The sequence below is a fragment of the Escherichia sp. MOD1-EC4550 genome, from assembly GCF_963876935.1.
Lineage (GTDB): Bacteria > Pseudomonadota > Gammaproteobacteria > Enterobacterales > Enterobacteriaceae > Escherichia > Escherichia coli_F.
The window spans coordinates 57,672-115,342 of the sequence record NZ_CAWNSE010000045.1 but is presented as its reverse complement, the minus strand read 5'-3'; the positions used below and the strand labels follow the sequence as shown (position 1 = coordinate 115,342).

Below are 57,671 nucleotides of genomic sequence, written 5' to 3'. Positions count from 1 at the left end.
GAACAATTCCACTATACGTTTATCACAATGGGCATTATTACTGTTGCTTCAGCAGCAATGTTCATGCTTCTGAAAACAACCGATGGTAATAATTTGATCAAAAGACAGCGTAAATCTAAGCCGAACCGCGTTCCATCAGAATCGGAGTAAGTTGTAATCGTTGTTGCTGAAGGGTCGGTTGGGTTATCCGATGGATGAGTACATCAATCGCCAGCTCCCCCAGTTCATCTTTCGGTTGATGGATAGTGGTTAATGGTGGCGTCATAAAGCTTGCCAGTTCGATATCGTCATAGCCAATCACCGCGATATCCTGCGGAACCTGTAACTCTGCCTGATATAGCGCCTGGTAAACGCCAACAGCCATAGCGTCATTTCCGGTAAAGACGGCCTGAGGACGCAGCGGATGTGATAACAGTTGGCGCATAGCGTCAAACCCGCCGTTAAATTCAAAATCACCAGTGACTTCATAGCCATCAGGAATGTTGAGACCCGCACGTTTCATCGCCGCCCGATAACCTTCCAACCGCAGGCGCGCCGGAGTTTTATCCAGCGGACCGGTAATACAGGCGATACGGGTATGACCTTTATCGATCAGATATTGCGTTGCTAAGTCTCCACCCAGCAACGAGTTATCCTGAATAAGATCGCTGTCGCCATTGAACGGAGCCCAGTCCATCATTACAGTAGGCACTGTCGGATAACGTTGCATGATTTCACGCGAAGGTTGATGCGTTTCGGTGCACAGTAACAGCAAGCCATCAACGCGTTTTTGCATCAGCGTTTCCAGATTGCGATTCATCCGCTGTTCATCGCCTTCGGTATTGCAAAGGACAAGACTATAACCGCGTTCGAAGCAGCTGCGTTCAACGCCACGCACCAGTTCAGAATAGAAAGGATTGGTACTGGCAGTGATCAACATGCCAATAGTATGTGTTTGATTGAGTTTGAGGCTACGCGCCAGAGCTGATGGCGCGTAATTGAGTTCTTTAATCGCCGCTTCAACTTTGGCGGTAATCGCTTCACTGACGAAGCGATCTTTATTGATAACGTGAGAAACTGTTGAGGTAGAAACGCCCGCCAGGCGGGCAACATCTTTCATTGTAGCCAAGCGTCACCTCTGCCTGTCTAAAAATGCGTCGATCTCTTCACGCCACGGTACGGAAGGTTGTGCGCCTTTACGTGTTACGGCAATCGCAGCGGCGGCATGGGCAAAACGAATCGCCTCTGGCAATGGTTTTTCTTCCAGCAACGCCGTGATTAACGCGCCGTTAAAAGTATCTCCGGCAGCAATGGTATCGACAGCCTGCACCCGGAATCCAGGAACGCGCTGACCTTCACCATTCACGCTAGCCCATACACCACGACTTCCTAAAGTAATCAGTACAGTACGGATACCTTTTTCATGCAGTACCTGCGCCGCTTTCGCTGCATCTTCATCATTTTCAACACGAATATCGGTGAGCTTTTCTGCTTCCGTTTCGTTTGGCGTAATAATGTCCACCAGTTCCAGCAGTTCGTCAGGAAGTTCGCGAGCCGGAGCCGGGTTAAGCGCAACGATAGTCTTATTTTGATGGGCGATTTTCGCCGCTGCCATCACACTTTCGAGTGGTGATTCCAGCTGCATTAATAATGCCGATGCGTTAGCAATACGCTCACGTTGCGCCTCCACCAGCGCAGGGGAAAGGGCTGCGTTAGCGCCGGCATGAATACCAATGACATTCTCACCTTCGCCATTAACAAAAATTAGCGCCACACCTGTTGATTCGCCTTTGATCACGCTCACCGGAGAAATATCGATGTTATCAGTGGCGAGCTGCTGGCGAACGCTTTCACCAATGCTGTCATCACCCGTACAGGCAATAAACGCGATATTCGCACCGCTACGCCCTGCAGCCACAGCCTGATTCGCGCCTTTGCCGCCAAATGCAACCTGATAGTGGTTACCGGTTACGGTTTCGCCTGGAGTAGGAAAAGATTGAAGATTAAGAATGTGGTCAGCATTAATGCTGCCAAGAACAACGAGGCTGCCTGCGTTTTGCATATTCGGGATGTCCATAAAATGCGCCACCGTGTTAGGGTGGCGCGTGCCCTGCTTTTCTTTATTTTACACGTTCATCTGTCGATGACGTATTTATGTCACCATCAGGTCATACAACCTGATTAAAACTACTGCTTAACAACCAGTTTCAGATCAACCGGATACTTAGCCTGAACTTTCTCGCCTTTCAGCACTTTATCGGCGGTTTCGACGCCTTTCGCGCCAATCTGATCGGGTAGCTGAGCGATAGTCGCTGCTAGTTTGCCATCATTCACCGCTTTTTCGCCATCCGGTGTACCGTCAAATCCGACGACCATCACATCCGATTTACCAGCAGTTTGCAGTGCGCGCAGCGCGCCCAGCGCCATTTCATCATTCTGCGCGAACACAGCCTGAACATCCGGATGAGCGGTCAACAGGTTCTGCATTACGTTCAAACCTTTGGTGCGGTCAAAGTCCGCTGGCTGGCTGGCAAGAACATTAAACTTGTGAGCAGCAACGGCCTGCTGGAAACCTTCGCCACGCTCACGAGCTGCGGAGGTACCGGCAATGCCTTGCAGCTCGATAACTTTGGCACCTTCACCCGCTTTCTTCGCGATATAATCACCGGCGATTTTGCCGCCCAGTACGTTATCAGAAGCAATGTGGCTCACCACTTCACCTTTCGTGGCCTGGCGGTCAAGAGTGATAACCGGGATGTTCGCCTGGTTAGCCATCTTCACAGCATTACCCACTGCGTCGGAGTCGGTCGGGTTAATCAGCAGAATTTTGGTGCCGCGAACAGTTAAGTCCTGCACGTTCGCCAGCTCTTTCGCCGGATTGTTCTGGGAGTCCAGCACCACCAGGTTATAGCCGAGTTTATCCGCCTCTTTCTGCGCGCCATCTTTCAGCGATACAAAGAACGGGTTATTAAGCGTGGAAACCACCAGCGCGATGGTGTCTTTTGCCATCGCATTCGCACTGACGGTGGCGCTTAGCGCAACAGCGGAAACCAGGGTAGCCAGTTTTTTCATGTTCATATTCAAGATGTCCTGTAGTCGTTATTACTGTTTTTTGTTGTCTACCAGCACCGCCAGCAAAATCACCACCGCTTTGACGATCATCTGGTAATAGGAGGAAACACCTAACAAATTCAATCCATTATTAAGGAAGCCAAGAATTAATGCGCCGATCAACGTCCCAACAATGCGACCTTTTCCGCCCGCCAGACTCGTACCGCCCAGAACCACCGCAGCAATAGCATCCAGCTCATAGCCAGTTCCCGCAGTGGGTTGTGCGGAGGAGAGACGCGCCACTTCAATGATCCCGGCCAGCGATGCCAGCAGACCACAAAGAGAATAGACGATGATTTTGATTTTATTGACGTTGATACCAGAAAGACGCGTAGCCGCTTCGTTGCCGCCCAGCGCGTAGATGTAACGCCCCAGACGCGTGTGATGCAGCATGTACCAGGCCGCGAGGAACACAATCCCCATGATCCAGACTGGCGTCGGTACGCCCAGCGGACGACCAATACCAAACCAGCCGAACAGATCGGCGTTCTCAGTAAAGCCGGTATTCACTGGGCTACCGTTGGTATAAACCATGGTCACGCCGCGCAGTAAAAGCATCATAACCAGCGTAGCGATAAACGCCTGGACGCGACCTTTCGCTACAATCACCCCGGTTACCGCACCAATAGCGGCACCTAACGCGAGAGCGGCAGCGACAGCCACCAGCGCATTGACTTCAATGCCGACGATAGATGCAGCCACTGCGCCAGTCAGCGCCAACAGAGAACCTACCGACAAGTCGATACCCGACGTCAGGATCACCAGCGTCATCCCGACCGCCATAATGGCATTCACCGAGGTTTGCTGGAGAATATTGAATAAGTTATTGATGGTGAAAAAGTTCGGGCTTAACGTCGAGACAATCGCGATCAGCACCAGCAGAGCGATAAGCGATTTCTGCTCCATCAGCCACGCTTTCGTGAAATAACGGCGACCAGAGACAGTCTGGGTTGTCATTTTTTTACTCCTGATTCACGCGATTAAGCTTGCCCACAGCGGCAGCCATTAACACTTCCTGGGTGGCCTGCTCACGAGTAAATTCCCCGCTGAGATACCCTTCATGCATGACGATGATGCGATCGCTCATGCCTAATACTTCTGGCATCTCCGATGACACCAGAATGATGCTCAAGCCATCGGCTTTGAACTGGTTAATCAGTTGATAGATCTCTTTTTTCGCACCAACATCTACGCCACGGGTAGGTTCATCAAGAATCAACACTTTGGGGCGTGTCATCAGTCCACGGGCAATCGCCACTTTTTGCTGATTGCCACCGGAGAGCAAACCAATTGCCTGTTCCATCGACGGCGTTTTCACATTAAACAGACGAATAAAATCACTCACTGCCTGCTGTTCATCGGCATGCTTCAAACTGCCGCCAGTACGGCTAAAGTAACGCAGCGCAGTCAGCGACATATTCTCTTTGACTGACATACCCAGCACTAAACCGTCACGTTTGCGGTCTTCGGAGATATACACAATGCCGTTTGCCAGGCCATCCTGCGGTGAACGGGTAACGACTTCATGCCCATCCAGAGTGACGTAACCGCTGGTACACGGCAGTGCGCCGTAGAGCACTTTCATCAGTTCGGTACGCCCCGCGCCCATCAAACCAGAGACGCCAAGAATTTCACCTTTGCGTAAGGTAAATGAAACATCATTAACGCCAGGTCCGCAGAGATTATCGACTTTCAGGCGGATATCGCCCGGCGCTTTGTCCAGGTGCGGATATTGATCTTCCAGCTTGCGGCCCACCATCATCTCAATCAGCGAATCTTCGGTCAGTGATGCCACTTCGCGCTCAGCAATAAATTGCCCGTCACGAAAAACAGTAACGTCATCGCAAATTTCGAAGATTTCTTTCATGCGGTGGGAAATATAGACAATACCGCGGCCTTGCGATTTCAGCTCGCGGATGACGCGGAACAGGGATTCGGTTTCGGTATCGGTCAGCGCATCGGTCGGTTCATCCATAATGATGACTTTCGACTCAAAGCTCAGCACTTTGGCGATTTCAACCATTTGCTGGTCACCGATGGAAAGATCGCCCACCAGCTTGTCACTTTTAAAACGCAGGTTAAGTTTAGCCAGCAATTTATCCGCTTCGGCATACATGGTTTTCCAGTCAATTTTGCCAAAGCGATTAACAAACTCACGGCCGAGGAAAATATTTTCGGCAATGGTTAACTGCGGGATCAGGTTCAGTTCCTGATGGATGATTCCAATGCCGGCTTCCTGGGAGGATTTCGGTCCGGTAAACGTCGTTTCTTTCCCCAGCCATAAAAGCGTACCGGCATCGCGAGTATAGATACCAGTAAGCACTTTCATCATGGTGGATTTACCCGCGCCGTTTTCGCCCACCAGCGCCATCACGCGGCCAGGATAGACATTTAACGCTGCGCCCGAGAGGGCTTTTACGCCCGGGAAGGCTTTATCGATGCCTTTAAGCTGAAGTAATGCTTCCATGACGGCCTCAGAACGTCACGCCAGCACAGAGAATGATATTCGCATACGGAGAACATTCTCCGCTGCGAATTACCGCCTGACTTTCTGCGGTTTGTTGTTTGAATTGTTCATGCGTGGTGTAACGAATTTCAATGGTATTTCCCTGGTGTTGTTGCAGCTGCTCAAGGTGAGTGAGCAACGTTTCGTGGAGTTGCGGATTATGTTGTTTGATCTCTTCCGCGATAATGGCAGCCTCGACCTGCATTTCATTTGTGACGACGCCCAGCACCTGCATAAAAGAAGGTACCCCCTGGGTTAATGCCATATCGATACGCGTTGTACTTTTGGGGATGGGTAAACCAGCATCACACACCACCAGCGTATCGGTATGTCCCAGACGGGAGATCACCGAAGAAATATCAGAATTAAGAACGGTGCCTTTTTTCATTTTTTTCTCCATCAGCGAAACGTTTCGCTGACCCGCAGTTTAATCCTGACTGAGTTGGGAAAACCATCGTGACGTTACGGAAATGTGATCAACATCGAAACGTTTTACATGGTGATTAACCATGAAAACAAAAACGCCCCCTTATGGAGAAAGAAGGCGTCTGGCGTTAAATTTCGACCTGAGTACCCAGTTCGATAACCCTGTTTGGCGGGATTTCAAATTGATCCGGTGCGCGCAGCGCATTACGTTGCAACAGCAAATACAGCTTGCCGCGCAAACGCAAATACCACGGACGTTTGCCGAGGATCAGTGATTCATGCGACATAAAGAAGGAGGTTTCCATCATCCGGCAACTTAACCCTTCCAGACCACAGCGGTGGAAAACTTCTTCCACGTTTGGCGTTTCCCGCCATCCATAACTTGCCACCACGCGCCAGAAAGTGGGCGACAGTTGTTCAATCTGTACCCGACGGACGTTATGGACATATGGCGCGTCTTCAGTGCGCAGAGTTAACAGAATCACCCGCTCATGCAACACCTTGTTATGTTTCAGGTTATGCATCAGTGCAAAGGGAATGACGTTGATTGCACGCGACATATACACCGCGGTCCCTGGCACGCGAACGGGCGGTGATTTCTCCAGCGAAGCAATCATCGCTTCCAGAGAGTTGCCATGTTCATGCATCCGCCGCAGCAAGCGGAAACGCTCGCTCTTCCAGGTAGTCATCACGATAAACATTACCGTACCGAGACTCAGTGGCAACCAGCCGCCTGATAGCAGTTTATCGAGGTTAGCGGTGAACAATGGAATATCAACACAAAGGAAAGCAATCAGGATCAGCGCAACAAAATACTTATTCCAGTGCCAGTTCTGACGTGCCACGGTAGTTGAGAGAATAGACGTCAGTACCATGGTTCCGGTCACCGCAATCCCGTACGCCGCCGCCAGGTTGCTGGAGTGCTCAAAGCTGACAATCACAATCACGACCGCGACATAGAGCATCCAGTTCACAAACGGAATATAGATTTGCCCAGACTCCATTTCGGAGGTGTGAATAATGCGCATCGGCGACAAATATCCCAGACGTACGGCCTGACGCGTCAATGAGAAGACGCCAGAGATAACTGCCTGCGAGGCAATTACCGTCGCCAGTGCGGCGATGATCAGCAGCGGGATCAGCGCCCAGTCCGGTGCCAACAGGAAGAACGGGTTCTTAATCGCTTCCGGGTTCTTTAACAACAGAGCGCCCTGGCCAAAGTAATTAAGAGTTAATGAAGGCAATACGACGGTGAACCACGCCAGGCGAATCGGGAACTTACCAAAGTGCCCCATATCAGCGTACAGCGCCTCGACACCGGTAATCGACAGCACCACTGCCCCTAACGCAATAAACGAAACCGTTTTATATTCAAGGAAGAAATGCACCGCCCACATCGGATTCAGCGCATGCAGCACTTCCGGGTTAGCAATAATGCTACGTAACCCCAGTACTGCCAGAATCAAAAACCAGGTCAGCATGATCGGCGCAAACAGCTTACCGACCATAGCCGTGCCATGTTTTTGAATCATAAATAGTAAAGTGAGAACGATGATTGAGAGGGGAACTATCCAGGTATCCAGCTGCGGGGCGACGATTTCCAGACCTTCAATGGCAGACATCACCGAAATAGCGGGTGTTATGACGACTTCACCATAGAAAAAGCTGCCGCCGATTAGCCCCATAATCACCAGCATTGATGTGGTTCGCGCCGACGTATTACGCCCGGCAAGCGACATCAACGTCAGAATGCCCCCTTCCCCGGCGTTATCTGCCCGCATCACGAAGGTGAGATATTTAATGGAAACCACAAAGATTAGCAGCCAGAAGATCAGCGATAAAAAGCCAAACACGGCATCGCGTTCAACGCCAAAACCAAACTGGCCGGACAAACATTCACGAAGTGTATATAACGGGCTGGTACCAATATCGCCGTAGACAACTCCAATCGCCGCGAGGGTAATCGCGGGCAACGATTGCTTATTATCAGTGCTCATAGACTAGTCTTTCGTTGAAATATGAAATGTGTGCTTAGTCCCTTGGCCCACAAAAAAGCGCACAGTATGCACGATTAACGACAAAATCGTACTCCTAAATGCGGCCACATTAACCTGGCTCAAAGAAAAATAGACCTCTTTTGAGACTATTTTAGCCACCAGCAAGAAACGTCTATACTCGCAATTTACGCAGAACTTTTGACGAAAGGACGCCACTTCATTATGGCTCACCCTCATTTATTAGCGGAAAGAATTTCCCGCCTGAGCAGTTCGCTGGAAAAGGGGCTTTATGAACGTAGCCACGCTATTCGCTTATGTTTGTTAGCGGCATTAAGTGGTGAAAGTGTTTTTCTGCTTGGCCCGCCAGGTATTGCAAAAAGTTTGATCGCCCGGCGCTTAAAATTCGCCTTTCAGAATGCCCGTGCGTTTGAATATCTGATGACCCGCTTCTCCACGCCGGAAGAAGTTTTTGGTCCCCTTTCCATTCAGGCGCTAAAAGATGAAGGGCGCTATGAACGTTTAACCAGCGGTTACCTGCCAGAAGCAGAAATCGTCTTTCTTGATGAGATCTGGAAAGCGGGCCCGGCAATACTTAATACCCTGCTCACTGCCATTAACGAACGCCAGTTTCGCAACGGCGCACACGTAGAAAAAATCCCGATGCGCTTGCTGGTGGCTGCCTCCAACGAACTGCCGGAAGCAGACAGCAGCCTGGAAGCGTTATATGACCGCATGCTGATTCGTCTGTGGTTAGATAAAGTGCAGGATAAAGCGAATTTCCGCTCCATGCTGACCAGTCAACAGGATGAAAATGACAATCCGGTTCCTGCCTCCTTGCAGGTCACTGATGAAGAATATGAACGCTGGCAGAAAGAGATTGGTGAAATTACGCTGCCCGATCATGTATTTGAGCTGATTTTTATGCTGCGCCAGCAACTGGATAAATTACCGGATGCGCCTTATGTCTCGGATCGTCGCTGGAAAAAAGCGATCCGCTTATTGCAGGCCAGCGCCTTTTTTAGCGGTCGCAGTGCTGTTGCCCCGGTAGATCTCATTTTGCTGAAAGATTGCCTGTGGTATGACGCGCAAAGCCTGAATTTGATACAACAACAAATTGATGTATTGATGACCGGTCATGCCTGGCAACAGCAAGGGATGTTGACCCGCCTGGGTGCGATTGTGCAACGTCACCTGCAACTACAGCAGCAACAAAGCGATAAAACAGCCTTAACGGTAATTCGTCTGGGCGGCATTTTCAGCCGTCGTCAGCAGTATCAACTCCCTGTTAACGTTACTGCTTCCACTCTGACACTGCTGCTGCAAAAACCGTTAAAACTGCATGATATGGAAGTGGTTCATATCTCCTTTGAGCGTAGCGCGCTGGAACAGTGGCTGAGCAGAGGTGGTGAAATTCGCGGCAAACTGAACGGTATCGGCTTTGCCCAGAAACTGAATCTGGAAGTTGATAGCGCCCAACATCTTGTCGTACGCGATGTAAGTTTACAAGGCAGTACGCTGGCACTTCCCGGTTCATCGGCTGAAGGTCTGCCAGGTGAAATAAAACAACAACTGGAAGAGCTTGAAAGCGACTGGCGCAAGCAACACGCTTTATTCAGCGAACAGCAAAAATGTCTGTTTATCCCTGGCGACTGGTTAGGTCGCATTGAAGCCAGCCTACAGGATGTCGGCACCCAGATTCGCCAGGCACAACAATGCTAACGCTGGATACGCTTAATGTGATGCTGGCCGTCAGCGAAGAGGGATTGATCGAAGAGATGATCATCGCGCTGCTGGCCTCACCGCAGCTGGCAGTCTTCTTTGAAAAATTCCCACGACTGAAGGCGGCAATCACTGATGATGTACCCCGCTGGCGTGAGGCGCTGCGCAGTCGGCTGAAAGATGCCCGAGTCCCGCCGGAACTCACCGAAGAGGTGATGTGCTATCAGCAAAGCCAGCTCCTCTCTACGCCACAGTTTATTGTGCAGCTACCACAGATCCTGGACTTACTGCATCGTCTGAATTCCCCATGGGCAGAACAAGCCAGACAGTTGGTTGATGCTAACAGCACGATCACTTCAGCGTTACACACACTTTTTCTCCAGCGTTGGCGTTTAAGTCTGATCGTGCAAGCAACGACGTTAAATCAACAGCTATTAGAAGAAGAACGCGAACAACTGTTGAGTGAAGTTCAGGAACGCATGACGCTGAGCGGGCAACTTGAACCGATTCTCGCAGATAACAATACCGCAGCTGGTCGTCTGTGGGATATGAGCGCCGGTCAGCTTAAACGTGGCGACTATCAGTTGATTGTGAAATACGGTGAATTTCTTAACGAACAGCCGGAACTGAAACGCCTGGCAGAACAGTTGGGGCGTTCCCGGGAAGCCAAATCAATACCGCGCAACGATGCGCAGATGGAAACCTTCCGCACCATGGTGCGCGAACCGGCGACAGTTCCTGAGCAGGTTGATGGTCTGCAACAAAGCGACGATATTTTACGTCTCCTGCCGCCAGAACTGGCGACACTGGGGATAACGGAACTGGAGTATGAGTTTTACCGTCGGCTGGTGGAAAAACAGTTGCTCACCTATCGCCTGCACGGTGAGTCGTGGCGTGAAAAAGTGATCGAACGCCCGGTGGTGCATAAAGATTACGACGAACAGCCGCGCGGACCGTTTATTGTCTGCGTGGATACTTCCGGCTCAATGGGCGGCTTTAATGAACAGTGTGCGAAAGCGTTCTGCCTGGCCTTGATGCGCATTGCTCTCGCTGAAAACCGGCGCTGCTTTATTATGTTATTTTCCACCGAGATCGTCCGTTATGAGCTTTCAGGCCCACAAGGTATTGAGCAAGCGATCCGCTTTTTAAGTCAGCAGTTTCGTGGTGGCACCGATCTTGCCAGTTGTTTCCGCGCCATTATGGAACGCTTGCAAAGTCGGGAGTGGTTTGACGCCGATGCGGTGGTGATTTCTGATTTTATCGCCCAGCGGTTGCCTGACGACGTGACGAGCAAAGTGAAAGAGTTGCAGCGGGTACATCAGCATCGCTTTCATGCCGTGGCGATGTCGGCACATGGCAAACCCGGCATCATGCGCATTTTCGATCATATCTGGCGCTTTGATACCGGGATGCGAAGCCGCCTGCTCAGACGCTGGCGGCGATAAACAATTACAGCAGAGAAGGGACGCTCTCGCGAACAGCTGCCGGCCATACACCACACTGAACCTGGCCGATATGTGGCAGTTGCAGCAGCAGCATGGTCAAACGAGACTGCCCGATACCGCCGCCGATGGTCTGCGGCATTTCACCGCGCAGCAGCGCCTGATGCCACTCCAGCTGCAGACGATCTTCATCACCGGTCAGCGCCAGCTGATGTTTCAACGTATCGGCATCCACGCGGATCCCCATGGAAGAAAGCTCAAACGCATCTTCCAGTACCGGGTTCCATACCAGAATATCGCCGTTCAGACCCGCATGGCCCAGCTCTGACGGGGTGCTCCAGTCATCATAATCCGGTGCGCGCACGTCGTGACGATGACCATCACTCAACTTGCCGCCAATCCCGACGAGGAATACCGCGCCAAGATCTTTCGCAATCGCCCGCTCACGCCCTTTGGCATCGAGATCCGGATAACGAGACAGTAACTCCTGGCTGTGTACGAAGTGGATCTGATCCGGCAGGAACGGTGCCAGGCCAAACTCTTCGCTAACTGCAGCTTCGGTTGCTTTAATTCCCGCCCAGATCGCCTCTACCGTGCTTTTCAGAGTCGAGAATTGACGCTCGCCGTCGCCCATTACGCGTTCCCAGTCCCACTGGTCAACATAGACCGAGTGCAACGGGGAAAGACGGTCTTCATCGGGGCGAAGGGCTTTCATGTGCGTGTACAGCCCTTCGCCCGCGCTGAAGTCGTGTTGCCCTAAGGTCTGACGTTTCCACTTCGCCAGTGAATGAACCACTTCGAACTGGGCATCAGGCAGAGCTTTCACTTTTACCTGCACCGCTTTTTCACAGCCTGACAAGTTATCCTGCGTGCCATCCCCCACACGGCTAAGAATCGGCGCCTGGACTTCAATCAGCCCCAGACGTTCTTCCAGTTGACGAGAAAAGTGAGATTTCACGAAGCTAATTTGACGTTGTTTGGCAATGTAAGCGGTTTTCATTTTTTATACTCCTGCGTCCTGTTGCTTATGATTAAGCAACAAAAACCGACACACATGCAATAATCATTCAATAAAAAGCCTCATGCACTTTTGATTCATTAAAAAAGATGGCTAAAATAGAATGAATCATCAATCCGCATAAGAAAATCCTATGGAAAATTATCTGATCGACAATCTGGACCGTGGCATCCTGGAAGCATTAATGGGCAATGCGCGCACCGCTTACGCCGAACTGGCGAAACAATTTGGCGTCAGTCCGGGGACGATTCACGTTCGTGTAGAGAAAATGAAGCAGGCGGGGATCATTACCGGGGCGCGCATTGATGTCAGCCCTAAACAGCTTGGTTATGACGTAGGCTGCTTTATCGGCATTATATTAAAGAGCGCCAAAGACTATCCTTCCGCGCTGGCAAAGCTGGAAAGCCTCGATGAAGTCACTGAAGCCTATTACACAACTGGCCACTACAGCATCTTTATCAAAGTGATGTGCCGTTCGATCGATGCTCTCCAGCATGTACTTATCAACAAGATCCAAACAATTGATGAAATTCAGTCCACCGAGACACTGATCGTCCTGCAAAACCCGATCATGCGTACCATTAAGCCATGATCAGCTTTTTTAATCCCATACTTTTCCACAGGTAGATCCCAACGCGTTCACAGCGTACAATACGCCACTCTTAATAAAGGTGGCGGTTTATGGCAGATATCACTCTTATCAGCGGCAGCACCCTCGGCGGTGCCGAATATGTAGCAGAACACCTGGCTGAAAAGCTGGAAGAGGCGGGTTTTACCACCGAAACGCTGCACGGTCCGCTATTAGAAGATTTATCTGCCTCTGGGATCTGGCTGGTTATCAGCTCAACCCACGGTGCCGGAGATATTCCGGACAACCTTTCTCCTTTCTATGAAGCATTGCAGGAACAGAAGCCCGATCTTTCTGCGGTCCGCTTTGGCGCTATCGGTATTGGCAGTCGTGAATATGACACCTTTTGTGGGGCTATCGATAAACTCGAGGCAGAACTCAAAAATTCCGGTGCAAAACAGACAGGCGAAACACTGAAGATCAACATCCTTGATCACGACATTCCGGAAGATCCGGCAGAAGAATGGCTGGGATCGTGGATTAATTTACTCAAATAAGTATACAGATCGTGCGATCTGTTGTGGATAACTCTGTCAGGAAGCTTGGATCAACCGGTAGTTATCCAAAGAACAACGGTTGTTCAGTTTTTGAGTTGTGTATAACCCCTCATTCTGATCCCAGCTTATACGGTCCAGGATCACCGATCATTCACAGTTAATGATCCTTTCCAGGTTGTTGATCTTAAACGCCGGATCCTTGTTATCCACAGGGAAGTGCGATCCTAATAAGAGATCACAATAGAACAGATCTCTAAATAAATAGATCTTCTTTTTAATACCCAGGATCCCAGGTCTTTCTCAAGCCGACAAAGTTGAGTAGAATCCACGGCCCGGGCTTCAATCCATTTTCATACCGCGTTATGCGAGGCAATCACCATGTTTTATCCGGATCCTTTTGACGTCATCATCATTGGCGGGGGTCATGCAGGCACCGAGGCCGCGATGGCCGCGGCGCGTATGGGTCAACAGACTCTGCTTTTGACACACAATATCGACACTCTGGGGCAGATGAGCTGCAACCCGGCGATCGGCGGTATTGGGAAGGGACATCTGGTAAAAGAAGTGGATGCACTCGGCGGTCTGATGGCGAAAGCGATCGATCAGGCGGGTATCCAGTTTAGGATACTAAACGCAAGCAAGGGACCGGCAGTTCGCGCTACCCGAGCTCAGGCGGATCGTGTGCTCTACCGTCAGGCGGTACGTACGGCGCTGGAGAACCAACCGAACCTGATGATCTTCCAGCAGGCGGTTGAAGATCTTATTGTCGAAAACGATCGCGTGGTCGGTGCTGTTACCCAAATGGGACTGAAGTTCCGTGCCAAAGCCGTCGTGCTCACCGTTGGGACGTTCCTCGACGGTAAAATTCATATCGGTCTGGATAACTACAGCGGTGGCCGTGCTGGTGATCCGCCGTCCATTCCGCTTTCTCGCCGTTTGCGTGAACTGCCGCTGCGCGTTGGTCGTCTGAAAACCGGGACACCGCCGCGTATTGATGCTCGAACCATCGACTTTAGCGTGCTGGCGCAACAGCATGGCGATAACCCAATGCCGGTATTCTCGTTTATGGGCAATGCGTCCCAGCATCCACAGCAGGTGCCGTGTTATATCACCCATACCAACGAGAAAACCCATGACGTGATCCGCAGTAACCTCGATCGCAGCCCAATGTACGCAGGGGTAATCGAAGGTGTTGGCCCACGCTACTGTCCGTCGATCGAAGACAAAGTCATGCGCTTCGCCGACAGAAATCAGCATCAGATCTTCCTTGAACCGGAAGGGCTGACCTCTAACGAAATTTATCCGAACGGTATCTCCACCAGCCTGCCGTTCGATGTGCAGATGCAAATCGTCCGCTCCATGCAGGGGATGGAAAACGCGAAGATCGTGCGTCCGGGTTATGCCATTGAGTATGACTTCTTCGATCCACGCGACCTGAAACCGACGCTGGAGAGCAAGTTTATCCAGGGGCTGTTCTTTGCTGGTCAGATTAACGGCACTACCGGTTACGAAGAAGCCGCTGCGCAAGGTTTGCTGGCCGGTCTTAACGCTGCCCGTCTGTCTGCTGACAAAGAAGGTTGGGCTCCGGCGCGTTCTCAGGCGTATCTCGGCGTACTGGTTGATGACCTGTGCACTTTAGGAACCAAAGAACCGTATCGTATGTTTACCTCGCGCGCAGAATATCGTCTGATGCTGCGCGAAGATAATGCGGATCTGCGTTTGACTGAAATCGGTCGTGAACTGGGCCTGGTGGATGACGAACGTTGGGCGCGCTTTAACGAGAAACTTGAGAACATCGAGCGTGAGCGTCAGCGTCTGAAATCGACCTGGGTAACCCCGTCGGCGGAAGCTGCAGCCGAAGTGAATGCTCACCTGACTGCGCCACTTTCCCGTGAAGCCAGTGGTGAAGATCTGCTGCGTCGTCCGGAAATGACTTATGAAAAATTAACCACGCTGACGCCGTTTGCCCCTGCGTTGACAGACGAACAGGCGGCGGAACAGGTTGAGATTCAGGTTAAATACGAAGGTTATATCGCGCGCCAGCAAGATGAGATCGAAAAGCAGCTGCGTAACGAGAACACCCTGCTACCAGCGACGCTGGATTACCGCCAGGTATCCGGTCTTTCTAACGAAGTGATCGCCAAACTTAACGATCACAAACCGGCCTCTATCGGTCAGGCTTCGCGTATTTCTGGCGTCACGCCTGCTGCCATCTCCATTCTGCTGGTGTGGCTGAAAAAACAGGGTATGCTGCGTCGTAGCGCATAACGCATTAAAAATGCCTGGTAAGCACCCGCTTACCAGGTTACGCATCAAGAACAGGTAATCACCGTGCTCAACAAACTCTCCTCTCTGCTGAAAGACGCAGGAATTTCGCTTACCGATCACCAGAAAAACCAGCTAATTGCCTACGTGAATATGCTGCATAAATGGAATAAAGCGTACAACCTGACTTCGGTCCGCGATCCTAATGAGATGCTGGTACGCCATATTCTCGATAGCATTGTGGTGGCACCGTATCTGCAAGGTGAACGGTTTATCGATGTCGGCACCGGACCGGGACTGCCTGGCATTCCACTCTCTATCGTGCGTCCTGAAGCCCATTTCACGTTGTTGGATAGCCTTGGTAAACGCGTGCGTTTCCTTCGTCAGGTGCAACATGAGCTTAAACTGGAGAATATTGAGCCAGTACAGAGCAGGGTAGAAGAGTTTCCTTCTGAGCCGCCATTTGATGGCGTAATTAGCCGCGCCTTTGCCTCTCTGAACGATATGGTGAGCTGGTGCCACCATCTTCCTGGTGAGCAAGGTCGTTTCTACGCGCTGAAAGGCCAAATACCGGAAGATGAAATCGCTTTGTTGCCCGAAGAATATCAGGTCGAATCAGTGGTTAAACTTCACGTTCCGGCCCTGGATGGCGAACGTCATCTGGTGGTGATTAAAGCAAATAAAATTTAATTTTTATCAAAAAAAACATAAAAAAATGACCGGTTAGACTGTTAACAACAACCAGGTTTTCTACTGATATAACTGGTTACATTTAACGCCACGTTCACTCTTTTGCATCAATGAGCTAACGTGGCTTTTTTGGGTAAGCAGAAAATAAGTCAGCAGTGAAAATATCAGGCTGCTAAAAATCGGCGCTAAGAACCATAATTATCTGTTAAAACATTATTAAAAATGTCAATGGGTGGTTTTTGTTGTGTAAACGTCACTTATTAAAAGAGTGTCTGTTTTTGGACTTAAATATCATAAACTTGCAATGGCATCATTTGCCAAGTAAATAAATATGCTGTGCGCGAACATGCTCAATATGTGATCTGAAGCACGCTTTATCGCCAGTGTTTACGCGTTATTTACAGTTTTTCATGATCGAACAGCGTTAGCAGAAAAGTCGCAATTGTATGCACTGGAAAAATATTTAAACATTTATTCACCTTTTGGCTACTTATTGTTTGAAATCACGGGGGCGCACCGTATAATTTGACCGCTTTTTGATGCTTGACTCTAAGCCTTAAAGAAAGTTTTATACGACACGCGGCATACCTCGAAGGGAGCAGGAGTGAAAAACGTGATGTCTGTGTCGCTCGTGAGTCGAAACGTTGCTCGGAAGCTTCTGCTCGTTCAGTTACTGGTGGTGATAGCAAGTGGATTGCTGTTCAGCCTCAAAGACCCCTTCTGGGGCGTCTCTGCATTAAGTGGAGGCCTGGCAGTCTTTCTGCCTAACGTTTTGTTTATGATATTTGCCTGGCGTCACCAGGCACATACACCAGCGAAAGGCCGGGTGGCCTGGACATTCGCATTTGGCGAAGCTTTCAAAGTTCTGGCGATGTTGGTGTTACTGGTGGTGGCGTTGGCGGTTTTAAAGGCGGTATTCTTGCCGCTGATCGTTACGTGGGTTTTGGTGCTGGTGGTTCAGATACTGGCACCGGCTGTAATTAACAACAAAGGGTAAAAGGCATCATGGCTTCAGAAAATATGACGCCGCAGGATTACATAGGACACCACCTGAATAACCTTCAGCTGGACCTGCGTACATTCTCGCTGGTGGATCCGCATAACCCCCCAGCCACCTTCTGGACAATTAATATTGACTCCATGTTCTTCTCGGTGGTGCTGGGTCTGTTGTTCCTGGTTTTATTCCGTAGTGTAGCCAAAAAGGCGACCAGCGGCGTGCCAGGTAAGTTTCAGACCGCGATTGAGCTGGTGATCGGCTTTGTTAATGGTAGCGTGAAAGACATGTACCATGGCAAAAGCAAGCTGATTGCTCCGCTGGCCCTGACGATTTTCGTCTGGGTATTCCTGATGAACTTGATGGACTTACTGCCTATCGATCTGCTGCCGTACATCGCTGAACATGTACTGGGGCTGCCGGCACTGCGTGTGGTTCCGTCTGCGGACGTGAACGTAACGCTGTCTATGGCACTGGGCGTATTTATCCTGATTCTGTTCTACAGCATCAAAATGAAAGGCATCGGCGGCTTCACGAAAGAGTTGACGCTGCAGCCGTTCAATCACTGGGCGTTCATTCCTGTCAACTTAATCCTTGAAGGGGTAAGCCTGCTGTCCAAACCAGTTTCACTCGGTTTGCGACTGTTCGGTAACATGTACGCCGGTGAGCTGATTTTCATTCTGATTGCTGGTCTGTTGCCGTGGTGGTCACAGTGGATTCTGAATGTGCCGTGGGCCATTTTCCACATCCTGATCATTACGCTGCAAGCCTTCATCTTCATGGTTCTGACGATCGTCTATCTGTCGATGGCGTCTGAAGAACATTAATTTACCAACACTACTACGTTTTAACTGAAACAAACTGGAGACTGTCATGGAAAACCTGAATATGGATCTGCTGTACATGGCTGCCGCTGTGATGATGGGTCTGGCGGCAATCGGTGCTGCGATCGGTATCGGCATCCTCGGGGGTAAATTCCTGGAAGGCGCAGCGCGTCAACCTGATCTGATTCCTCTGCTGCGTACTCAGTTCTTTATCGTTATGGGTCTGGTGGATGCTATCCCGATGATCGCTGTAGGTCTGGGTCTGTACGTGATGTTCGCTGTCGCGTAGTAAGCGTTGCTTTTATTTAAAGAGCAATATCAGAACGTTAACTAAATAGAGGCATTGTGCTGTGAATCTTAACGCAACAATCCTCGGCCAGGCCATCGCGTTTGTCCTGTTCGTTCTGTTCTGCATGAAGTACGTATGGCCGCCATTAATGGCAGCCATCGAAAAACGTCAAAAAGAAATTGCTGACGGCCTTGCTTCCGCAGAACGAGCACATAAGGACCTTGACCTTGCAAAGGCCAGCGCGACCGACCAGCTGAAAAAAGCGAAAGCGGAAGCCCAGGTAATCATCGAGCAGGCGAACAAACGCCGCTCGCAGATTCTGGACGAAGCTAAAGCTGAAGCAGAGCAGGAACGTACTAAAATCGTGGCCCAGGCGCAGGCGGAAATTGAAGCCGAGCGTAAACGTGCCCGTGAAGAGCTGCGTAAGCAAGTTGCTATCCTGGCTGTTGCTGGCGCCGAGAAGATCATCGAACGTTCCGTGGATGAAGCTGCTAACAGCGACATCGTGGATAAACTTGTCGCTGAACTGTAAGGAGGGAGGGGCTGATGTCTGAATTTATTACGGTAGCTCGCCCCTACGCCAAAGCAGCTTTTGACTTTGCCGTCGAACACCAAAGTGTAGAACGCTGGCAGGACATGCTGGCGTTTGCCGCCGAGGTAACCAAAAACGAACAAATGGCAGAGCTTCTCTCTGGCGCGCTTGCGCCAGAAACGCTCGCCGAGTCGTTTATCGCAGTTTGTGGTGAGCAACTGGACGAAAACGGTCAGAACCTGATTCGGGTTATGGCTGAAAATGGTCGTCTTAATGCGCTCCCGGATGTTCTGGAGCAGTTTATTCACCTGCGTGCTGTGAGTGAGGCTACCGCTGAGGTAGACGTCATTTCCGCTGCCGCGTTGAGTGAACAACAGCTCGCGAAAATTTCTGCTGCGATGGAAAAACGTCTGTCACGCAAAGTTAAGCTGAATTGCAAAATCGATAAGTCTGTAATGGCAGGCGTTATCATCCGAGCGGGTGATATGGTCATTGATGGCAGCGTACGCGGTCGTCTTGAGCGCCTTGCAGACGTCTTGCAGTCTTAAGGGGACTGGAGCATGCAACTGAATTCCACCGAAATCAGCGAACTGATCAAGCAGCGCATTGCTCAGTTCAATGTTGTGAGTGAAGCTCACAACGAAGGTACTATTGTTTCTGTAAGTGACGGTGTTATCCGCATCCACGGCCTGGCCGATTGTATGCAGGGTGAAATGATCTCCCTGCCGGGTAACCGTTACGCTATCGCACTGAACCTCGAGCGTGACTCTGTAGGTGCGGTTGTTATGGGTCCCTACGCTGACCTTGCCGAAGGCATGAAAGTTAAGTGTACTGGCCGTATCCTGGAAGTTCCGGTTGGCCGTGGCCTGCTGGGCCGTGTGGTTAACACTCTGGGTGCACCAATCGACGGTAAAGGTCCGCTGGATCACGACGGCTTCTCTGCTGTAGAAGCTATCGCCCCGGGCGTTATCGAACGTCAGTCCGTAGATCAGCCGGTACAGACCGGTTATAAAGCCGTTGACTCCATGATCCCAATCGGTCGTGGTCAGCGTGAATTGATCATCGGTGACCGTCAGACCGGTAAAACCGCACTGGCAATCGATGCCATCATTAACCAGCGCGATTCCGGTATCAAATGTATCTATGTCGCTATCGGCCAGAAAGCGTCCACTATTTCTAACGTGGTACGTAAACTGGAAGAGCACGGCGCACTGGCTAACACCATCGTTGTGGTAGCAACCGCGTCTGAATCCGCTGCACTGCAATACCTGGCGCCGTATGCCGGTTGCGCAATGGGCGAATACTTCCGTGACCGCGGTGAAGATGCGCTGATCATTTACGATGACCTGTCTAAACAGGCTGTTGCTTACCGTCAGATCTCCCTGCTGCTCCGTCGTCCGCCAGGACGTGAAGCATTCCCGGGCGACGTATTCTACCTCCACTCTCGTCTGCTGGAGCGTGCTGCGCGTGTTAACGCCGAATACGTTGAAGCCTTCACCAAAGGTGAAGTGAAAGGGAAAACCGGTTCTCTGACCGCGCTGCCGATTATCGAAACTCAGGCGGGTGACGTTTCTGCGTTCGTTCCGACTAACGTAATCTCCATTACCGATGGTCAGATCTTCCTGGAAACCAACCTGTTCAACGCCGGTATTCGTCCTGCGGTTAACCCGGGTATCTCCGTATCCCGTGTTGGTGGTGCAGCACAGACCAAGATCATGAAAAAACTGTCCGGTGGTATCCGTACCGCTCTGGCACAGTATCGTGAACTGGCAGCGTTCTCTCAGTTTGCATCCGACCTTGACGATGCAACACGTAAGCAGCTTGACCACGGTCAGAAAGTGACCGAACTGCTGAAACAGAAACAGTATGCGCCGATGTCCGTAGCGCAACAGTCTCTGGTTCTGTTCGCAGCAGAACGTGGTTACCTGGCGGATGTTGAACTGTCGAAAATCGGCAGCTTCGAAGCCGCTCTGCTGGCTTACGTCGACCGTGATCACGCTCCGTTGATGCAAGAGATCAACCAGACCGGTGGCTACAACGACGAAATCGAAGGCAAGCTGAAAGGCATCCTCGATTCCTTCAAAGCAACCCAATCCTGGTAACGTCTGGCGGCTTGCCTTAGGGCAGGCCGCAAGGCATTGAGGAGAAGCTCATGGCCGGCGCAAAAGAGATACGTAGTAAGATCGCAAGCGTCCAGAACACGCAAAAGATCACTAAAGCGATGGAGATGGTCGCCGCTTCCAAAATGCGTAAATCGCAGGATCGCATGGCGGCCAGCCGTCCTTATGCAGAAACCATGCGCAAAGTGATTGGTCACCTTGCACACGGTAATCTGGAATATAAGCACCCATACCTGGAAGACCGCGACGTTAAACGCGTAGGCTACCTGGTGGTGTCGACCGACCGTGGTTTGTGCGGTGGTTTGAACATTAACCTGTTCAAAAAACTGCTGGCGGAAATGAAGACCTGGACCGACAAAGGCGTTCAATGCGACCTCGCAATGATCGGCTCGAAAGGCGTGTCGTTCTTCAACTCCGTGGGCGGCAATGTTGTTGCCCAGGTCACCGGCATGGGGGATAACCCTTCCCTGTCCGAACTGATTGGTCCGGTAAAAGTGATGTTGCAGGCCTACGACGAAGGCCGTCTGGACAAGCTTTACATTGTCAGCAACAAATTTATTAACACCATGTCTCAGGTTCCGACCATCAGCCAGCTGCTGCCGTTACCGGCATCAGATGATGATGATCTGAAACATAAATCCTGGGATTACCTGTACGAACCCGATCCGAAGGCGTTGCTGGATACCCTGCTGCGTCGTTATGTCGAATCTCAGGTTTATCAGGGCGTGGTTGAAAACCTGGCCAGCGAGCAGGCCGCCCGTATGGTGGCGATGAAAGCCGCGACCGACAATGGCGGCAGCCTGATTAAAGAGCTGCAGTTGGTATACAACAAAGCTCGTCAGGCCAGCATTACTCAGGAACTCACCGAGATCGTCTCGGGGGCCGCCGCGGTTTAAACAGGTTATTTCGTAGAGGATTTAAGATGGCTACTGGAAAGATTGTCCAGGTAATCGGCGCCGTAGTTGACGTCGAATTCCCTCAGGATGCCGTACCGCGCGTGTACGATGCTCTTGAGGTGCAAAATGGTAATGAGCGTCTGGTGCTGGAAGTTCAGCAGCAGCTCGGCGGCGGTATCGTGCGTACCATCGCAATGGGTTCCTCCGACGGTCTGCGTCGCGGTCTGGATGTAAAAGACCTCGAACACCCGATCGAAGTCCCGGTAGGTAAAGCGACTCTGGGCCGTATCATGAACGTACTGGGTGAACCAGTCGACATGAAAGGCGAGATCGGTGAAGAAGAGCGTTGGGCGATTCACCGCGCAGCACCTTCCTACGAAGAGCTGTCAAACTCTCAGGAACTGCTGGAAACCGGTATCAAAGTTATCGACCTGATGTGTCCGTTCGCTAAGGGCGGTAAAGTCGGTCTGTTCGGTGGTGCGGGTGTAGGTAAAACCGTAAACATGATGGAGCTTATTCGTAACATCGCGATCGAGCACTCCGGTTACTCTGTGTTTGCGGGCGTAGGTGAACGTACTCGTGAGGGTAACGACTTCTACCACGAAATGACCGACTCCAACGTTATCGACAAAGTATCCCTGGTATATGGCCAGATGAACGAGCCGCCGGGAAACCGTCTGCGCGTTGCACTGACCGGCCTGACCATGGCTGAGAAATTCCGTGACGAAGGTCGTGACGTTCTGCTGTTTGTTGACAACATCTATCGTTACACCCTGGCCGGTACGGAAGTATCCGCACTGCTGGGCCGTATGCCTTCAGCGGTAGGTTATCAGCCGACCCTGGCGGAAGAGATGGGCGTTCTGCAGGAACGTATCACTTCCACCAAAACCGGTTCTATCACCTCCGTACAGGCGGTATACGTACCTGCGGATGACTTGACTGACCCGTCTCCGGCAACCACCTTTGCGCACCTTGACGCAACCGTGGTACTGAGTCGTCAGATCGCGTCTCTGGGTATCTACCCGGCCGTTGATCCGCTGGACTCTACCAGCCGTCAGCTGGACCCGCTGGTGGTTGGTCAGGAACACTACGACACCGCGCGTGGCGTTCAGTCCATCCTGCAACGTTATCAGGAACTGAAAGACATCATCGCCATCCTGGGTATGGATGAACTGTCTGAAGAAGACAAACTGGTGGTAGCGCGTGCTCGTAAGATCCAGCGCTTCCTGTCCCAGCCGTTCTTCGTGGCAGAAGTATTCACCGGTTCTCCGGGTAAATACGTCTCCCTGAAAGACACCATCCGTGGCTTTAAAGGCATCATGGAAGGCGAATACGATCACCTGCCGGAGCAGGCGTTCTACATGGTCGGTTCCATCGAAGAAGCAGTGGAAAAAGCCAAAAAACTTTAACGCCTTAATCGGAGGGTGATATGGCAATGACTTACCACCTGGACGTCGTCAGCGCAGAGCAACAAATGTTCTCTGGTCTGGTCGAGAAAATCCAGGTAACGGGTAGCGAAGGTGAACTGGGCATTTACCCGGGCCACGCACCGCTGCTCACCGCCATTAAGCCTGGTATGATTCGCATCGTGAAACAGCACGGTCACGAAGAGTTTATCTATCTGTCTGGCGGTATTCTTGAAGTGCAGCCTGGCAACGTGACCGTTCTGGCCGACACCGCAATTCGCGGCCAGGATCTCGACGAAGCGCGAGCCATGGAAGCGAAACGTAAGGCTGAAGAGCACATTAGCAGCTCTCACGGCGACGTAGATTACGCTCAGGCGTCTGCGGAACTGGCCAAAGCGATCGCGCAGTTGCGCGTTATCGAGTTGACCAAAAAAGCGATGTAACACCGGCTTGAAAAGCTCAAAAGCCAGTCTGGAAACAGACTGGCTTTTTTATATGTATTTTGCTGATTGATACAAAAATTATATTATTCATCAAAAAGTTAGCGTCTTGCCAAGTCGTTAATTGTCACCTTTTCTCCATAGTGATATCGTCCCTGTTGTTATTATTATTTCTATAATTATATGAGGGATCATATCTATGTCTTTTAAAACGTCTTTTGAAGGTGTCCAACCGGTTGTGATGACCGATCGCGCCACCTTTATCCGCCGTGCTTATATGCATCTGGCTGGGGCAGTTGTCGGGTTCATCATTCTCAGCGCGCTGTTTATCTTTAGTGGGCTTGGCAAAATGATGCTTAGGGTGCTGATGAACAGTGGTCAGTTTGGTTGGCTGGTGGTGCTGGGTGCTTTTATTCTGGTCAGCATGCTGGCGACTCGTCTGGCAGATAATGTGGAGTCTAATCAGACCCAACTGATTGGACTGGGGATATACGTACTGGCAGAAGCGTTAATTTTTGCACCTTTACTGACACTGGCAGCGTATATTAATCCAGCAATTATTGGCGCGGCGGGCATCACCACAGCACTGCTTGTGGGTGGTCTGACATTCACTGCCTTCACGACCAAAAAAGATTTCTCTTTCATGCGTTCGTTTTTAACCATGGCGGGCTTTATCGCTTTCGGTGCCATTATCGCGAGCATTTTTATGGGATTCTCACTGGGCGTCTGGTTCTCGGCGGCAATGGTGCTGTTGTGTGCTGGCTTCGTGCTGTACGACACGTCTAATATTATTCATCATTATCCTACCGATCGTCCGGCAGGTGCGGCGCTACATCTCTTCGCCTCTATTGCTACCATGTTCTGGTATGTTCTGCGCATTTTCATGTCCCGCGATTAACCCTGCTTGTATAAACCAGCGAAATTATTCGCTGGTTTTCCCGTTTATTCATTGATCGAAATAAGAGCAAAAACATCCACCTGACGCTTAAATGAAGGTACTGCCTTAATTTTCTGCAGACAAAAGGCGTGACGATGGTCGAAAATGGCACTTTCGTTAGCGGGGATAATCCGTTATTGAACAATTTATCCTCTGTCCATTTCACGATGAAAAAAATGTAGTTTTTTCAAGGTGAAGCGGTTTAAATTCGTTCTCAAATTACAGTCAGGACGCGTATGTTGAATAATGCTATGAGCGTAGTGATCCTTGCCGCAGGTAAAGGCACGCGCATGTATTCCGATCTTCCGAAAGTGCTGCATACCCTTGCCGGGAAAGCGATGGTTCAGCATGTCATTGATGCTGCGAATGAATTAGGCGCAGCGCACGTTCACCTGGTGTACGGTCACGGCGGCGATCTGCTTAAACAGGCGTTGAAAGACGATAACCTGAACTGGGTGCTTCAGGCAGAACAGCTGGGTACGGGCCATGCAATGCAGCAAGCCGCACCTTTTTTTGCCGATGACGAAGACATTTTAATGCTCTACGGCGACGTGCCGCTGATCTCTGTTGAAACACTCCAGCGCCTGCGTGATGCGAAACCGCAGGGTGGCATTGGTCTGCTGACGGTTAAACTGGATGATCCGACCGGTTATGGACGTATCACCCGTGAAAACGGCAAAGTTACCGGCATTGTTGAGCACAAAGATGCCACCGACGAGCAGCGTCAGATTCAGGAGATCAACACCGGCATTCTGATCGCCAACGGCGCAGATATGAAACGCTGGCTGGCTAAACTGACCAACAATAATGCGCAGGGCGAATACTACATCACCGACATTATTGCGCTGGCGTATCAGGAAGGGCGTGAAATCGTTGCCGTTCATCCGCAACGTTTAAGCGAAGTAGAAGGCGTGAATAACCGCCTGCAACTCTCGCGTCTGGAGCGTGTTTATCAATCCGAACAAGCTGAAAAACTGCTGTTAGCAGGCGTTATGCTGCGCGATCCGGCGCGTTTTGATCTGCGCGGTACGCTTACTCACGGGCGCGATGTTGAAATTGATACTAACGTTATCATCGAGGGCAACGTGACTCTCGGTAATCGCGTGAAAATCGGCACCGGTTGCGTGATTAAAAACAGCGTGATTGGCGATGATTGCGAAATTAGCCCGTATACCGTTGTGGAAGATGCGAATCTGGCAGCGGCCTGTACCATTGGCCCGTTTGCCCGTCTGCGTCCTGGTGCTGAGTTGCTGGAAGGCGCACACGTCGGTAACTTCGTTGAGATGAAAAAAGCGCGTCTGGGTAAAGGCTCGAAAGCTGGTCATCTGACTTACCTGGGGGATGCGGAAATTGGCGATAACGTCAACATCGGCGCAGGAACCATTACCTGCAACTACGATGGTGCCAATAAATTTAAAACCATTATTGGCGACGATGTGTTTGTTGGATCCGATACTCAGCTGGTGGCCCCGGTAACGGTAGGCAAAGGCGCAACCATTGCTGCGGGTACAACTGTGACGCGTAATGTTGGCGAAAATGCTCTGGCAATCAGCCGTGTGCCGCAGTCGCAAAAAGAAGGCTGGCGTCGTCCGGTAAAGAAAAAGTAATTCTGGCTGGGTAATCCGGCCATATGGGGTGAGGAGATAACATAATCTCCCGCCCACAAGCAGTAACTATAAAAATAACCCCACTCTCTACAAAGGCTCGGGGCGCCCGAAAAACGGGCATACAGGTTGACCGACAACGATATAAATCGGAATCAAAAACTATGTGTGGAATTGTTGGCGCGATCGCGCAACGTGATGTAGCAGAAATCCTTCTTGAAGGTTTACGTCGTCTGGAATACCGCGGATATGACTCTGCCGGTCTGGCGGTTGTAGATGCAGAAGGTCATATGACCCGCCTGCGTCGCCTCGGTAAAGTCCAGATGCTGGCCCAGGCAGCGGAAGAACATCCTCTGCATGGCGGCACCGGGATTGCTCACACTCGCTGGGCGACGCACGGCGAACCTTCAGAAGTGAATGCGCATCCGCATGTTTCTGAACACATTGTGGTGGTGCATAACGGTATCATCGAAAACCATGAACCGCTGCGTGAAGCGTTAAAAACACGTGGCTATACCTTCGTTTCTGAAACCGACACCGAAGTGATTGCACACCTGGTGAACTGGGAACTGAAACAAGGCGGTACTCTGCGTGAGGCTGTTCTGCGTGCTATTCCGCAACTGCGCGGCGCGTACGGTACGGTAATTATGGACTCCCGTCACCCGGATACCCTGCTGGCGGCTCGTTCTGGTAGCCCGCTGGTGATTGGCCTGGGCATGGGCGAAAACTTTATTGCTTCTGACCAGTTGGCGCTGTTGCCAGTGACCCGTCGCTTTATCTTCCTTGAAGAAGGCGATATTGCGGAAATCACTCGCCGTTCGGTAAACATCTTCGATAAAACTGGCGCGGAAGTGAAACGTCAGGATATCGAATCCAATCTGCAATATGACGCGGGCGATAAAGGTATTTACCGCCACTACATGCAGAAAGAGATCTACGAACAGCCGAACGCGATCAAAAACACCCTTACCGGGCGCATCAGCCACGGTCAGGTTGATTTGAGCGAGCTGGGACCGAACGCCGACGAACTGCTGTCGAAGGTTGAGCATATTCAGATCCTCGCCTGTGGTACTTCTTACAACTCCGGTATGGTTTCCCGCTACTGGTTTGAAGCGCTGGCAGGTATTCCGTGCGATGTTGAAATCGCCTCTGAATTCCGCTATCGCAAATCAGCCGTGCGTCGTAACAGCCTGATGATCACTCTGTCGCAGTCTGGCGAAACCGCGGATACCCTGGCGGGTCTGCGTCTGTCAAAAGAATTGGGTTACCTTGGATCGCTGGCAATCTGTAACGTTCCTGGCTCTTCGCTGGTACGTGAATCCGATTTGGCGCTGATGACCAATGCGGGTACGGAAATTGGCGTGGCGTCCACCAAAGCATTCACCACTCAGTTAACCGTGTTGTTGATGCTGGTGGCGAAGCTGTCTCGCCTGAAAGGTCTCGATGCCTCCATTGAGCATGATATCGTGCATGGTCTGCAGGCGTTACCGAGCCGTATTGAGCAGATGCTGTCTCAGGACAAACGCATTGAAGCTCTGGCAGAAGATTTCTCTGACAAACACCACGCGCTGTTCCTGGGCCGTGGCGATCAGTACCCAATCGCGCTGGAAGGCGCATTGAAGCTGAAAGAGATCTCTTATATTCATGCGGAAGCCTACGCAGCAGGCGAACTGAAACACGGTCCGCTGGCGCTGATTGACGCGGATATGCCGGTTATCGTCGTCGCACCGAACAACGAATTGCTGGAAAAACTGAAATCCAACATTGAAGAAGTTCGCGCGCGTGGCGGTCAGTTGTACGTCTTCGCCGATCAGGATGCTGGTTTTGTGAGCAGTGATAACATGCACATCATCGAGATGCCGCATGTGGAAGAGGTGATTGCACCGATCTTCTACACCGTTCCGCTGCAGCTGCTGGCCTATCACGTTGCGCTGATTAAAGGCACTGACGTTGACCAGCCGCGTAATCTGGCAAAATCGGTAACGGTTGAGTAATTTTCATCATTGATATAAAAGGGCTGCCGACGGGCGGCCTTTTTTATAAAGTGTATCAACGGTTTATTATTGATGCACAAATTAATATAAATATATTCTGAATTATTGGTGATGTCCTATTACGCACTTGATTTTTTACTGTTTTAATAATATTTATATAATAAATTTATATTTAATTTCGCATAATTAATATTATTTTTAGATAAAAATACCCCTTTGGTGTACTATGCCTCTGAATCATAAAATCACTTATTAATTTAAGTTATGATTTAGACTGAAGGATATATTATATCAATGGAGTTTGTATGAAACGTAATATTATTGGCGGTGCAATTACGCTGGCATCTTTAATGTTAGCCGGAAATGCACTTGCAGAAGATGGCGTTGTTCACTTTGTCGGTGAAATTGTCGATAGCACATGCGAAGTGACTTCCGATACCGCCGATCAAACAGTACCTCTTGGTAAGGTCAGTAAAAGTGCGTTTTCAGGAGTAGGCAGCCTGGCGTCACCACAGCAATTTAGTATTAAACTGGAAAATTGCCCAGCAACCTATACTCAGGCAGCCGTCCGTTTCGATGGTACTGAAGCACCTGGCGGAGACGGTGACCTGAAAGTGGGTACACCGCTGACATCAGGTACACCTGGCGATTTTACCGGTACAGGACAAGCGATTGCGGCAACCGGCGTCGGTATTCGTATTTTTAACCGGGCGGATAATTCTCAGGTTAAACTTTATAACGACTCTGCTTATAGCACAATCGACGCTGACGGTAAGGCTGAAATGAAGTTTATTGCACGCTATGTTGCTACCAATACGACCGTAACGGCGGGTACAGCAAACGCGGATTCACAATTCACCGTCGAATATAAGAAATAATTAATACAGGGCCTTTTTATTCAGTTGGCTTTGGCCAGGGAGTCGTTATGTCCAGAAAAAGTTGTTTAATCAGGCTCTTTAAAACAACAATTTCGTGTAATTTATTGAGGATTATTATTCTAAGCATCTTTTTCCTCCAGCCGACATTGACCTGTGCAGGTGTTGTCATTGGCGGTACACGGGTTGTTTATTTGAGTAATAATGCTGATAAATCTATTTCTGTATTTAGTAAGGAAGAAAAAATTCCTTATCTCATCCAGTCATGGGTGGATCCGTTTAATAAAGATGATAAAACTAAAGCGCCATTTATTGTTATTCCTCCGGTATCACGGTTAGAACCCGCGCAAGAAAAAATATTACGTATTGTCCACACTAAAGGCTTGTCATTACCAGAGGATCGAGAGTCTGTCTTCTGGCTAAATATCAAAAATATTCCACCCTCTGCGAGCAGCAAAGAAGCGAACTCGCTGGAAATCGCCGTTAAAACGCGAATTAAGCTTTTCTGGAGACCGGCATCTATCCGCATGATTCCCGAAGATGCCGCACCAAAGGTGAAGTGGCATCGGGAAGGCCGAAATCTTATTGCTGAGAACCCTAACCCGATTCATATCAGCGTGATGGATGTCATTGTTGATGGCCATGATGTACCTCTTAACATGATCCGCCCTTTCGAGACGCTCACGTTACCGTTGCCTGCTAATTCTTCGGGTAGCCAAATGACCTGGCGATTTATTAATGATTACGGTGCGATAAGCGAACCATTAAAGCAAGCGTTGTAAGCATTGCATAAGGATAGGCGAATTATGGTTACGACCAGAATAGCAGTTGGTCTGACGGCAGGGACATGTCTCGTTTTCTCGCAAAGTGTGATGGCCGAGGTCAGCATATTTAATCCGGCGCTGCTGGAAATAGACCATCAATCCGGAGTCGATATTCGCCAGTTTAACAAAGCGAATCACATACCTCCCGGCGTCTACAGTGTTGATATTTTTATCAATGGCAAAATGTTCGAACGGCAGGATGTGACTTTTGTTCAGGATAACCCTGATGCCGATCTGCACGCCTGCTTTGTCGCGGTTAAAAAAACGCTGACTTCCTTTGGTGTAAAAGTTGACGCGCTGAAATCGCTCAATAAAGTGGATGACCAGGCCTGTATTGACCCTGCATCACGCATTGAAGGCTCTACATGGCAACTGGACGGCGATAAGCTGCAACTGAATATCACCATTCCCCAGATCTATATGGATGCGATGGCTTACGATTACATAAGCCCCACGCGTTGGGATGAGGGAATTAACGCACTGACTATCAACTACGATTTTTCCGGTTCACATACTCTGCGCTCGGATTACAGCTCACAGGAGACCGATACCAGTTATCTCAACCTGCGTAACGGACTCAATATTGGGCCGTGGCGACTCCGCAATTACAGCACCTTGAACACCACCGATGGTCGTGCGGAATACAACTCTATCAGTACCTGGATACAACGTGATATTGCTGCGTTAAGAAGCCAGATTATGATCGGCGATACGTGGACGGCGAGCGATATTTTCGACAGCACGCAAATCCGTGGTGCACGACTATATACTGATAAAGATATGTTACCCGCCAGCCAGAATGGCTTCGCGCCAGTGGTTCGTGGGATTGCAAAATCCAACGCCACCGTCATCATTCGGCAGAACGGCTACGTAATTTATCAGTCAGCCGTTCCACAAGGCGCCTTTGAAATCACCGACCTGAATACTGCCAGCTCAGGCGGCGACCTGGATGTAACTATCAAGGAAGAAGATGGTAGTGAACAACGATTCACCCAGCCTTATGCGTCGCTGGCTATCCTCAAACGTGAAGGTCAGACCGATGTAGATGTTAGCGTGGGGGAACTGCGCGATGAAGATGGTTTTACTCCTGACGTGCTTCAGGCACAGATCCTTCATGGCTTGCCCTACGGTTTTACCTTGTATGGCGGCGTACAGGCTGCTGAAAAGTATGGTTCTGTTGCTTTGGGGGTAGGTAAAGATCTCGGTGCTCTGGGAGCCATCTCTTTAGATGCGACACATGCCAGAGCGAAATTTGCAGATGATGATGCGGAAACGGGTCAATCATATCGTTTTCTGTATTCAAAACGTTTTGACGATACAGACACCAGCTTACGCCTGGTTGGCTATCGTTACTCTACCGAAGGCTACTATACCCTCAATGAATGGGCCTCCCGGCAAAATAGTCCCGAAGATTTCTGGCAAACCGGAAACCGTCGCAGCCGTGTGGAAGGAACGTTAACGCAATCGCTGGGCAGAGATTATGGCAACTTATACCTGACATTAAGCCGCCAGCAATATTGGCACACAGATGATGTCGAACGATTAATCCAATTTGGTTACAGCAGTAGCTGGAAGCGCCTCTCGTGGAACGTCTCATGGAGTTATTCCAATACGGCCCGGCAAGGGACGAGTAATAGTTATGCCAATGATAACACCAGCGAACAAATCTACATGCTCTCTTTATCAGTTCCATTATCGGGCTGGTGGGGAAATAGTTATGCCACCTATTCGGTTTCGCAAAATGATGATTCTGGTAGCTCGCATCAACTTGGCCTAAGCGGTACGGCGCTGGAGAAAAATAATCTCTCCTGGAATCTCATGCAGTCCTATAACAGCCGCGATGATCAAGTAGGCGGTAATATGTCGCTGACCTATGACGGTACCTACGGCACGTTAAACGGCAGTTATAACTACAGCCAAAATTCTCAGCGACTCAATTATGGTATCCGGGGTGGCATTCTGGCGCACAGTGAAGGGATAACGTTTAGCCAGGAACTGGGTGAAACCATTGCCCTTATTAAAGCACCGGGAGCCGCAGGTCTGGAAATTGATAATATGCGCGGGGCGGCAACAGACTGGCGTGGTTACACGGTTAAGACACAGCTAAATCCTTATGATGAAAACCGGGTAGCGATCAGCGACAACTATTTCTCTAAGTCGAATGTTGAACTCGATAATACCGTCGTTACGATGGTTCCTACCCGCGGCGCGGTGGTTAAAGCGGAGTTTGTGACGCATGTGGGTTACCGCGTTCTCTTCAGAGTGGTAAATGCAAATGGTAAACCGGCACCTTTTGGCGCCATTGCCTCAGTTCAAAACACAAGTACCGCCGATTCAGGAATAGTCGGTGATTCTGGTGAGCTTTATCTCTCGGGTCTGTCAGATAAAGGGCAGGTCACTTTATCCTGGGGAGGAGACGCAGTCACGAAATGTACCTTTGGCTACTCACTTTCAGTACCAGAAAATGAGAATGGTTTAATTGAGCAGAGTGTCACCTGTAATTAAAGGTTTTTTATGAGAAATAATATTCTGTTGTGGTGTTTTTCTATTGTCGCCATTTTTTACACGAGTACGACTCTTGCGGCCCCTCAAGGTATCTGTACTCCGGATAATGGCGTTTTTCATAGTGTGCTTGATTTTCCTGGATATGTTATTACGGCAACTCAGAATAAAGCGGGGTCCACATTTAATACAACAGTAACTAATGGCGGGTCTTATCCGGCACACTGTCACTGTAATACAGGAAAGGTCGGTGAATTTCCCTATATTTACTACACGGCAAAAATAAATGATGCTTTAAGTTATGCTGGGGTTCATTCTAATGTAAATTACTATAATCTTAATCCACATCTGGATGTGGGTATAGCAATTGATCTTTTGGGGGTCGGATTTGTTAATGCACCATTCGAGTATCATGCTAATGATCCTGATGTAACTACAGTATATAATTGTGGAAGAGAGGAGCCATTAGATATTTCTAGTGGTGCCAAGGCTAAGGTTTATTTTTATATTAAAAAACCCTTTGCGGGAAAGGTAACTATTCCCACAACGCTTGTTGCGAAGTTGTACGGAACTATCAGCCGTGACACACCGATTGATTATTCGCAGCCGATGGCTGATGTTTATGTTCGTGGAGACATCACTGCGCCACAAAGTTGTGAAATTAATAGTTTACAGCCTATTAATTTTGATTTTAGTACTATTCCAGCCGCAGATTTTTCATCTGTTGTCGGGAGTGCTGTGTCAGCGCATAAAATCACCAAAACTGTCACTATTGAGTGTGAGTATTTAGGAATAATGAATACGGATGATATCACTACCTCTTTTTATGCTACTGAACCCAGTAGCGATAATTCGATGGTTGTAACATCAAACCCAAATGTAGGGATAAAAATCTACGATAAAAATAACAGGGAAATCAACGTCAACGGGGGCGAACTACCAACTGATATGGGAGCAACAAGCGTTATTGGTGAGAAAGCTGGCAATGTAACTTTTTCTGCTGCCCCTGCGAGCCTCACTGGTGCACGACCCGCGCCAGGAACATTTACTGCTACGGCAACTATCACCATCGAAATTGTTCGTTAATCAAAGGACAACGGTGTTCCTCGCACCGTTGTCATCAGACACCTCTTTCTAACCTATTTGCACATGACATGACAAAAAGATGACATGGTTTTTCTTTTTTCCAGGTTATAAAAATCAATAAATTACGCATAAATCTCGTTGTGTCATAAAACTGTCATATTCCATACATATAACTGTCACCTGTTTGTCCTATTTTGCTTCTCGTAGCCAACAAACAATGCTTTATGAATCCTCCCAGGAGACATTATGAAAGTTATGCGTACCACCGTCGCAACTGTTGTCGCCGCGACCTTATCGATGAGCGCTTTCTCTGTGTTTGCAGAAGCAAGCCTGACAGGTGCAGGTGCAACCTTCCCTGCGCCGGTGTATGCCAAATGGGCTGACACTTACCAGAAAGAAACCGGTAATAAAGTTAACTACCAGGGTATCGGTTCTTCCGGCGGCGTAAAACAGATTATCGCCAACACCGTTGATTTCGGTGCTTCTGACGCGCCGCTGTCTGACGAAAAACTGGCTCAGGAAGGTCTGTTCCAGTTCCCGACCGTAATTGGCGGCGTGGTGCTGGCGGTTAATATTCCGGGGCTAAAATCTGGCGAACTGGTGCTGGATGGTAAAACCCTCGGCGACATCTACCTGGGCAAAATCAAAAAGTGGGATGATGAAGCCATCGCCAAACTGAATCCGGGTCTGAAACTGCCTTCACAGAACATTGCTGTAGTGCGCCGCGCAGATGGCTCCGGGACATCCTTCGTCTTCACCAGCTACCTGGCGAAAGTGAACGAAGAGTGGAAAAACAACGTTGGTACTGGCTCTACCGTAAAATGGCCGATCGGTCTGGGCGGTAAAGGTAACGACGGTATCGCCGCGTTCGTTCAGCGTCTGCCGGGGGCAATTGGTTACGTTGAATATGCTTACGCTAAACAGAACAACCTGGCGTACACCAAACTGATCTCCGCTGATGGTAAACCAGTTAGTCCGACCGAAGAAAACTTCGCTAATGCAGCAAAAGGCGCAGACTGGAGCAAAACATTCGCTCAGGATCTGACCAACCAGAAAGGCGAAGATGCATGGCCTATCACTTCTACCACCTTCATTCTGGTCCACAAAGATCAGAAGAAACCTGAGCAGGGTGTAGAAGTGCTGAAGTTCTTCGACTGGGCGTACAAAACCGGGGCTAAACAGGCTAACGACCTGGATTACGCCAGCCTGCCGGATAGCGTAGTTGAACAAGTTCGCGCTGCGTGGAAGACCAATATTAAAGACAGTAGCGGCAAGCCACTGTACTAATAAAACACCATGCCGGATAAGGCATTAACAGCTTATCCGGCATTACAAAATGACTTTGTAAACGCGTTTAACTGAAGAGTAACTTATGGCTGCAACCAAGCCTGCTTTTAACCCACCGGGTAAAAAGGGCGACATAATTTTCAGCGTGCTGGTAAAACTGGCGGCGCTGATTGTGCTATTGATGTTGGGTGGCATTATTGTCTCTCTGATCATCTCCTCCTGGCCGAGCATTCAGAAATTTGGTCTGGCTTTCCTGTGGACCAAAGAGTGGGATGCGCCGAACGATATCTACGGGGCGCTGGTGCCGATCTACGGTACTCTGGTGACCTCGTTTATCGCGTTGCTGATCGCCGTCCCGGTGAGTTTCGGTATCGCCCTGTTCCTGACCGAGCTTGCGCCTGGCTGGCTGAAGCGCCCGCTGGGTATCGCCATTGAGCTGCTGGCAGCCATTCCAAGTATCGTGTACGGCATGTGGGGCCTGTTTATCTTTGCGCCGCTGTTCGCCGTTTACTTCCAGGAGCCGGTCGGCAATATCATGTCGAATATCCCGATTGTTGGCGCGCTGTTCTCCGGCCCGGCCTTTGGTATTGGCATCCTCGCGGCAGGCGTGATCCTCGCCATCATGATTATTCCGTACATTGCAGCGGTAATGCGCGATGTATTCGAGCAAACCCCGGTGATGATGAAAGAGTCAGCCTACGGTATCGGCTGCACCACCTGGGAAGTTATCTGGCGTATCGTTCTTCCGTTCACCAAAAATGGGGTTATCGGCGGCATCATGTTGGGTCTGGGGCGCGCGCTCGGTGAAACCATGGCGGTGACCTTTATCATCGGTAACACCTACCAGCTCGACAGCGCCTCGCTGTACATGCCGGGCAACAGTATCACCTCTGCGCTGGCGAACGAATTTGCTGAAGCGGAATCCGGTCTGCACGTTGCCGCACTGATGGAACTGGGCCTGATCCTGTTTGTGATTACCTTCATCGTCCTCGCTGCATCGAAATTTATGATTATGCGCCTGGCTAAGAATGAGGGGGCACGCTAATGGCTATGGTTGAAACGCAAACCACTGCGGCGCTGGCAGAATCCCGCCGCAAAATGCAGGCGCGTCGCCGCCTCAAAAACCGTATTGCACTGACGCTCTCAATGGCGACGATGGCTTTCGGTTTGTTTTGGCTGATCTGGATTTTAATGTCCACCATCACCCGCGGTATCGATGGTATGTCGCTGGCGCTGTTCACTGAAATGACGCCGCCGCCAAATACGGAAGGCGGTGGTCTGGCGAACGCCCTGGCGGGTAGCGGCCTGTTAATTTTGTGGGCCACGGTATTCGGTACGCCACTGGGCATTATGGCGGGGATTTACCTGGCGGAATATGGACGTAAATCCTGGCTGGCAGAAGTTATTCGCTTCATTAACGACATTCTGCTCTCCGCGCCGTCGATTGTGGTTGGTCTGTTTGTTTACACCATCGTGGTAGCGCAAATGGAGCACTTCTCCGGCTGGGCGGGCGTGATTGCCCTGGCGTTGTTGCAGGTACCGATTGTTATCCGCACCACCGAGAACATGCTGAAACTGGTGCCGGACAGCCTGCGTGAAGCGGCTTATGCGCTGGGTACGCCGAAGTGGAAGATGATCTCCGCGATTACGCTAAAAGCGTCGGTGTCCGGGATTATGACCGGTATCCTGCTGGCGATTGCCCGTATTGCTGGTGAAACCGCGCCACTGCTGTTTACTGCGCTCTCCAACCAGTTCTGGAGCACGGACATGATGCAGCCGATCGCCAACCTGCCGGTAACGATCTTTAAGTTTGCGATGAGCCCATTTGCAGAATGGCAGCAATTGGCCTGGGCCGGGGTGTTGATTATTACCCTGTGCGTCCTGCTGCTGAACATTCTGGCGCGCGTTGTTTTTGCGAAGAATAAACACGGTTAACACTTTGCCGGATGCGGTATGAACGCCTTATCCGGCCTACGGTAAGCCTGATTAGCGAAGTGCATCAGGCACGATGAGGAAAAGATTGCAATGAGTATGGTTGAAACTGCCCCGAGTAAAATTCAGGTTCGTAATTTGAACTTCTACTACGGCAAATTCCATGCCCTGAAAAACATCAACCTGGATATCGCCAAAAACCAGGTTACGGCGTTTATCGGGCCGTCCGGCTGCGGTAAATCGACGCTGCTGCGTACTTTCAACAAAATGTTTGAACTGTATCCGGAGCAGCGTGCGGAAGGTGAGATTCTGCTCGATGGCGACAACATCCTGACTAACACTCAGGATATCGCCCTGCTGCGTGCGAAAGTGGGCATGGTGTTCCAGAAACCGACGCCGTTCCCGATGTCCATTTACGACAACATCGCCTTTGGTGTTCGTCTGTTTGAGAAGCTCTCCCGTGCGGATATGGATGAGCGCGTGCAGTGGGCATTGACCAAAGCCGCATTGTGGAACGAAACCAAAGATAAATTGCACCAGAGCGGTTACTCTCTCTCTGGTGGTCAGCAACAGCGTCTGTGCATTGCGCGTGGTATCGCCATTCGCCCGGAAGTGCTGCTGCTCGACGAACCGTGTTCGGCGCTCGACCCTATCTCTACCGGGCGTATTGAAGAGCTGATCACCGAACTGAAGCAGGATTACACCGTAGTGATCGTCACCCACAACATGCAGCAGGCTGCTCGTTGTTCCGACCACACGGCGTTTATGTACCTGGGCGAATTGATTGAGTTCAGCAACACGGACGATCTGTTCACCAAGCCAGCGAAGAAACAAACAGAAGACTACATCACCGGTCGTTACGGTTGATTCAGGAGTGCGTTATGGACAGTCTCAATCTTAATAAACATATTTCCGGCCAGTTCAACGCCGAACTGGAAAGTATCCGCACGCAGGTGATGACCATGGGCGGCATGGTGGAACAGCAGCTTTCTGATGCAATCACCGCGATGCACAACCAGGACAGCGATCTGGCGAAGCGGGTGATCGAAGGCGACAAAAACGTCAATATGATGGAAGTGGCGATCGATGAAGCCTGCGTGCGCATTATTGCCAAACGTCAGCCGACGGCGAGCGACCTGCGTCTGGTGATGGTGATCAGTAAAACCATTGCCGAGCTGGAGCGTATTGGTGACGTGGCGGATAAAATCTGCCGCACCGCGCTGGAGAAATTCTCCCAGCAGCATCAGCCGTTGCTGGTAAGTCTGGAGTCGCTGGGCCGTCATACCATCCAGATGCTGCACGACGTGCTCGACGCGTTCGCGCGGATGGACATTGACGAAGCGGTACGTATTTATCGTGAAGATAAAAAAGTCGATCAGGAGTACGAAGGTATTGTTCGTCAGCTGATGACCTACATGATGGAAGATTCGCGCACCATTCCAAGCGTACTTACCGCGCTGTTTTGTGCGCGTTCAATCGAACGTATCGGCGACCGCTGCCAGAATATTTGTGAGTTTATCTTCTACTACGTGAAAGGTCAGGATTTCCGTCACGTAGGCGGTGATGAGCTGGATAAACTGCTGGCCGGAAAAGACCCGAAAGAGTAACGCTAACTGTAGGTCAGATAAGGCTTTTACGCCGCATCTGGCAATCAGCCCGGTCATACATAGTTACCGGGCTGATAAACTTTCTCCTTGAAATATTGCCACACAAACTCACCTCGAAACTCTCCCCAGTGCAATGCAAATATATTATTTCATTTGAATTATTTTACTTTTAATGTAGTGCCCCGTTATAAAATTTTTTTTGTTATTCCTTTCATTTATATCGTTACCCGCACAGAAAATGGAAAAGAAAACAAAAAAACCAGGGTAAAAGCCCTATATCGGAACATAAAAAATGAGCGATTTTTTACAGTATTCATAGGTGGTTTAGTCATAATCGTATCAAAACAACACCAAAGTGTTCTTTTTTATACAAAACGGTTATGTATTGTGAGCGGGCGAATAAATATTGTGTTCAGGAGAAATGATTATGGCTATATCATCATATAGTACAGTTACAGATAAATTTGCTACTCTGACTAAAATGCCAGATGAAAATCTGAATGAAAAAAATAGAACGCAAAAATATTCAGGAAAAATTGGTTTGTCTCTTGATGATGTGGGTAAGTATTCAGTAACTCATAAAGATATAACAAATATTTTAGCTGGTGATAGTCAATCTTTTCTTAAACGAAGTCTTTGGGAGTTTATACTCGATCTTTTTCCCATGTCTCATATTAAGGAGGCTAAACAAGCCATTGTAGATTTTGTGACGAAAACTGATGATAAAGTTGAGATGTTTAATAGAGTTAAATCTCTCGCCGATCAAGATCAACAATGGCGCTTTAATACGACTACAGAATTTACTGTAGATGAAAATAAAGACATTATTGTTAGTAGAGTATTTAATATAAATATTAATGCGCAAGATTATCATAATGATGCTGAAAAAAACACAATGCGTTCTTTATTTTCTGAAGAACTCAGCTTGGATATTTATAAGCATGATATTCATTTTGATCAGAAGGCTTTTCAATCAGGGATGCTGAAAATACAGTTCCCAAATGATAATGAAAAGCTTAGCGTATATTTAAAAAATAAAATCCCCTTTGAAAATATCACAATCGATTTATCTGCGCTGGAAAAAGAAGCCCTGGCATCTCTAAAATATTGTAACTTTAAAAAAGTGACATTCACTGGTGCTATATCTTACGAAAATCTTAATGGTTCAGTATTTGGAAATTGTTTTTTTGAGGACTGTATTTTTGAGAATGTGTCACTTGTTAGCTCCAGGTATCGAGTAAAACCAAATAATGAAATACCTATTTACGGCGTGTTTAAAGAGTGTTTTCTGTATCGATGTGAAATAAAAAATTTTAACATAGATACATCAAAAATATACTCTGTAAATCAAGATCCCAATGTGGGTAAGCCAGTTGGTGCATATCTGTTTATGCAGTCATTTGTAGATGAGTGTACTCTTCAGGATGGAGTGTGTAAAAATGCAAGTGTTATTGCAAGCAGTTTGTTATGTTGTAAAATAGCAAAGCTTAATGGTGCTGAAATGGATTTCATAGGGACTTCGTTTTATCACAAATATAAATGTGAATTAAAATATGATAATCATTTTTATAATTGTGATTTTAGCTCCTCTGATATGACATACAAGCGAAATGGAATTCGCAAAGATTTACTGGATTTTGATCCCAGAGAGTATTTCAAAAAGGATGGAGGTAAACTTAATCTGGATAAACACATTTCAAACCTTATCTACGTTAATCTTTTCCCTAATATGAGTGGCGGTCGTTATATAAATGATAAATACGTTGCTGATGATATAGATAAATATTTAAAACTTAGTAATTGCAATTTACTTAAAACTTGTTTGGGCGAGTCAATCAATGGAATTAAATTGGATGATTGTGCTATTGATCATTTAACCACTTGGTTAAGTGGTAATCTTGCTGCGAATAGCCAAATTAGAATTCCTGTTTATATGGACATGAAAGGAGCTATAGCTGAAAATGGCATTTCAGATTTCATGAAAAATTTAATGGAAATTAATTCATGGGTAGAAGAATTTAATAATTATGGCAAGGATGCGGAAAGTCATTACCAAAAGGAACTATTATATTTACAATCTTTGTTGGTCAAGCTGGGGCGCTTCAATCTTGATGATGAAGGAAAAAAATATCAACTTAATGGTGAAGCTATCCAGTATATTATATTAAAAGTTTTGTACAATATAGAAAAAGATATAGCCAATGAAATAGATATTGATAAAGTGAATTTCATGCATAAGCTCTATACTGGATTCTTTTGGCAAAGACCTTACGATCAACGTAACTATTTAAAAATAAATCGTTCTGCTATTTCAAACAGCAAAACATTTCACTTCCACTTTGATTTTAATGATTTGCGAAATATTTACAAAGAATATAATAAAAATCATAAAGATGATAGTTTTGATAAAATGCAAAAGATTTTTTTAGCATTGAATGAATTTAAGGAAAGAACGAAAATAAATTATAGGGATTATAGAAAAGTATCAAAATATGTAGATGATAAAGTCGATTTATTCTCTGGCATTGAGCAATACTTACGGTGGGTAATTGAGAAAAATAATGACTATAATAAGAAAAATTATGGCGATATAAAAGACAAATATGCCAAACTTATTGTCGAAAGAAATGATTTAGTCGATACTAAGGATCAATTGATTAAAGAGGATTTTTACTTAAATAATAAAGACAATAAAGATAAAAAAGATGCGGAAAGAATTAATGAGATTAAGGGGATAATAAAGGTGATAGATGGAAAAATACCAAATATAAGTAAAGAGATTCTACATCTTAAGGATGAAACAGAGAGATTGGAGAAAGAGTATCAACAAGAAAATACACTTAATGATGTAGTTCAAAATATCAGGAGTTGGCTAAAAGAAAATGAAAATATGGTGAAAGCTATTAAGAAAATTGATACTGAATAACATGGCGAATAAATAAACGGATCAAGTCGTTCCTGTGACAATGAGGTTATACGAAAAGACGCTTACTCATCAGAAATTTGGTATGCTTTAATTAAACCAGTGTCGCTGATGTGTAAGCGTTGACGTTGGGAGGCGATTAAATGGTTATACCACTCCTACGCCTTTTCCAGACGGCGTATAAGAGTGCAACATGTTGAGTTTTCCGAGCGAATGGTGCATTTTACTAACCGAGCCATTTGAAACAACCAACGCAATAAAAAAGACTGGAATAATAAGCCTGTATTTATTATTCATCGCAATCGCACTCTACGGTTTTATCCTGCAGAAATGAGACTACTTCCAGCGGTTGTGGATTATCCCTGGGCGATAGTCATAGTCTGGTGTCAGGATTCACAAATGACCTGTTACCTGACATGGATATAAACACAACATAGAGTGCGGTAGTTAATCTGAATCATCTATTTTTCGGCTACACAGCACAAAACAACATTATTGATTCTTTATAAGAGAGAATCTCTCCATTATTTTTATATAAATCATTATTAAGAAAATCCAGAAGCTCTTGCCTTACACTATAAATATTGACTTTTTGGTCAACCAACGACAGTAATATATCCTTGATACCTTTTAATTTCATATTTCTATCAGATATTGTATTAAAAGTGAAGATGATATTACGTTTATTACAACTGGAGAACCAATATTTTAGAGTATTATTCGTCCACTTTGTTGGTGTCTTAATTAGTTGCGCTGTTGTTGTTTTTACATTGTTAAATGTAGAACCGCTAAAATTTGTCCCGACGCACGAAATGAAATTCATCTCTGAATTGTCAAAATTGCAATTCTTTATCTCACACATATCAAGGTTAACATCATGAAATGTCGAATATTTCATGTTTGCATGTGAAAATAAACATGCAATAAACGTTATATATTGCAACCTGGCATTACAAAAAGATTTATTTTTAAAATCAAAACAAAAGGTTTTTTTTATTTTGAAATTGTTATTATATCTGCAATGTAAAGAAATCATGTTTTTTATTAACTGATAACACCATTGTGATGATTCTGGTAATTCATAGGGATGTAAATGGATGTTTTCATCGAATATAACCTGTGAGTTATGGTTGTTTATTGAAGATATATGGAAGCTATCATTTGTTAAAGCTATGGTTGTGCTAAAATTATGGTGGTGATCAGCGCTCATGAAATCAAATGTAACAATGTCGTTGTTTTCTTTCTTTTCTTTGTGATATGCGTTTAAAAAAGAAATATTTTCGATCTGTTCATCAGTTAATGTCAATGGCATTTCGTCATCAAAGAAAGCGTAATCGGCATTTGGGACTGGAATATTTTCAATTGAGCATAGTTTTAATAAAAAAATATGAAAACAATGGAACTTATTTTTATGCATAAGAGAACTTAATCTCTGTTGTATCTTCTGTAGTTGTCCTTTGGGAAGTAAATGCTGTAAATTTGAAAATGAGCCATCTAAAATATATTTATATGTAAAAAGGTCCTCTCTCTGACCAGTTATCAAAAAATCGTCAGGTATTTTAGAAAAACGATTGATATGACATAAATATTCCATTTGCTCCATGTCTATATACTTATGGGGAACTGCGTGGTTTGGTGGTGTGCCAATAAGATTATCCATAAATCACCTTGATAAAATTTAATAAAATCTCTTTATTCTAACATTGACAATATAACCAGCTATAAAAAATCGCTCATTTTCGGATATTGCGGTTTACCTGAGGGATGGTTCGTTATGCCTAAAAATTGGGAATCCAGGGTAAACACCCTGGATTAAATCGAGGGAAATGAGCTATTTTTTACAGTATTCACTGGTAATATAAGTAACACTTGTTGCTAACCTGGCTAGCGGTAGTGTTAATTAACAATCTAGATGTCGTTATTTTTAAACACCCTAATATTGCACATCGGAGGATTTATGGTTGCTAAATTAAGATCAGATGTTCTTATAAATGCTAATCCCTTTTCAGAGGTGAAAAATGAGAAGCATAAGCATAACGGATATTCTGACAAGGTTACTTTAGATATTAATAATAAGAAATACGATGTAAATTTTAAGGATATTGAAAATATTCTGGATGGTAATGGGGCATTATTTAAAAAACGTACACTGTGGGAGTTTATTCTCGATCTTTTTCCCGGATCAAATATTAAACAAGTTAAAAGCTTAATTTACGATTTTGTGACAAAAAATGATAATAAAGCGGAGATGTTCAAAAATATTAAATCTCTGGCCAAAACAGAAGAACAATGGCGATTTAGTACTACTACAGATTTTACCACAAATGAAAATAATGAAGTGGTTGTGTGTAGATCTTTTAATCTCTACACGGGGGAGACTGTAAATGAGGCCGATAAGCATCAAGTTTTTTCTGAAAGATTCACTCTTGATAACTATCTTGATGATTTACATTTTGATAATTCTCCCATGAAGAGATTAAAGTTTTCTGATAATGCTGTAAAACTTACGACGCTTATTAAAAATAAAATCCCTATTTTTGATACAACTATCAATTTAACTTCGTTGCCTAAAGATGTATTAAATTCATTAAAATATTGTAGTTTTAAAAATGTAACTTTTTTAGGAAATATAGAAACTCCGACCCTTGAAGGCCCAGTTTTTGAAAATTGTTATTTCGAAGATTGTAAGTTCAACAACATACATTTTTATGATCCTAATGAAAAAACTGCAGAGTCAGGAAATGAAAAATCAATAATAGGTATGTTTAAAGGTTGTTTTATTTCTAAATGCGAAATAAAACAATATAGTTGTGAGACGTCTCAAGTCTACACCGTTAAACAACCCGTCAATATCCAAGAAAAATTAGGGGCTTATCTCTTTATGCAGTCTTTTGTTCAAGACTGTACAATTCAGGGAGGTAGTTGTCCTGGATCGAGTATACTTCTGAGTCATTTTTATAACTGTGATATCACAGGACTTGAAGCTCCTGGAATGAAATTTTTGGCAAACTCATTCAACAAGTCTAATAATAATTACATCAGGGGGAGGGATCATGGGCTAGTATTTAATAATTGTACTTTGAACTATATTAAAATAAACAGTGGTCTTGGTGAAGCTGGTTCAGGTAAATATATGTTTAACCCCATTGAGTATTTTTCTGAACGCATTGAAAGAAGATCGAGAACTCTTAAGTTAGATGATAATTTTATTAAATGTGCAGACAATATTAATAAAGGTATTAACTCTTCATATAGCAATGAAAATACAGAGAATAATAACGTTTTCTTTAAAAATAGTCGTTTGCGCGGGGCGGAACTGGGCTATTGTTACAGAGAGGACAGACTCGAAGGCTGTTCTATCGATTCTGCTACAATTTATTCACAAGGTAGTCTTACCGATAAAAAATACATTTATATGAATATAGACGGAGCTATAAGTAAAGAACAAATACCAAATTTCATAAGTCAGGCAGATGCTCTATATAAAGACATAGTGGAACTTAGAAAATCCTTGCCAAATACTCGGCTAATATATGAAAAAGCATTTGCAGAATTACAGTCGTTTTTGTCCGCACTCTATAATGAAAAAGGATCGTTTAAAGAGGAATTTTCTTTTGATATTGAAAAAGTTAATTTTTTTATTTTCAAAGATATGCATGGTAGGGCACAACATATCATTAACAATATGATAGGAAGTGACAGAATTAACTTTGTTGAATCTGTCATAAAAGAAATAATTTCTCAGTCAAATGCACAAGAAGATCCTAAATATTCAGAAGGATTTATCCGAAAAGAAAGGCAAGAGTCTCATAACCAATTTGATAGAAATTTAAATTTTAAATTTAAAGATCTTGTCCCCCTATTTGACGATGTTGATATAGACAACATTAAAGCGCTAAAAAATCAACTAGAAAAAATAAAATCTTTTAAAGAATTTTACGACTCAGCACTCAATAATTTTGCTTTCGATTTTCAAAATCTAGCAGGTATATTTAAAATTAACAAGGAAAGTTTAATCCAATATTATCAGGTAGTAAAAGAGTCCAATGAGGGTTACGAGGACATATTGCAAAAAATTAACGAATTAACAAATGATCATAATAAAATTGTGAAAGAGAAAGCACAACTAGTTAGTGAAAACAAAGATAATTTGACGCGTAATGATATACAAAGAAAATTAAATAACTTTAAGATTGATATTGATAAAATAGATGATGAAATACGAACTTACCAGGATATTGTTCAAAATTATAGTCGGGAGAAAAAATATAAAAAGTATAAAAAACTCAGTGAAATAATCTTGAATATTATTACATGGTTCGATAAATATCCCGATATTGTGAAAAATATAACCCAGGCTTAGCTAAGCAGAGAGTGATTGACTGGACGAATAACGACATAAATTTTTGAAAGGGAAACATACGCTTACTCATCAGACACTTGGTAGTCTTTATCTCAAACCAGCGTGACTGATGTGTAAGCGTTAAAGTTCGGAGCAATTAACGCGCTATATCCCAGCCGCGAGCCTTCCAGAGCGCAGGCAGTTGCGCCAGCTCGGTAAAGGTGGTGACTTTCGGGTGAACGATCGGCTTATTGTGCGGGTCAGCGCAGAAGTAAAACACTTCCATACCGGCATCTATCCCTGACTGCGCACCGGCGCTGGAGTCATCGACCAGAATGCAGTTTTCAACGTTCACATTCATCGCTTTTGCCGCATGGAACATTAATGCCGGGTCAGGCTTCCAACGCTGAATGTCGTAACCACTGAACAGTTTTTCCGGGAAGTAGTGCAGCATATTGAGCTTACCAAGCGAATGCTGCATTTTGCTCACCGGGCCATTAGAAACCACGCACATCGGCACGTTAACGCTCGCCAGCAATTCGTTCGCTCCCGTGATGACCTCTAGTTCGCTATCAAACAGGCGGGTGACTTCTGCGCGGTAAACGTGCTCTGCATCGGCCTGGACCATCGTCACGCCCTGCTCTTTACTGATGATATCGATGATTTCATAGAGTTTTACGCCTTTAAAACGGGTAAAAATCTCTTCCAGGTCAACGTTAATGCCAAATTCCCTGAACATCGTGACATAGGCGCGAGAGCAAATGACCTCGCTATCGACCAGCGTACCATCGCAGTCGAAAAATACCGCTTCTATCTGGGACATGTCTTTCCTTTATCATTAGTTTAACGTTTTCGTCATGCAAATTTGCACAACGCAATCGTTGCCGTATAAGCAAATACAATGAAAAAAAGTTAACTTCAGCCGTCCATATTGTCTCATTTTGGTATACGATAGCGACGGATTTTCCCTCCTTGTTCGGAAATAGATAATGAGTCAACAACACACAACCCAGGCTTCTGGCCAGGGGATGCTGGAACGCGTGTTTAAACTGCGCGAACATGGCACGACGGCACGGACCGAAGTGATCGCCGGTTTTACCACCTTCCTGACGATGGTTTACATCGTTTTTGTTAACCCGCAAATTCTTGGCGTTGCTGGCATGGACACCAGCGCCGTCTTCGTCACCACTTGTCTGATTGCTGCATTTGGCAGCATTCTGATGGGACTGTTTGCTAATCTGCCAGTTGCACTGGCACCAGCAATGGGCCTGAACGCATTCTTCGCTTTTGTGGTTGTACAGGCGATGGGCTTGCCGTGGCAGGTCGGGATGGGCGCAATCTTCTGGGGCGCGATGGGTCTATTGTTACTGACAGTTTTCCGCATTCGCTACTGGATGATTGCTAATATTCCGGTAAGTCTGCGTGTGGGCATCACCAGCGGTATCGGCCTGTTCATTGGCATGATGGGGCTGAAAAACGCGGGCGTGATTGTCGCGAATCCCGAAACGCTGGTGAGCATCGGTAACCTGACTTCTCACAGCGTGCTGCTGGGTATCCTCGGCTTCTTCATCATCGCTATTCTGGCCTCGCGCAATATTCACGCGGCGGTGCTGGTTTCTATTGTGGTGACGACGCTGCTGGGCTGGATGCTGGGTGATGTGCACTACAACGGCATCGTGTCTGCGCCACCGAGCGTAATGACAGTAGTGGGTCATGTCGATTTAGCCGGTTCGTTTAATCTCGGTTTGGCAGGGGTGATTTTCTCTTTCATGCTGGTCAACCTGTTTGACTCCTCCGGTACGCTGATTGGCGTGACTGATAAAGCAGGTCTGGCGGATGAGAAAGGTAAATTCCCGCGCATGAAGCAGGCACTGTATGTCGACAGTATCTCTTCCGTGACAGGTTCGTTTATCGGTACTTCTTCTGTTACGGCGTATATTGAGTCCTCTTCCGGCGTTTCTGTTGGTGGTCGCACCGGTCTGACGGCAGTGGTTGTTGGTCTGCTGTTCCTGCTGGTTATCTTCCTGTCGCCGCTGGCGGGAATGGTGCCGGGATATGCCGCAGCTGGCGCGTTGATCTACGTTGGTGTGCTGATGACCTCAAGTCTTGCTCGCGTGAATTGGCAGGATCTTACCGAATCCGTTCCAGCGTTTATTACCGCCGTGATGATGCCGTTCAGCTTCTCGATTACCGAAGGTATCGCACTGGGCTTTATCTCCTACTGCGTGATGAAAATCGGTACCGGACGTCTGCGTGATCTTAGCCCGTGTGTGGTTGTGGTGGCGCTGCTGTTTATCCTGAAGATTGTATTTATCGACGCTCACTAAAACCGATAGTTCGTTAAAAAAACCCGCCACGCGCTACCGCAGGCGGGTTTTTTTATTTAGCGTTTTACCCTTTGAATAAACTCGCTAAATGCGGTCAATTGTCCGGTCAGGTGATCCAGCGTTCCCTGATCAATCACTTCTCCGGTTTGCGGATCAACTTTGTTCTGAATCACGCCGCCCATAAATTCCGGCTTGTTCATCACCATTGCATCGAGAAAAACCAGAATCTGGCGCAGATGATACTGACAGCGCGCGCCGCCAATCACGCCCATTGAGCTGGTCTGAATCAACACCGGTTTACCAGCCAGAGGTTGATCCGGCAGGCGGGAAAGCCAGTCGATGGCATTTTTCAGCCCGCCCGGTACCGAGTAGTTATATTCCGGCGTGACGATCACCACACCGTCAGCCTGACGGATCTGCTCCGCCATAGCTTCTACCGTTGCGGGAAAACCTTCTTCCTGCTGTACATCAGCGTCATACAGGGGAATGTCGGCAATGGAAGGTAATGCATTGATTTCCATGCTAGCAGGAGCAATTTTCGGCAGGGTACGTGCAACCATGCCATTAAATGAGCCTTTGCGCAGGCTTCCCAGTAACGTAACCACCTTCAATTTTTCAGACATGATGACTCCTGTGGTTGTCTATCAATTTGGCGAAAAAGACTTCATGGTAGAGAGTTGGGCAAAACGCATCATCCTGCTGGTAGGATTGTTGGCGCGGCTGTGAATATCCGGCAGGCTTTTCCAGCCGCGTTTGCCATCTAACTCCCAGACACTGAGCTTTTCAATTGTGGGCGTGACCGCCACGGACCACACCAGCACGTCCTCCGCGTCGCATAACGCTTCTACATGATTTACATGAGCACATTTCAGGCGTCCGGCAATGGGCAGCAGCTGCAGATCGCGCGGATCGTCATTCAAAACATCACCGGTTAGTTTTAGCACGCTTCGGCGCAGCGTGATGAGCTGCGCCCGCGCTTCGTTAGGATCGTTTTGTTTACTGATCCATAGCGATTCATTGCTGGAAAAGGTGTGGTTATCGGGCGCGTGTGGGCTATGAAACCCGCGAGTCGCACGCTGCAGTTCCATATCGAGGCCACATTCACCTTCGGTTGTTAACGCCACGCCAACCATATTCCCGGCATAGGAAATAGAAAACGAGGGCAAATTTTTATCACTGAAAACCGGTTTTCCTTTCGGCAGGGTGACGATTTCCGGTAATTCGCCGATGCCATACAGCATGAACATCAGTTCTGCGAGTAAACCTCTGGACGCCAGGAAACGGCTTTGACGATGAGGGGGAATATTTCGGGCTTCTTGATGACACTGGGAGGAGAGACGAACAGAAATCAGATGTCCTTCCGTTAAAATCCCTCGGGCAAAGTGAGTCGCCATTTTTCGCTCCATGCTTAATGGTCCATTATGAATACAAGAGTAATCATTTACTGGAATGATGGACAGACTAAAGCGGCTAAAAGTTCGATTCAGATAAGTTTATTACAACTTTTTTACATTTTATTGTGAAATAGGGTCGCGTTTCATACGATTCGGTTATGCCATCGACGCGTAAAGATTTTTAATGGTTTCCCGTAACCAGACGATTTTCGGATTATGGCTGTTCCGTTTATGCCACAGTAGGGTAAAAGGGACTTCCAACTTTTTTTGCTGGCTTTCGTCAAACGGGAGAGGTAGAGCAACCAACGGCAGTTGGTGGAGTTGATTGTAGTACTGACAGTAGCGTGGTGCGGTCGCCAGTAGCAGATTGTCGGGCTGCGCTGCCATAAACAGTGACTGCTCGAATTCCGGCAAACTCATAGCAATCGTGCGTTCGCGCCCCAGCTCCTGTAACACATTGTCCAGCGCCCAGGTATCGCTCTGTTCCCAGCAAATGCTGATATGTGGGTAACGTAAAAAGGTATCCAGATCCCACGCTTCATGCAGTGCTGGATGATCCTGGCGCAACCAGACGCAGGGCACATCACTAAACAGTACTTCATAATCAATGGCTAATGGCAGCGAGCTTAACAGCTCCCGCGAACGGGGATGACTTTCGCGACCGGAAAAACCAATATCCACTTCGCCACGGGTAATCGCATCCAGTGAATCATAATCCCAGTTGCGCAATTTGATGGTCGCCTGCGGGTATCGTTGGTAGATCCGTTTCGATAGCGCATTAAGCATAATCATCATCAGCGGCGATTCCGCCGCCAGTTCAAACTTAAGACCGCGCGGCGTTTCGTGGTGTGGTTTATCCAGCAGCAAATTGCTCATTTGCATCCACTCCGCCAGATTTTGCTCCATGCTGACCATTAGCGGTGTGGGTGACAGGCCCAGCGGTGAGTTCACAAAGAGCGGGTCATCAAACCACATTCTAAGTTTTGCCAGAGACTTACTCACCGCCGAAGGCGTCACGTTCATCCGCTTAGCCGCTTTGGTCACGCTGCGTTCCTGCATCAGCAGTTGCAGGCAGAGCAGTAAATTGAGATCAAGCGTGGTGATGGATTTCTTCATGAGCGGCAACGGGGCGTCCAGGCGCGACGAACATAATCAGCAACAGGCTCACTATGCTACAGGCAATCAGAATCCCGATCAGCATATTCCATGCGCCGATACCAACCACCGCTGCCAGCCAAATCCACAGTGACGAACCGCAAACTTGCGCAATACCTAAGGTCGAGCTGGCTACGCCCGCGCGTAATGAAAACGGCCCTAACGCCTGACTCATCGCTACGCCAAAACCTACCGAGAAACCGGCGCAAATCAGCGTGATACCAAACAGAGAAACCGCATGGGAAGGTGAAACGGCAAGAGTGATACCTGCCGCCAGAAATAACACCTGTGAGGTGATCATCAACGTACGTGGCTTAAAGATCCCCAGTGCAAATGGCGTGGAGAATGAAACGGTCATGCTGACCCCTGCGGTCAACGCCATTATGGTGGCGTATTCTCCGCGCTCAAAGCCCATGATTTCCATCAGCAATACCGGCGACGTATTCACGAAGGTGAGGATCACCGAAACGCTGAGGGTGGTGATAACAACACGGCTGAGGAAAAACCGGTTAAGCAGCGACTCGCTATTTTCTCGTGGTTTGTCAGAAGCTGCGGGGGCGGCAGGGCGCGTTTCTTTTAAAATAAACAAAGACAACATCAGTACTGCGATGCCCATCGTTGCCATCGTCCAGAACAGACTCTGCCACGGGAATTTAAGCATAATCAGGTGTCCGAGCACTGGCGCTAACACCGGAATGATGCAGGTAATACCGTTGAGTAACGACAGCACTTTTGCCCGACGTCGATCGTCCAGTGTGTCACGTAAAATGGCGAACGCCACCACGTAACAACAGCCTGCGCCCAGCCCCTGTAGAAATCGTCCTGCAAGAAATAACGTGCTGGTTTCAGCCAGTGAACAAAACACCGAGGCAATAATAAATAGCGCCGCGCCGGGTATGGCGACAGGCTTTCTCCCTGAACGATCGGCCACTTTACCGGCAAATAACATCGCTGCCGCCATACCTGCCAGATAAACGGAGAACGCAATATGCAACTGCGCTTCGCTGGCATTGAGATCGGCGGCGATGCGCGGTAAACCAACGAGGTACATATCAATCCCTGCGGGATAAAGTAAAACCAGGGCAAAACTACAAATCAAAAAGCGGGACATGGGCTAAAGCGTCCTGATAGTAAGGTGACGCAAAGCATACGTGGTGAAGCAGAATCAGGCGAGTTGCCATTTGGACATAAGTGATTTCCTGACAGGCAAGAAGCCAGCTATTTCGCTGGCTTCTTAAACGGATTAGCCAAATTTAGGTAACACATTAAAGACGTTACCGAACCAGCATAAAATTACGGTTATACCAAAGAGAATGACAATCGCCGGAATAAGATTGCCGCCCCAGACCGTGAACATCTGGTTGGGAAACTTCTTGCGAGCTTTGATTGCCAGCACCGCGGGGATAATGACTGCCCAGATGGTGGCGCATAGTCCGGCACCGCCGATCCCGTAAATAAAGCCGTTCGGGAAGACGAGATATAACAACGCGGGTGGCAGGAAGGTTAACAGCACGGTTTTGAAACGCCCGCCGTGGGAGTTATCAATCTTAAACAGATCCGCCAGATAATCGAACAACCCCAGTGTGACACCAAAGAACGAACTGGCGACAGCTAAGTTAGAGAACACCAGCAGGCAAAACTCGATAATGCCGTGCTGTTTGGTGCCGAGGAACGATTTCACCAGCGAATCAACGTTGCCGCCTGAGGAGATAATCGCCTTAAAGCTTTCTCGCGGAATATTCCCCATCGTGCAATAGAGCCAGAAGAGATAAATCACCAGCGCCAGCAGCGAACCAAAAACCACACTTTTGATTAGCTTATCTTTGCGTTTGCCATAGCAAATAATCAGGCTGGGAATATTGCCGTGGAAACCAAATGACGCCAGACACACCGGCAAAGCCATAAAGATATACGGGAAATAAGACGTTCCCGCAGTGGTGCTGGTGGCATCGCGCAGAATGGAGTAATCGACCTGGAAGAAGAAAGAACCAAACACGATCACAAAGGAGATAATTTTCAGCCCGAGGAACAACGAGGTAATACGGCTGGCGGCTAACGAGCTTATCCACAATACGCTGGCAACGAAAATGGCTGTGCAGATCCCGACAATACGTGGATTAGCGTGATAACCCAAATTCATTGATATCGTTTCACTAATGATCGCACCATTAGCAGAGATATAGGCATAAGTGAGGATATAGAGAACGAAGGCAACGGTAATACCGCTGATAATGTTCCAGGTGTTACCGATTAAATCTTTGGTGATGGTGTTAAAACTGGAGCCGACGGGATAATTTAAATTTGCTTCTAATAATAATAACCCGGAATGAAGCATCGAAAACCAGGCAATGATAAGGATAAAGGCACCCCAGAAAAACCAGGCACCGGCAAGATCAACAGGTAAAGCAAACATACCTCCACCGATTACTGTACCTGCTATAACCATAACACCCCAAAATGCAGAGTGCTTTTTTTCAGCTTGATCAGTCATGATGCCACCTTTAGAGGAAGGCTATTTTTGTTATTGAAGATGTAGGGAGTTAGAGTGGCTAACATCCTTATAGCCACTCTGAATGTATTAATTAAACTTCTTTCAGTTTTGCGGTGAAGTGACGCAATACTTTTGGCTCATAGGTAAAGGTTAAACCTTTAATATTCGCCGCGTTCTCTTTCACATGTTTGAAGGCTTCAATAATGAAGTCCATATGTGTTTGAGTATATGTTGCGCGCGGAATGGTTAAACGCAGCAGTTCAGCCGGGCATGGCAGTTGTTTACCGGTTTTCGGATCGCGACCTAACAGGAAAGAGCCAATTTCTACCGCACGGATACCGGCGACTTTATACAGCTCGCAGGCCAGCGCCTGTGCCGGGAACTGATCTGCCGGGATATGCGGCAACAGTTTACCTGCATCAACGAATGCCGCGTGACCGCCCGCCTGCTGGCAGACAACGCCAATCTCTTCCAGACCATCGACCAGATACTGTACCTGCGCGATACGATAAGCCAGCCAGTCCAGATTCATGCCGTCATACAGACCTACCGCCAGACGCTCCATCGCACCGCCTTCCAGGCCGCCATATGTCGGGAAGCCTTCCTGTACCACGCAAAGGGTTCTGCATTCGGTATACACATCAAAGAAGCTGTCGTCTTTCATGCACAGCAAGCCGCCCATCGGCACCATTGCATCTTTCTTGGCGGACATCGCCAGCATATCGGCATATTTGTAGGTTTCGCGGGTGATCTGCTCGATGGTCCAGTCTTTGTATTCTGCTTCACGCTGCTTGATGAAATAGGCGTTTTCGGCAAAGCGTGCGGAGTCCATGACCACCGGAATATCGTATTTCTTCGCGATGCTGTACATCGCTTTTAAGTTTGCCAGTGAAACCGGCTGACCACCTGCGGAGTTACTGGTGATGGTTGCAACGATATACGGCACGTTATTCGGGCCAACTTCTTCAATACCGCGTTCTAATCCCTCAAGGTCAAAGTTGCCTTTAAAGTCGTAACGCACGCCAGTATCGAAGGCTTCTTTGATATAGACGTTACGCACGGTACAGCCGTTAATCTGGCTATGGCCCTGAGTGGTATCAAAGAAATAGTTAGAGAACGCCACCATTTTGCTGCGATCCAGGCCTTTTTCCTGCTCGCGTTTTTTAATCAGTACCGGAATATAGATTTGTTCTGCACCACGGCCCTGGTGAGTCGGAATGGTGTATTGATAACCAAAGATATTTTTCACTGACTCGGCTAACGCATAGTAGCTGCGGCTGCCACTGTAAGCTTCGTCGCCGCGCATCATCGCGGCCTGCATACTCTGCGTCACCGCCCCGGTGCCGCTGTCGGTCAGTAAATCGATAAACACATCTTCGCTATCCAGCAAGAACGGGTTCATACCGGATTTAATAATTGCCTCTTCACGATAAGCGCGAGTGGTACGTTTTACTGGCTCAATAACACGAATGCGGAACGGTTCAGGGAGATGTTTAAAGTTTTCCATTACATAATCCTTCATTTATTTTAATTACAGTGATCCCTGTGAATATTACATTTGCAATATCCATTAATTCGCCAGATATATATTCAAGCACCATCATTTACTAAAACAAGTAAATAAACGAGAGATGGCCTTTGCAAAAGGCAAAATTAAGATATAGCAAACAAATAGATCACATTGAATCTAATCGGTTTGGCTTTGGTGATGGTTACAGAAGGGCAAATCAAGGGCGGTGATCGACAATCTTGTTGTCAATATTGAACCATTTTGAGGTCACACATATATGTAAGATATTCATAATGCACTTATCCTCGAAAGACACGAGGCTACAGTATAATACTCAAGAAATTTGTCTATGCTGAAATTGTTTAAATGTGAATCGAATCACAATTAGTTATTGGCTGTGTTTGTGGGAGCTGGCGCATACGGAATATTAACATAAATCCGTGGGTGGATAATTTTTTAATTTTTATCATTATTGTTGAAGGTGATGGCATTGATTATAGGGATACCATTACAAGGAGTTTTTTCCCACGTTGACGTGTCGCGGTTTACTCACCTCATTACCAGGTCGATGACCTTATAGGGAAATGACGTAAAAAGACGAATAACTCTATAAATGAGCGAAATTTGATAGTTGATATTTAAATAGTAACCTTATTATTACTACAACTTTCATATGAATGAGGAGAAAGAAAATGGTTGATAACGTAACTGTTAGCAGAGTATGTGTACAATCTTCTTCTTTCATACCTGATTTGGATGGAGGAAAAAATAAAACTCAATTAATCGTTGACGATATAGTGTCGTATCTTAAAAATCCTTCAGTTTATTCACTTGAAAAAGCGGGTTCATTAAGTGATTTTGTTAATAATAGCAGTGAGATTGAACCATGGGTTTTTATCGGTGGTGGACTTATTATTATTGTCTCCACATCTGAGCAAGACCCTGAAAGTATGATTGTAACTGTGGGGGATGCTGAAGGAAAGTATGCTACACAGATTTTTGTACCGCCTGCGCTTACAACATCCCTCAAAGATATTTTTATTCGCTCTCATACGAACGCAGATGATGAGAGTTTTACTAAAGAGCAGAAAAAAGCTAATAGTAAATATGATATTGTAGATTATAACTGTAAGGTTTATTTTAATGAAAAACCAGAAGATTTAGTCGTGTGCAGGCATATTTCTCTGCAGTATTGTATAGATTCAATGAATGAAAATACAGGTAAAGTTCCATTGAAGGAATGCTATTCAACTCCAGAAGGGATACAGCAACATTTTCCATACGAGCTTGATCAGCAATTTGATAATCTAATAAACAATCCACCACCAGGTACATGCGTCGTTGCTAGTGACAAGTTCGGGGAGATATTATCTGTCTTCTTTCACAGAATGGAAAAAGAGAAGTTAACGCATATGGCGGCAATCGTTAAATCTCAAAAACACGCTATGGCCGTCCGCTTGAGGATAAAACAAACGCCTGCCGGAGAAACTGAATATGTTGTATCCTTTTATGATCCTAATGCAACCAATACTGCAGTACGCTATAAAGCAAAAAACTGTGATTCTTTTGGGTCATTACAATCATTTATAAATATTGAGTTGGCGAATATAAAATGGGTAAAAACAGAGATTTGCTCCGAGTGTGTAGGCATAATTCCTTATCTCCCTCGAGAGCAGGCCCATTTATTAAGTGGTATAGAAAATGAATTGCAACCACCATTATCACCATCAGCATTATATCTATTAATGCAAATGGGGACGTATGAAAATATTGTTCTTTTTTTCGATAAGTTAAGAAATTCCCAAGAAATGACAGTATCAAAGGTTCTTGAGATTCTTGCTGCTAAAGGACCAGGGGGAACATATGGGTTATATATGTCACTGCAACACGATAATCTTAATAAGATTAATGAATATATAACAAATTTAAAAGAGTTGGCCCGAAAATTTAACTTTAGCCGGGAAGACCTGGAAACTCTACTCCTTGCGAAAGATAACCGTGGTGTGAGCGCGATTTCTGTAGCGTTATCAAAAAATAAAAAAGAAAGTGTCAAGGCATTGTTCTTGGCGATAGATGACTTTGAGAAAGAGTTTGGGGTAAATAAAAATGAAATACTTCTTTATATAGGAAAAAAAATATGCTCAACTTATGATTTAAATAGCGCTATTAAAACCAATAATTATAATGTTGTTAATATATTGCTCGCCAATATAAAAGCCAAAATGTTTAAAAATGAAATAAATAAAGAAGATATATTGAAACTGATGGCTGCAAGAGAAAAATGGACGGGGGAGTCAGACAAATGGACGAAGGCATCAGGCTTATATTCTGCGATAGTGAAAGGGTATACGGAGATTGTTGCCGCCTGGATGGAGACAGCTGATGTGATAGCCAGCCATTATGAAAATGATAAAGATGTGGTGAGCGAACTACTGTCGCTGAGCAGAAATAATGCCGTCTGCTCTTTGCATATTGCAAGCTTTAAGAAAATGAGTAAACAGGTCATTGACGTATATCTGAATGCGGCGATTCGCTTGGCGTTGCAACACGGATTCACTTTCGATGAAATTGTGGAGCAGTTTACCCGTGACTTTGATGGCAAGCCATTCTCTCATGTGGTAAATAACGGGGATGATATACATATGGGACTCTGGCTGAAAATATTCAAAATTGTGGTTGGTGAAAATGAAAATTACCTTAAAGATGTGATGATGCAGCTGGAAGAAAAGAATAATGAAGGTAAATCTGTAATAAGTCAGGCAAATGGCAATCCTGTACTTAAAGAACTATTCTGGAAAGCAGTAGACGAATTTAACTTTCCGCAAGAGGAGCTTAATAGGTTAAAGCAATATCGTTCTCTGTAAAGACAGGACTGCAAGGTGTTTAAAGTCGCTCCAGCCAGTAGCAAATGCAGTTTTGGTGCAGGATGCTCATAAAAAACAAGCGCTGTTCCGTTCTGATAGTTAGTTTCCCCAGAACGGAACAGTGCCCTTTATATCAATTTAGACGACTCACTTACCAATACAGAAGCTGGAGAAAATCCGCCCCAGTAGGTCGTCTGAGGTAAATTCCCCGGTGATCTCGCTTAAGTTCTGCTGCGCC

General features: G+C 47.1%; 50 protein-coding genes and 1 pseudogene (2 of these 51 cut by a window edge). 33 read left to right on the top strand and 18 right to left on the bottom strand.

What is annotated here, in order from left to right; genetic code table 11:
* Positions 1 to 150, top strand: partial view of a multidrug transporter subunit MdtD gene (gene mdtD, locus AACU19_RS20700; protein ID WP_001280843.1) — the 3' portion only. Its footprint begins 1,278 nt before the window's first position; only the last 150 of its 1,428 coding nucleotides appear in the window; the start codon falls outside the window, past its left edge; it ends in the stop codon at positions 148 to 150.
* On the opposite strand, the gene rbsR is transcribed toward mdtD, so the two are convergent.
* The 7 genes from rbsR to kup form a co-directional block, all read right to left on the bottom strand.
* Positions 116 to 1,108 (bottom strand): ribose operon transcriptional repressor RbsR, encoded by a 993-nt coding sequence (rbsR, locus tag AACU19_RS20695; protein ID WP_105278465.1) that lies wholly within the window; start codon positions 1,106 to 1,108, stop codon positions 116 to 118. The two genes, mdtD and rbsR, sit on opposite strands and share 35 nt — an antisense overlap.
* A 3-nt stretch (positions 1,109 to 1,111) precedes the next feature.
* Complete coding sequence (gene rbsK, locus AACU19_RS20690) at positions 1,112 to 2,041, bottom strand: ribokinase (RefSeq protein WP_088542006.1); 930 nt, start codon at positions 2,039 to 2,041, stop codon at positions 1,112 to 1,114.
* A 125-nt stretch (positions 2,042 to 2,166) separates the two neighbouring features.
* The gene (gene rbsB / locus AACU19_RS20685; protein WP_001056273.1) at positions 2,167 to 3,057 is read right to left on the bottom strand and encodes a ribose ABC transporter substrate-binding protein RbsB; all 891 of its coding nucleotides are present in this window, start codon (positions 3,055 to 3,057) and stop codon (positions 2,167 to 2,169) included.
* 24 nt (positions 3,058 to 3,081) lie between these two features.
* Positions 3,082 to 4,047: a ribose ABC transporter permease gene (gene rbsC / locus AACU19_RS20680; RefSeq protein ID WP_000211858.1), complete on the bottom strand. Its 966-nt coding sequence runs from the start codon at positions 4,045 to 4,047 to the stop codon at positions 3,082 to 3,084.
* 4 nt (positions 4,048 to 4,051) lie between these two features.
* Positions 4,052 to 5,557: a ribose ABC transporter ATP-binding protein RbsA gene (gene rbsA, locus AACU19_RS20675; RefSeq protein WP_105278464.1), complete on the bottom strand. Its 1,506-nt coding sequence runs from the start codon at positions 5,555 to 5,557 to the stop codon at positions 4,052 to 4,054.
* A 7-nt stretch (positions 5,558 to 5,564) separates the two neighbouring features.
* Positions 5,565 to 5,984, bottom strand: a complete 420-nt coding sequence (gene rbsD, locus AACU19_RS20670; protein WP_001590928.1) for a D-ribose pyranase — start codon at positions 5,982 to 5,984, stop codon at positions 5,565 to 5,567.
* 166 nt (positions 5,985 to 6,150) lie between these two features.
* Positions 6,151 to 8,019 carry a low affinity potassium transporter Kup gene (gene kup / locus AACU19_RS20665; protein WP_000102332.1) on the bottom strand — a complete coding sequence of 623 codons (1,869 nt, stop codon included), beginning with the start codon at positions 8,017 to 8,019 and terminating at the stop codon, positions 6,151 to 6,153.
* A gap of 222 nt (positions 8,020 to 8,241) precedes the next feature.
* On the opposite strand from kup, the gene ravA reads away from it, so the two are divergent.
* Together ravA and viaA are read left to right on the top strand one after the other, a co-directional pair.
* Entirely contained in the window at positions 8,242 to 9,738 is a 1,497-nt protein-coding gene (ravA, locus tag AACU19_RS20660; RefSeq protein WP_001353548.1) for an ATPase RavA, read from the top strand.
* Positions 9,732 to 11,183 carry an ATPase RavA stimulator ViaA gene (gene viaA / locus AACU19_RS20655; protein WP_105278463.1) on the top strand — a complete coding sequence of 484 codons (1,452 nt, stop codon included), beginning with the start codon at positions 9,732 to 9,734 and terminating at the stop codon, positions 11,181 to 11,183. Before ravA ends, viaA begins: the two co-directional genes overlap by 7 nt.
* A 4-nt stretch (positions 11,184 to 11,187) precedes the next feature.
* Here the strand turns inward: viaA and asnA are convergent, their stop codons facing one another.
* A complete protein-coding gene (gene asnA / locus AACU19_RS20650; protein ID WP_000845107.1) occupies positions 11,188 to 12,180 on the bottom strand; it encodes an aspartate--ammonia ligase in 993 nt (330 codons plus the stop codon).
* 151 nt (positions 12,181 to 12,331) lie between these two features.
* Here asnA and asnC point away from each other — a divergent pair, with 151 nt between their 5' ends.
* The 27 genes and pseudogenes from asnC (at position 12,332) to AACU19_RS20515 (ending at position 41,353) form a co-directional block, all read left to right on the top strand.
* A complete protein-coding gene (gene asnC / locus AACU19_RS20645; RefSeq protein WP_000432970.1) occupies positions 12,332 to 12,790 on the top strand; it encodes a transcriptional regulator AsnC in 459 nt (152 codons plus the stop codon).
* Positions 12,791 to 12,879: 89 nt separating this feature from the next.
* Positions 12,880 to 13,323: an FMN-binding protein MioC gene (mioC, locus tag AACU19_RS20640; RefSeq protein WP_000763742.1), complete on the top strand. Its 444-nt coding sequence runs from the start codon at positions 12,880 to 12,882 to the stop codon at positions 13,321 to 13,323.
* A gap of 378 nt (positions 13,324 to 13,701) precedes the next feature.
* Positions 13,702 to 15,591: a tRNA uridine-5-carboxymethylaminomethyl(34) synthesis enzyme MnmG gene (mnmG, locus tag AACU19_RS20635; protein ID WP_000499788.1), complete on the top strand. Its 1,890-nt coding sequence runs from the start codon at positions 13,702 to 13,704 to the stop codon at positions 15,589 to 15,591.
* Positions 15,592 to 15,654: 63 nt separating this feature from the next.
* Positions 15,655 to 16,278 (top strand): 16S rRNA (guanine(527)-N(7))-methyltransferase RsmG, encoded by a 624-nt coding sequence (gene rsmG, locus AACU19_RS20630; protein ID WP_000932856.1) that lies wholly within the window; start codon positions 15,655 to 15,657, stop codon positions 16,276 to 16,278.
* A 616-nt stretch (positions 16,279 to 16,894) separates the two neighbouring features.
* Positions 16,895 to 17,275 carry a F0F1 ATP synthase subunit I gene (gene atpI, locus AACU19_RS20625; protein ID WP_000116699.1) on the top strand — a complete coding sequence of 127 codons (381 nt, stop codon included), beginning with the start codon at positions 16,895 to 16,897 and terminating at the stop codon, positions 17,273 to 17,275.
* A gap of 8 nt (positions 17,276 to 17,283) precedes the next feature.
* The gene (gene atpB, locus AACU19_RS20620; protein ID WP_000135618.1) at positions 17,284 to 18,099 is read left to right on the top strand and encodes a F0F1 ATP synthase subunit A; all 816 of its coding nucleotides are present in this window, start codon (positions 17,284 to 17,286) and stop codon (positions 18,097 to 18,099) included.
* A 46-nt stretch (positions 18,100 to 18,145) separates the two neighbouring features.
* Entirely contained in the window at positions 18,146 to 18,385 is a 240-nt protein-coding gene (gene atpE, locus AACU19_RS20615) for a F0F1 ATP synthase subunit C (RefSeq protein ID WP_000429386.1), read from the top strand.
* 61 nt (positions 18,386 to 18,446) lie between these two features.
* Entirely contained in the window at positions 18,447 to 18,917 is a 471-nt protein-coding gene (gene atpF / locus AACU19_RS20610; RefSeq protein WP_001052219.1) for a F0F1 ATP synthase subunit B, read from the top strand.
* Between the two features lie 14 nt (positions 18,918 to 18,931).
* Positions 18,932 to 19,465, top strand: a complete 534-nt coding sequence (gene atpH / locus AACU19_RS20605; RefSeq protein WP_001288587.1) for a F0F1 ATP synthase subunit delta — start codon at positions 18,932 to 18,934, stop codon at positions 19,463 to 19,465.
* 12 nt (positions 19,466 to 19,477) lie between these two features.
* Positions 19,478 to 21,019, top strand: a complete 1,542-nt coding sequence (atpA, locus tag AACU19_RS20600) for a F0F1 ATP synthase subunit alpha (protein ID WP_001176745.1) — start codon at positions 19,478 to 19,480, stop codon at positions 21,017 to 21,019.
* 50 nt (positions 21,020 to 21,069) lie between these two features.
* Positions 21,070 to 21,933, top strand: coding sequence for a F0F1 ATP synthase subunit gamma (gene atpG / locus AACU19_RS20595; protein WP_000896498.1), 864 nt, complete (start codon positions 21,070 to 21,072; stop codon positions 21,931 to 21,933).
* A gap of 26 nt (positions 21,934 to 21,959) precedes the next feature.
* The gene (gene atpD, locus AACU19_RS20590; protein ID WP_000190506.1) at positions 21,960 to 23,342 is read left to right on the top strand and encodes a F0F1 ATP synthase subunit beta; all 1,383 of its coding nucleotides are present in this window, start codon (positions 21,960 to 21,962) and stop codon (positions 23,340 to 23,342) included.
* Positions 23,343 to 23,362: 20 nt separating this feature from the next.
* On the top strand, positions 23,363 to 23,782 hold the full coding sequence (locus tag AACU19_RS20585; RefSeq protein WP_001251965.1) for a F0F1 ATP synthase subunit epsilon: 420 nt from the start codon (positions 23,363 to 23,365) through the stop codon (positions 23,780 to 23,782).
* A gap of 196 nt (positions 23,783 to 23,978) precedes the next feature.
* On the top strand, positions 23,979 to 24,677 hold the full coding sequence (locus AACU19_RS20580) for a Bax inhibitor-1/YccA family protein (RefSeq protein ID WP_000008757.1): 699 nt from the start codon (positions 23,979 to 23,981) through the stop codon (positions 24,675 to 24,677).
* A gap of 275 nt (positions 24,678 to 24,952) precedes the next feature.
* Complete coding sequence (glmU, locus tag AACU19_RS20575; RefSeq protein ID WP_000933745.1) at positions 24,953 to 26,323, top strand: bifunctional UDP-N-acetylglucosamine diphosphorylase/glucosamine-1-phosphate N-acetyltransferase GlmU; 1,371 nt, start codon at positions 24,953 to 24,955, stop codon at positions 26,321 to 26,323.
* A 161-nt stretch (positions 26,324 to 26,484) separates the two neighbouring features.
* Positions 26,485 to 28,314, top strand: a complete 1,830-nt coding sequence (glmS, locus tag AACU19_RS20570) for a glutamine--fructose-6-phosphate transaminase (isomerizing) (protein ID WP_039020331.1) — start codon at positions 26,485 to 26,487, stop codon at positions 28,312 to 28,314.
* A 305-nt stretch (positions 28,315 to 28,619) separates the two neighbouring features.
* On the top strand, positions 28,620 to 29,192 hold the full coding sequence (gene lpfA-O113 / locus AACU19_RS20565) for a long polar fimbria major subunit LpfA-O113 (RefSeq protein WP_000827820.1): 573 nt from the start codon (positions 28,620 to 28,622) through the stop codon (positions 29,190 to 29,192).
* Positions 29,193 to 29,239: 47 nt separating this feature from the next.
* Positions 29,240 to 29,971 carry a long polar fimbrial chaperone LpfB-O113 gene (lpfB-O113, locus tag AACU19_RS20560; protein ID WP_105278462.1) on the top strand — a complete coding sequence of 244 codons (732 nt, stop codon included), beginning with the start codon at positions 29,240 to 29,242 and terminating at the stop codon, positions 29,969 to 29,971.
* Positions 29,972 to 29,995: 24 nt separating this feature from the next.
* Complete coding sequence (lpfC-O113, locus tag AACU19_RS20555) at positions 29,996 to 32,518, top strand: long polar fimbrial usher protein LpfC-O113 (RefSeq protein WP_105278461.1); 2,523 nt, start codon at positions 29,996 to 29,998, stop codon at positions 32,516 to 32,518.
* Positions 32,519 to 32,527: 9 nt separating this feature from the next.
* The gene (locus AACU19_RS20550; RefSeq protein WP_103253845.1) at positions 32,528 to 33,601 is read left to right on the top strand and encodes a fimbrial protein; all 1,074 of its coding nucleotides are present in this window, start codon (positions 32,528 to 32,530) and stop codon (positions 33,599 to 33,601) included.
* 246 nt (positions 33,602 to 33,847) lie between these two features.
* The gene (gene pstS, locus AACU19_RS20545; RefSeq protein WP_000867152.1) at positions 33,848 to 34,888 is read left to right on the top strand and encodes a phosphate ABC transporter substrate-binding protein PstS; all 1,041 of its coding nucleotides are present in this window, start codon (positions 33,848 to 33,850) and stop codon (positions 34,886 to 34,888) included.
* An 85-nt stretch (positions 34,889 to 34,973) separates the two neighbouring features.
* Positions 34,974 to 35,933 (top strand): phosphate ABC transporter permease PstC, encoded by a 960-nt coding sequence (gene pstC, locus AACU19_RS20540; protein ID WP_000741620.1) that lies wholly within the window; start codon positions 34,974 to 34,976, stop codon positions 35,931 to 35,933.
* Positions 35,933 to 36,823, top strand: a complete 891-nt coding sequence (gene pstA, locus AACU19_RS20535) for a phosphate ABC transporter permease PstA (protein ID WP_001252002.1) — start codon at positions 35,933 to 35,935, stop codon at positions 36,821 to 36,823. The genes pstC and pstA overlap by 1 nt, the downstream gene beginning before the upstream one ends.
* Before the next feature lie 90 nt (positions 36,824 to 36,913).
* Positions 36,914 to 37,687 carry a phosphate ABC transporter ATP-binding protein PstB gene (gene pstB, locus AACU19_RS20530; RefSeq protein WP_000063126.1) on the top strand — a complete coding sequence of 258 codons (774 nt, stop codon included), beginning with the start codon at positions 36,914 to 36,916 and terminating at the stop codon, positions 37,685 to 37,687.
* 14 nt (positions 37,688 to 37,701) lie between these two features.
* Positions 37,702 to 38,427 (top strand): phosphate signaling complex protein PhoU, encoded by a 726-nt coding sequence (phoU, locus tag AACU19_RS20525; RefSeq protein WP_000377785.1) that lies wholly within the window; start codon positions 37,702 to 37,704, stop codon positions 38,425 to 38,427.
* Positions 38,428 to 38,854: 427 nt separating this feature from the next.
* Positions 38,855 to 39,002, top strand: a pseudogene (locus AACU19_RS20520) (hypothetical protein).
* Positions 38,969 to 41,353, top strand: a complete 2,385-nt coding sequence (locus AACU19_RS20515) for a type III effector protein (protein ID WP_157945112.1) — start codon at positions 38,969 to 38,971, stop codon at positions 41,351 to 41,353. Before AACU19_RS20520 ends, AACU19_RS20515 begins: the two are co-directional and overlap by 34 nt.
* Positions 41,354 to 41,822: 469 nt before the next feature.
* Here AACU19_RS20515 and AACU19_RS20505 read toward each other — a convergent pair whose 3' ends face one another.
* The gene (locus AACU19_RS20505) at positions 41,823 to 43,010 is read right to left on the bottom strand and encodes a pentapeptide repeat-containing protein (RefSeq protein ID WP_105272122.1); all 1,188 of its coding nucleotides are present in this window, start codon (positions 43,008 to 43,010) and stop codon (positions 41,823 to 41,825) included.
* A gap of 297 nt (positions 43,011 to 43,307) precedes the next feature.
* Between AACU19_RS20505 and AACU19_RS20500 the strand changes: the two genes are divergently transcribed.
* Positions 43,308 to 45,713, top strand: coding sequence for a type III effector (locus AACU19_RS20500; protein WP_105278459.1), 2,406 nt, complete (start codon positions 43,308 to 43,310; stop codon positions 45,711 to 45,713).
* A 136-nt stretch (positions 45,714 to 45,849) separates the two neighbouring features.
* Here the strand turns inward: AACU19_RS20500 and yieH are convergent, their stop codons facing one another.
* Entirely contained in the window at positions 45,850 to 46,515 is a 666-nt protein-coding gene (gene yieH / locus AACU19_RS20495) for a 6-phosphogluconate phosphatase (RefSeq protein WP_032185525.1), read from the bottom strand.
* A gap of 166 nt (positions 46,516 to 46,681) precedes the next feature.
* Between yieH and adeP the strand changes: the two genes are divergently transcribed.
* Positions 46,682 to 48,019: an adenine permease AdeP gene (adeP, locus tag AACU19_RS20490; protein WP_001355069.1), complete on the top strand. Its 1,338-nt coding sequence runs from the start codon at positions 46,682 to 46,684 to the stop codon at positions 48,017 to 48,019.
* 56 nt (positions 48,020 to 48,075) lie between these two features.
* Here the strand turns inward: adeP and yieF are convergent, their stop codons facing one another.
* From yieF to tnaC, 7 genes are all read right to left on the bottom strand, one after another.
* Complete coding sequence (yieF, locus tag AACU19_RS20485) at positions 48,076 to 48,642, bottom strand: class I chromate reductase YieF (protein ID WP_105278458.1); 567 nt, start codon at positions 48,640 to 48,642, stop codon at positions 48,076 to 48,078.
* 21 nt (positions 48,643 to 48,663) lie between these two features.
* A complete protein-coding gene (locus AACU19_RS20480) occupies positions 48,664 to 49,413 on the bottom strand; it encodes a 4'-phosphopantetheinyl transferase family protein (RefSeq protein ID WP_105278457.1) in 750 nt (249 codons plus the stop codon).
* Between the two features lie 156 nt (positions 49,414 to 49,569).
* On the bottom strand, positions 49,570 to 50,529 hold the full coding sequence (gene yidZ, locus AACU19_RS20475; RefSeq protein WP_039020322.1) for an HTH-type transcriptional regulator YidZ: 960 nt from the start codon (positions 50,527 to 50,529) through the stop codon (positions 49,570 to 49,572).
* Positions 50,504 to 51,679, bottom strand: a complete 1,176-nt coding sequence (gene mdtL, locus AACU19_RS20470; RefSeq protein ID WP_000086006.1) for a multidrug efflux MFS transporter MdtL — start codon at positions 51,677 to 51,679, stop codon at positions 50,504 to 50,506. The genes yidZ and mdtL overlap by 26 nt, the downstream gene beginning before the upstream one ends.
* 132 nt (positions 51,680 to 51,811) lie before the next feature.
* Positions 51,812 to 53,059 carry a low affinity tryptophan permease TnaB gene (gene tnaB, locus AACU19_RS20465; protein WP_000131914.1) on the bottom strand — a complete coding sequence of 416 codons (1,248 nt, stop codon included), beginning with the start codon at positions 53,057 to 53,059 and terminating at the stop codon, positions 51,812 to 51,814.
* A gap of 91 nt (positions 53,060 to 53,150) precedes the next feature.
* Positions 53,151 to 54,566, bottom strand: coding sequence for a tryptophanase (gene tnaA / locus AACU19_RS20460; RefSeq protein WP_001295247.1), 1,416 nt, complete (start codon positions 54,564 to 54,566; stop codon positions 53,151 to 53,153).
* A gap of 220 nt (positions 54,567 to 54,786) precedes the next feature.
* Positions 54,787 to 54,861, bottom strand: coding sequence for a tryptophanase leader peptide (tnaC, locus tag AACU19_RS20455; protein ID WP_001364348.1), 75 nt, complete (start codon positions 54,859 to 54,861; stop codon positions 54,787 to 54,789).
* A 400-nt stretch (positions 54,862 to 55,261) separates the two neighbouring features.
* On the opposite strand from tnaC, the gene AACU19_RS20450 reads away from it, so the two are divergent.
* On the top strand, positions 55,262 to 57,433 hold the full coding sequence (locus tag AACU19_RS20450) for a ShET2/EspL2 family type III secretion system effector toxin (RefSeq protein ID WP_105278456.1): 2,172 nt from the start codon (positions 55,262 to 55,264) through the stop codon (positions 57,431 to 57,433).
* A gap of 147 nt (positions 57,434 to 57,580) precedes the next feature.
* Here the strand turns inward: AACU19_RS20450 and mnmE are convergent, their stop codons facing one another.
* On the bottom strand, positions 57,581 to 57,671 hold the 3' end of the coding sequence (mnmE, locus tag AACU19_RS20445) for a tRNA uridine-5-carboxymethylaminomethyl(34) synthesis GTPase MnmE (protein ID WP_001282361.1). Its footprint extends 1,274 nt past the window's final position; only the last 91 of its 1,365 coding nucleotides appear in the window; the start codon falls outside the window, past its right edge; it ends in the stop codon at positions 57,581 to 57,583.

Bases quoted from the DNA above. Each gene is read 5' to 3' on its own strand.
- asnC (WP_000432970.1), top strand. From the start codon at position 12,332: ATGGAAAATTATCTGATCGACAATCTGGACCGTGGCATCCTGGAAGCA.
- yidZ (WP_039020322.1), bottom strand. From the start codon at position 50,529: ATGAAGAAATCCATCACCACGCTTGATCTCAATTTACTGCTCTGCCTG.
- asnA (WP_000845107.1), bottom strand. From the start codon at position 12,180: ATGAAAACCGCTTACATTGCCAAACAACGTCAAATTAGCTTCGTGAAA.
- atpH (WP_001288587.1), top strand. From the start codon at position 18,932: ATGTCTGAATTTATTACGGTAGCTCGCCCCTACGCCAAAGCAGCTTTT.
- adeP (WP_001355069.1), top strand. From the start codon at position 46,682: ATGAGTCAACAACACACAACCCAGGCTTCTGGCCAGGGGATGCTGGAA.
- pstS (WP_000867152.1), top strand. From the start codon at position 33,848: ATGAAAGTTATGCGTACCACCGTCGCAACTGTTGTCGCCGCGACCTTA.
- rbsK (WP_088542006.1), bottom strand. From the start codon at position 2,041: ATGCAAAACGCAGGCAGCCTCGTTGTTCTTGGCAGCATTAATGCTGAC.
- rbsD (WP_001590928.1), bottom strand. From the start codon at position 5,984: ATGAAAAAAGGCACCGTTCTTAATTCTGATATTTCTTCGGTGATCTCC.
- mioC (WP_000763742.1), top strand. From the start codon at position 12,880: ATGGCAGATATCACTCTTATCAGCGGCAGCACCCTCGGCGGTGCCGAA.
- atpI (WP_000116699.1), top strand. From the start codon at position 16,895: ATGTCTGTGTCGCTCGTGAGTCGAAACGTTGCTCGGAAGCTTCTGCTC.
- AACU19_RS20500 (WP_105278459.1), top strand. From the start codon at position 43,308: ATGGTTGCTAAATTAAGATCAGATGTTCTTATAAATGCTAATCCCTTT.
- tnaA (WP_001295247.1), bottom strand. From the start codon at position 54,566: ATGGAAAACTTTAAACATCTCCCTGAACCGTTCCGCATTCGTGTTATT.
- glmU (WP_000933745.1), top strand. From the start codon at position 24,953: ATGTTGAATAATGCTATGAGCGTAGTGATCCTTGCCGCAGGTAAAGGC.
- AACU19_RS20450 (WP_105278456.1), top strand. From the start codon at position 55,262: ATGGTTGATAACGTAACTGTTAGCAGAGTATGTGTACAATCTTCTTCT.
- phoU (WP_000377785.1), top strand. From the start codon at position 37,702: ATGGACAGTCTCAATCTTAATAAACATATTTCCGGCCAGTTCAACGCC.
- atpA (WP_001176745.1), top strand. From the start codon at position 19,478: ATGCAACTGAATTCCACCGAAATCAGCGAACTGATCAAGCAGCGCATT.
- atpB (WP_000135618.1), top strand. From the start codon at position 17,284: ATGGCTTCAGAAAATATGACGCCGCAGGATTACATAGGACACCACCTG.
- atpE (WP_000429386.1), top strand. From the start codon at position 18,146: ATGGAAAACCTGAATATGGATCTGCTGTACATGGCTGCCGCTGTGATG.
- pstC (WP_000741620.1), top strand. From the start codon at position 34,974: ATGGCTGCAACCAAGCCTGCTTTTAACCCACCGGGTAAAAAGGGCGAC.
- rbsC (WP_000211858.1), bottom strand. From the start codon at position 4,047: ATGACAACCCAGACTGTCTCTGGTCGCCGTTATTTCACGAAAGCGTGG.
- AACU19_RS20580 (WP_000008757.1), top strand. From the start codon at position 23,979: ATGTCTTTTAAAACGTCTTTTGAAGGTGTCCAACCGGTTGTGATGACC.
- tnaB (WP_000131914.1), bottom strand. From the start codon at position 53,059: ATGACTGATCAAGCTGAAAAAAAGCACTCTGCATTTTGGGGTGTTATG.
- glmS (WP_039020331.1), top strand. From the start codon at position 26,485: ATGTGTGGAATTGTTGGCGCGATCGCGCAACGTGATGTAGCAGAAATC.
- ravA (WP_001353548.1), top strand. From the start codon at position 8,242: ATGGCTCACCCTCATTTATTAGCGGAAAGAATTTCCCGCCTGAGCAGT.
- AACU19_RS20480 (WP_105278457.1), bottom strand. From the start codon at position 49,413: ATGGCGACTCACTTTGCCCGAGGGATTTTAACGGAAGGACATCTGATT.
- rbsB (WP_001056273.1), bottom strand. From the start codon at position 3,057: ATGAACATGAAAAAACTGGCTACCCTGGTTTCCGCTGTTGCGCTAAGC.
- AACU19_RS20550 (WP_103253845.1), top strand. From the start codon at position 32,528: ATGAGAAATAATATTCTGTTGTGGTGTTTTTCTATTGTCGCCATTTTT.
- rbsA (WP_105278464.1), bottom strand. From the start codon at position 5,557: ATGGAAGCATTACTTCAGCTTAAAGGCATCGATAAAGCCTTCCCGGGC.
- mnmG (WP_000499788.1), top strand. From the start codon at position 13,702: ATGTTTTATCCGGATCCTTTTGACGTCATCATCATTGGCGGGGGTCAT.
- pstA (WP_001252002.1), top strand. From the start codon at position 35,933: ATGGCTATGGTTGAAACGCAAACCACTGCGGCGCTGGCAGAATCCCGC.
- AACU19_RS20505 (WP_105272122.1), bottom strand. From the start codon at position 43,010: ATGGATAATCTTATTGGCACACCACCAAACCACGCAGTTCCCCATAAG.
- lpfC-O113 (WP_105278461.1), top strand. From the start codon at position 29,996: ATGGTTACGACCAGAATAGCAGTTGGTCTGACGGCAGGGACATGTCTC.
- yieF (WP_105278458.1), bottom strand. From the start codon at position 48,642: ATGTCTGAAAAATTGAAGGTGGTTACGTTACTGGGAAGCCTGCGCAAA.
- pstB (WP_000063126.1), top strand. From the start codon at position 36,914: ATGAGTATGGTTGAAACTGCCCCGAGTAAAATTCAGGTTCGTAATTTG.
- atpG (WP_000896498.1), top strand. From the start codon at position 21,070: ATGGCCGGCGCAAAAGAGATACGTAGTAAGATCGCAAGCGTCCAGAAC.
- mdtL (WP_000086006.1), bottom strand. From the start codon at position 51,679: ATGTCCCGCTTTTTGATTTGTAGTTTTGCCCTGGTTTTACTTTATCCC.
- lpfB-O113 (WP_105278462.1), top strand. From the start codon at position 29,240: ATGTCCAGAAAAAGTTGTTTAATCAGGCTCTTTAAAACAACAATTTCG.
- lpfA-O113 (WP_000827820.1), top strand. From the start codon at position 28,620: ATGAAACGTAATATTATTGGCGGTGCAATTACGCTGGCATCTTTAATG.
- viaA (WP_105278463.1), top strand. From the start codon at position 9,732: ATGCTAACGCTGGATACGCTTAATGTGATGCTGGCCGTCAGCGAAGAG.
- atpD (WP_000190506.1), top strand. From the start codon at position 21,960: ATGGCTACTGGAAAGATTGTCCAGGTAATCGGCGCCGTAGTTGACGTC.
- yieH (WP_032185525.1), bottom strand. From the start codon at position 46,515: ATGTCCCAGATAGAAGCGGTATTTTTCGACTGCGATGGTACGCTGGTC.
- kup (WP_000102332.1), bottom strand. From the start codon at position 8,019: ATGAGCACTGATAATAAGCAATCGTTGCCCGCGATTACCCTCGCGGCG.
- AACU19_RS20585 (WP_001251965.1), top strand. From the start codon at position 23,363: ATGGCAATGACTTACCACCTGGACGTCGTCAGCGCAGAGCAACAAATG.